General features: G+C 40.8%; 55 protein-coding genes (1 of these 55 only partly in view). 2 read left to right on the plus strand and 53 right to left on the minus strand.

All coding sequences use genetic code 11. The features are described from left to right. The 7 genes from plsX to JFV29_RS04710 form a co-directional block, all read right to left on the minus strand. Positions 1–496 carry the 5' portion of a phosphate acyltransferase PlsX gene (gene plsX / locus JFV29_RS04680; RefSeq protein WP_056526668.1) on the minus strand. The gene continues 494 nt to the left of window position 1, outside the view, so only the first 496 of its 990 coding nucleotides appear in the window; the start codon lies at positions 494–496; the stop codon falls past the left edge of the window. A gap of 24 nt (positions 497–520) precedes the next feature. Next, a complete protein-coding gene (gene fapR, locus JFV29_RS04685; RefSeq protein WP_056526665.1) occupies positions 521–1,078 on the minus strand; it encodes a transcription factor FapR in 558 nt (185 codons plus the stop codon). A 121-nt stretch (positions 1,079–1,199) separates the two neighbouring features. Next, positions 1,200–3,251 carry an ATP-dependent DNA helicase RecG gene (recG, locus tag JFV29_RS04690; protein WP_201181475.1) on the minus strand — a complete coding sequence of 684 codons (2,052 nt, stop codon included), beginning with the start codon at positions 3,249–3,251 and terminating at the stop codon, positions 1,200–1,202. Beyond that, complete coding sequence (sdaAA, locus tag JFV29_RS04695) at positions 3,248–4,132, minus strand: L-serine ammonia-lyase, iron-sulfur-dependent, subunit alpha (RefSeq protein ID WP_053345285.1); 885 nt, start codon at positions 4,130–4,132, stop codon at positions 3,248–3,250. The genes recG and sdaAA overlap by 4 nt, the downstream gene beginning before the upstream one ends. A 37-nt stretch (positions 4,133–4,169) precedes the next feature. After that, positions 4,170–4,832, minus strand: coding sequence for an L-serine ammonia-lyase, iron-sulfur-dependent subunit beta (sdaAB, locus tag JFV29_RS04700; RefSeq protein ID WP_201181477.1), 663 nt, complete (start codon positions 4,830–4,832; stop codon positions 4,170–4,172). Between the two features lie 216 nt (positions 4,833–5,048). Beyond that, on the minus strand, positions 5,049–6,719 hold the full coding sequence (locus JFV29_RS04705; RefSeq protein ID WP_201181479.1) for a DAK2 domain-containing protein: 1,671 nt from the start codon (positions 6,717–6,719) through the stop codon (positions 5,049–5,051). A gap of 19 nt (positions 6,720–6,738) precedes the next feature. Further along, on the minus strand, positions 6,739–7,101 hold the full coding sequence (locus JFV29_RS04710) for an Asp23/Gls24 family envelope stress response protein (protein ID WP_053345282.1): 363 nt from the start codon (positions 7,099–7,101) through the stop codon (positions 6,739–6,741). A gap of 252 nt (positions 7,102–7,353) precedes the next feature. Here JFV29_RS04710 and rpmB point away from each other — a divergent pair, with 252 nt between their 5' ends. Continuing rightward, positions 7,354–7,542, plus strand: coding sequence for a 50S ribosomal protein L28 (rpmB, locus tag JFV29_RS04715; RefSeq protein WP_034313767.1), 189 nt, complete (start codon positions 7,354–7,356; stop codon positions 7,540–7,542). Positions 7,543–7,739: 197 nt separating this feature from the next. Here the strand turns inward: rpmB and spoVM are convergent, their stop codons facing one another. The 17 genes from spoVM to JFV29_RS04800 form a co-directional block, all read right to left on the minus strand. After that, a complete protein-coding gene (gene spoVM / locus JFV29_RS04720; RefSeq protein ID WP_034313769.1) occupies positions 7,740–7,820 on the minus strand; it encodes a stage V sporulation protein SpoVM in 81 nt (26 codons plus the stop codon). Between the two features lie 120 nt (positions 7,821–7,940). Further along, the gene (locus tag JFV29_RS04725; RefSeq protein WP_201181481.1) at positions 7,941–8,594 is read right to left on the minus strand and encodes a thiamine diphosphokinase; all 654 of its coding nucleotides are present in this window, start codon (positions 8,592–8,594) and stop codon (positions 7,941–7,943) included. A 137-nt stretch (positions 8,595–8,731) separates the two neighbouring features. After that, positions 8,732–9,379: a ribulose-phosphate 3-epimerase gene (gene rpe, locus JFV29_RS04730; RefSeq protein ID WP_201181483.1), complete on the minus strand. Its 648-nt coding sequence runs from the start codon at positions 9,377–9,379 to the stop codon at positions 8,732–8,734. A gap of 1 nt (position 9,380) precedes the next feature. Continuing rightward, on the minus strand, positions 9,381–10,262 hold the full coding sequence (gene rsgA, locus JFV29_RS04735; RefSeq protein ID WP_053345279.1) for a ribosome small subunit-dependent GTPase A: 882 nt from the start codon (positions 10,260–10,262) through the stop codon (positions 9,381–9,383). Between the two features lie 24 nt (positions 10,263–10,286). Continuing rightward, positions 10,287–12,311, minus strand: a complete 2,025-nt coding sequence (gene pknB, locus JFV29_RS04740; protein ID WP_201181484.1) for a Stk1 family PASTA domain-containing Ser/Thr kinase — start codon at positions 12,309–12,311, stop codon at positions 10,287–10,289. Positions 12,312–12,316: 5 nt separating this feature from the next. Continuing rightward, complete coding sequence (locus tag JFV29_RS04745; RefSeq protein ID WP_201181485.1) at positions 12,317–13,066, minus strand: Stp1/IreP family PP2C-type Ser/Thr phosphatase; 750 nt, start codon at positions 13,064–13,066, stop codon at positions 12,317–12,319. A gap of 4 nt (positions 13,067–13,070) precedes the next feature. Beyond that, entirely contained in the window at positions 13,071–14,165 is a 1,095-nt protein-coding gene (gene rlmN, locus JFV29_RS04750; RefSeq protein ID WP_201181486.1) for a 23S rRNA (adenine(2503)-C(2))-methyltransferase RlmN, read from the minus strand. Next, positions 14,166–15,518, minus strand: a complete 1,353-nt coding sequence (gene rsmB / locus JFV29_RS04755) for a 16S rRNA (cytosine(967)-C(5))-methyltransferase RsmB (protein WP_201181487.1) — start codon at positions 15,516–15,518, stop codon at positions 14,166–14,168. Next, positions 15,505–16,464 carry a methionyl-tRNA formyltransferase gene (gene fmt, locus JFV29_RS04760; protein ID WP_201181488.1) on the minus strand — a complete coding sequence of 320 codons (960 nt, stop codon included), beginning with the start codon at positions 16,462–16,464 and terminating at the stop codon, positions 15,505–15,507. Before fmt ends, rsmB begins: the two co-directional genes overlap by 14 nt. Further along, positions 16,461–16,946 carry a peptide deformylase gene (def, locus tag JFV29_RS04765; protein ID WP_053345273.1) on the minus strand — a complete coding sequence of 162 codons (486 nt, stop codon included), beginning with the start codon at positions 16,944–16,946 and terminating at the stop codon, positions 16,461–16,463. Before def ends, fmt begins: the two co-directional genes overlap by 4 nt. A gap of 95 nt (positions 16,947–17,041) precedes the next feature. Continuing rightward, positions 17,042–19,453 (minus strand): primosomal protein N', encoded by a 2,412-nt coding sequence (gene priA / locus JFV29_RS04770; RefSeq protein WP_201181489.1) that lies wholly within the window; start codon positions 19,451–19,453, stop codon positions 17,042–17,044. A gap of 6 nt (positions 19,454–19,459) precedes the next feature. Further along, positions 19,460–20,662 carry a bifunctional phosphopantothenoylcysteine decarboxylase/phosphopantothenate--cysteine ligase CoaBC gene (gene coaBC, locus JFV29_RS04775; RefSeq protein ID WP_201181491.1) on the minus strand — a complete coding sequence of 401 codons (1,203 nt, stop codon included), beginning with the start codon at positions 20,660–20,662 and terminating at the stop codon, positions 19,460–19,462. A 273-nt stretch (positions 20,663–20,935) separates the two neighbouring features. Next, positions 20,936–21,142, minus strand: coding sequence for a DNA-directed RNA polymerase subunit omega (gene rpoZ, locus JFV29_RS04780; RefSeq protein WP_056526628.1), 207 nt, complete (start codon positions 21,140–21,142; stop codon positions 20,936–20,938). Between the two features lie 3 nt (positions 21,143–21,145). Further along, on the minus strand, positions 21,146–21,760 hold the full coding sequence (gmk, locus tag JFV29_RS04785; RefSeq protein WP_034313809.1) for a guanylate kinase: 615 nt from the start codon (positions 21,758–21,760) through the stop codon (positions 21,146–21,148). A gap of 10 nt (positions 21,761–21,770) precedes the next feature. Continuing rightward, positions 21,771–22,034, minus strand: a complete 264-nt coding sequence (gene remA / locus JFV29_RS04790) for an extracellular matrix/biofilm regulator RemA (RefSeq protein ID WP_034313813.1) — start codon at positions 22,032–22,034, stop codon at positions 21,771–21,773. A gap of 54 nt (positions 22,035–22,088) precedes the next feature. Further along, on the minus strand, positions 22,089–22,964 hold the full coding sequence (locus tag JFV29_RS04795) for a YicC/YloC family endoribonuclease (RefSeq protein ID WP_201181493.1): 876 nt from the start codon (positions 22,962–22,964) through the stop codon (positions 22,089–22,091). Between the two features lie 154 nt (positions 22,965–23,118). After that, entirely contained in the window at positions 23,119–25,797 is a 2,679-nt protein-coding gene (locus tag JFV29_RS04800) for a calcium-translocating P-type ATPase, SERCA-type (protein ID WP_201183377.1), read from the minus strand. 450 nt (positions 25,798–26,247) lie between these two features. Between JFV29_RS04800 and JFV29_RS04805 the strand changes: the two genes are divergently transcribed. Continuing rightward, positions 26,248–27,975, plus strand: coding sequence for an Rqc2 family fibronectin-binding protein (locus tag JFV29_RS04805; protein WP_201181495.1), 1,728 nt, complete (start codon positions 26,248–26,250; stop codon positions 27,973–27,975). 54 nt (positions 27,976–28,029) lie between these two features. On the opposite strand, the gene pyrE is transcribed toward JFV29_RS04805, so the two are convergent. The 29 genes from pyrE to JFV29_RS04950 form a co-directional block, all read right to left on the minus strand. After that, entirely contained in the window at positions 28,030–28,665 is a 636-nt protein-coding gene (gene pyrE / locus JFV29_RS04810) for an orotate phosphoribosyltransferase (RefSeq protein WP_116821766.1), read from the minus strand. Continuing rightward, complete coding sequence (gene pyrF, locus JFV29_RS04815; protein WP_053345266.1) at positions 28,659–29,375, minus strand: orotidine-5'-phosphate decarboxylase; 717 nt, start codon at positions 29,373–29,375, stop codon at positions 28,659–28,661. Before pyrF ends, pyrE begins: the two co-directional genes overlap by 7 nt. After that, the gene (locus tag JFV29_RS04820; protein ID WP_053345265.1) at positions 29,347–30,288 is read right to left on the minus strand and encodes a dihydroorotate dehydrogenase; all 942 of its coding nucleotides are present in this window, start codon (positions 30,286–30,288) and stop codon (positions 29,347–29,349) included. The genes pyrF and JFV29_RS04820 overlap by 29 nt, the downstream gene beginning before the upstream one ends. Beyond that, positions 30,285–31,064 (minus strand): dihydroorotate dehydrogenase electron transfer subunit, encoded by a 780-nt coding sequence (locus tag JFV29_RS04825; RefSeq protein ID WP_053345264.1) that lies wholly within the window; start codon positions 31,062–31,064, stop codon positions 30,285–30,287. The genes JFV29_RS04820 and JFV29_RS04825 overlap by 4 nt, the downstream gene beginning before the upstream one ends. Next, complete coding sequence (carB, locus tag JFV29_RS04830) at positions 31,061–34,267, minus strand: carbamoyl-phosphate synthase large subunit (protein WP_201181504.1); 3,207 nt, start codon at positions 34,265–34,267, stop codon at positions 31,061–31,063. The genes JFV29_RS04825 and carB overlap by 4 nt, the downstream gene beginning before the upstream one ends. Then, entirely contained in the window at positions 34,246–35,352 is a 1,107-nt protein-coding gene (locus JFV29_RS04835) for a carbamoyl phosphate synthase small subunit (protein ID WP_098175394.1), read from the minus strand. The genes carB and JFV29_RS04835 overlap by 22 nt, the downstream gene beginning before the upstream one ends. Then, positions 35,349–36,635 (minus strand): dihydroorotase, encoded by a 1,287-nt coding sequence (locus JFV29_RS04840; protein WP_056526604.1) that lies wholly within the window; start codon positions 36,633–36,635, stop codon positions 35,349–35,351. Before JFV29_RS04840 ends, JFV29_RS04835 begins: the two co-directional genes overlap by 4 nt. Then, positions 36,598–37,533 carry an aspartate carbamoyltransferase catalytic subunit gene (locus JFV29_RS04845; RefSeq protein ID WP_201181506.1) on the minus strand — a complete coding sequence of 312 codons (936 nt, stop codon included), beginning with the start codon at positions 37,531–37,533 and terminating at the stop codon, positions 36,598–36,600. The genes JFV29_RS04840 and JFV29_RS04845 overlap by 38 nt, the downstream gene beginning before the upstream one ends. A gap of 198 nt (positions 37,534–37,731) precedes the next feature. Beyond that, on the minus strand, positions 37,732–39,021 hold the full coding sequence (locus JFV29_RS04850; protein WP_201181507.1) for a solute carrier family 23 protein: 1,290 nt from the start codon (positions 39,019–39,021) through the stop codon (positions 37,732–37,734). A 182-nt stretch (positions 39,022–39,203) separates the two neighbouring features. After that, positions 39,204–39,749, minus strand: a complete 546-nt coding sequence (pyrR, locus tag JFV29_RS04855) for a bifunctional pyr operon transcriptional regulator/uracil phosphoribosyltransferase PyrR (RefSeq protein ID WP_056527097.1) — start codon at positions 39,747–39,749, stop codon at positions 39,204–39,206. A gap of 193 nt (positions 39,750–39,942) precedes the next feature. Next, complete coding sequence (locus tag JFV29_RS04860; protein WP_201181508.1) at positions 39,943–40,860, minus strand: RluA family pseudouridine synthase; 918 nt, start codon at positions 40,858–40,860, stop codon at positions 39,943–39,945. Between the two features lie 4 nt (positions 40,861–40,864). Then, positions 40,865–41,323: a signal peptidase II gene (lspA, locus tag JFV29_RS04865; protein WP_053345257.1), complete on the minus strand. Its 459-nt coding sequence runs from the start codon at positions 41,321–41,323 to the stop codon at positions 40,865–40,867. A gap of 252 nt (positions 41,324–41,575) precedes the next feature. Continuing rightward, positions 41,576–44,344, minus strand: coding sequence for an isoleucine--tRNA ligase (gene ileS / locus JFV29_RS04870; protein WP_201181509.1), 2,769 nt, complete (start codon positions 44,342–44,344; stop codon positions 41,576–41,578). A gap of 396 nt (positions 44,345–44,740) precedes the next feature. Further along, complete coding sequence (locus tag JFV29_RS04875) at positions 44,741–45,256, minus strand: DivIVA domain-containing protein (protein ID WP_053345255.1); 516 nt, start codon at positions 45,254–45,256, stop codon at positions 44,741–44,743. A gap of 85 nt (positions 45,257–45,341) precedes the next feature. After that, complete coding sequence (locus tag JFV29_RS04880; RefSeq protein WP_201181510.1) at positions 45,342–46,115, minus strand: YlmH family RNA-binding protein; 774 nt, start codon at positions 46,113–46,115, stop codon at positions 45,342–45,344. Between the two features lie 140 nt (positions 46,116–46,255). Then, entirely contained in the window at positions 46,256–46,522 is a 267-nt protein-coding gene (locus JFV29_RS04885) for a YggT family protein (protein ID WP_053345253.1), read from the minus strand. Between the two features lie 6 nt (positions 46,523–46,528). Next, complete coding sequence (locus JFV29_RS04890; RefSeq protein ID WP_201181511.1) at positions 46,529–46,993, minus strand: cell division protein SepF; 465 nt, start codon at positions 46,991–46,993, stop codon at positions 46,529–46,531. Between the two features lie 14 nt (positions 46,994–47,007). Next, positions 47,008–47,685: a YggS family pyridoxal phosphate-dependent enzyme gene (locus JFV29_RS04895; RefSeq protein ID WP_201181512.1), complete on the minus strand. Its 678-nt coding sequence runs from the start codon at positions 47,683–47,685 to the stop codon at positions 47,008–47,010. Continuing rightward, the gene (pgeF, locus tag JFV29_RS04900; RefSeq protein ID WP_201181521.1) at positions 47,682–48,515 is read right to left on the minus strand and encodes a peptidoglycan editing factor PgeF; all 834 of its coding nucleotides are present in this window, start codon (positions 48,513–48,515) and stop codon (positions 47,682–47,684) included. Before pgeF ends, JFV29_RS04895 begins: the two co-directional genes overlap by 4 nt. Before the next feature lie 56 nt (positions 48,516–48,571). Next, positions 48,572–48,841, minus strand: a complete 270-nt coding sequence (locus JFV29_RS04905) for a YlmC/YmxH family sporulation protein (protein ID WP_053345249.1) — start codon at positions 48,839–48,841, stop codon at positions 48,572–48,574. 238 nt (positions 48,842–49,079) lie between these two features. Continuing rightward, the gene (gene sigG / locus JFV29_RS04910) at positions 49,080–49,859 is read right to left on the minus strand and encodes an RNA polymerase sporulation sigma factor SigG (RefSeq protein ID WP_053345248.1); all 780 of its coding nucleotides are present in this window, start codon (positions 49,857–49,859) and stop codon (positions 49,080–49,082) included. 151 nt (positions 49,860–50,010) lie between these two features. Next, positions 50,011–50,730, minus strand: a complete 720-nt coding sequence (gene sigE / locus JFV29_RS04915) for an RNA polymerase sporulation sigma factor SigE (protein ID WP_053345247.1) — start codon at positions 50,728–50,730, stop codon at positions 50,011–50,013. Positions 50,731–50,789: 59 nt separating this feature from the next. Beyond that, positions 50,790–51,716, minus strand: coding sequence for a sigma-E processing peptidase SpoIIGA (spoIIGA, locus tag JFV29_RS04920; protein WP_201181523.1), 927 nt, complete (start codon positions 51,714–51,716; stop codon positions 50,790–50,792). A 584-nt stretch (positions 51,717–52,300) separates the two neighbouring features. Next, positions 52,301–53,458: a cell division protein FtsZ gene (ftsZ, locus tag JFV29_RS04925; protein WP_053345245.1), complete on the minus strand. Its 1,158-nt coding sequence runs from the start codon at positions 53,456–53,458 to the stop codon at positions 52,301–52,303. 44 nt (positions 53,459–53,502) lie between these two features. Then, a complete protein-coding gene (gene ftsA, locus JFV29_RS04930) occupies positions 53,503–54,801 on the minus strand; it encodes a cell division protein FtsA (RefSeq protein WP_201181525.1) in 1,299 nt (432 codons plus the stop codon). Positions 54,802–55,063: 262 nt separating this feature from the next. Further along, entirely contained in the window at positions 55,064–55,429 is a 366-nt protein-coding gene (locus tag JFV29_RS04935; RefSeq protein WP_053345243.1) for a small basic family protein, read from the minus strand. Further along, positions 55,429–56,139 (minus strand): DUF881 domain-containing protein, encoded by a 711-nt coding sequence (locus tag JFV29_RS04940; RefSeq protein WP_053345242.1) that lies wholly within the window; start codon positions 56,137–56,139, stop codon positions 55,429–55,431. The genes JFV29_RS04935 and JFV29_RS04940 overlap by 1 nt, the downstream gene beginning before the upstream one ends. Positions 56,140–56,180: 41 nt before the next feature. Further along, positions 56,181–56,873: a DUF881 domain-containing protein gene (locus tag JFV29_RS04945; protein ID WP_201181527.1), complete on the minus strand. Its 693-nt coding sequence runs from the start codon at positions 56,871–56,873 to the stop codon at positions 56,181–56,183. Further along, positions 56,860–57,642, minus strand: coding sequence for a cell division protein FtsQ/DivIB (locus JFV29_RS04950; RefSeq protein WP_201181529.1), 783 nt, complete (start codon positions 57,640–57,642; stop codon positions 56,860–56,862). Before JFV29_RS04950 ends, JFV29_RS04945 begins: the two co-directional genes overlap by 14 nt. Between the last annotated feature and the right edge of the window lie 29 nt (positions 57,643–57,671).

Here is a 57,671-nt window from a genome sequence, read left to right on the forward strand (position 1 = left end):
CTCGTACTTTTTTTGCATATACAGAACCCATTATGGCAAATTGAAGCAGATGCTCCGGTTTCGCATCGGAATTCGCACCTACATCAAGAAGAACAAAACCTTTTCCATCGATTGTCGGTAAGGTCGGAGCCAATGCAGGACGTTCAATTCCTTCTATTCTACCTACAACAAACAAGCCTGCAGCCATTAATGCACCTGTATTACCGGAAGAAATGCATGCATCTGCCTCTCCGTCAGCCACCTGTTGAGCTGCCAATACCATCGAAGCACTTTTCTTGCGGCGAACTGCACGAACTGGTTCATCGGTACTTAAAATCTTTTCTTCTGTATGTATAACACTTATCCGGTCATGTTCCGTTAAGTATGGACTAATTTCAGCTTTATTGCCTACCAAGGTTATTTCTACATCGGAAAAGGCCTCGACAGCTTTCATTGCCCCTAACACCTGTGCCTTGGGAGCATTATCGCCACCCATTGCATCTATCGTTATTTTCATGTTCTTTCATCCTTTTCTAGAAAGTTAAGAGCGATACATATCGAACTCGCCTTTAAAAACCAGTTCATTTCCCACGTAGCTTCTGACTTCCACCACGGAACGATCTGTAGTGTGGTCCACGTTTTTAACTTTCGCTTTAGCTACCACTCTTTCATTTTCTTTAACAGAACGAGTAAATAAAATGGATGCTTTCGCTGTTAATGCCAGTTCATCATTGATAACCGCGACAGCTAAAGAATTTGCTTGGGCAAAAAGGTGATGTCCCCTTGCAATTCCATTCCGCTTAAAGACATGCTCTTTTTTTATATCTAAAATAGAAATTGCATTTTCATCTAAATTAAGATCAATTACTTCCCCGATGATTTCATCCAAAGGCAAAGCTCTAATTTCGTCACTGAATTTTTTCTCGGCCACGCTTTTAATACGTTCTCGAAGCTCCGGTATCGATAATTCAAGACGGTCGAGCCTAATTGTTTGGACGCTCACCGAATACTTTTCAGCCAGCTCCTCATCCGTTACAAAAGGATTCTGTTTAATCGTTTCGATTAATAATTGCTGGCGTTCCTTCTTGTTTCTTCGCATTTGAAGGTCACCATCCGTAGTATTATGACTAGGTACTAATAGTAGTATATATATTTTAAAAACAGATTGCAAGATATTGTAGAAATTCTCGCAATCTGTTAATGGCTTTCTTTATTATTCATTAATCCAGCTTTTCTCCAGTTAATACGCCTGTTCTCTCTAAATAAGCCCTTAGAGGTGCATATTCTGGTGAATGCCAAAAGCTTTGTGAGGCAATCAATTTTGCGGCATCTGTCCTAGCAACTTCTAGGGTCCGGTAATCGTGGACCATGTCGGCTACTTTGAACTCAGGAAGCCCGCTTTGTTTTTTGCCGAAAAAGTCCCCGGGGCCTCGAAGTTCTAAATCTTTCTCGGATAGGACAAAGCCATCATTTGTCTCGGTCATGATTTTCATTCGTTCTTTGCCGACTTCTGTCTTCGGATCAGCCAGAAGAATACAAAAAGACTGATCACTTCCCCGTCCTACACGCCCTCGCAACTGATGTAGCTGGGATAGACCAAAGCGTTCAGCATCATAAATGACCATCACCGTTGCATTAGGGACATTTACGCCAACTTCGACAACCGTTGTCGAGACAAGAATTTGCACTTCATTGGAACTAAATTGCTGCATTACTTCGTCTTTTTCATCCGCTGGCAAACGCCCATGCATAAGCCCTACTTTATAACGGTTCGCAAAGTACTGTGTCATCATTGCATGAACATCAAGAACATTTTGTAAAGAATCAAGCTTTTCCGACTCCTCAATTAAAGGACAAATGACGTATGCCTGTCTACCCTGCTTAAGTTCCTTTTCCACAAAAGTTAAAATCCGATCAAGCATTTGGTGCTTCGCCCAATACGTTTCAATAGCTTTGCGTCCAGCCGGCATTTCATCAATGGTCGAAGCATCCATCTCTCCAAACACAGTAATCGCAAGCGTACGCGGAATTGGTGTTGCCGTCATAAATAGAACATCTGGATTTTCGCCTTTTTCACGAAGGATACGACGCTGCTCCACCCCGAAACGATGTTGTTCATCGGTTATGACAAGACCGAGGTTCCTAAAATTCACTTCATCCTGGATTAATGCATGGGTTCCTATCAAAAGGTCTAGTTCCCCTGATTCAAGATTCTGTAATAGTTCTCTGCGCTTCTTGCCTTTCACTGAACTCGTCAACAAGGCTACCTTTACTCCGATGGGTTCTAGCATTGCCTTCAATGATTGAGTGTGCTGCTCAGCCAAAATTTCAGTTGGGACCATAAGTGCGCCTTGGAAACCAGCTGAAATCGTTGCATTTAAGCAAACAGCGGCAACCACGGTTTTTCCTGACCCAACATCCCCTTGAAGCAAACGGTTCATCCGGTAAGGAGATTTCATGTCATTTAAAATTTCTTCGACGACCCTATTTTGAGCGTTTGTTAAAGGAAAAGGTAGGGTTTTTATGAATGCATTCACTTGCTCTCCCTCAATGTCCTGTCCAGTTCCTTTTGACTGCTCACGCTGTATTTTACGAAGCGCCTGCATTTTCAATTGAAAGAATAAAAATTCTTCATACACAAAACGGCGTCTGGCCTGTTTGACATCATTAGCCGATATAGGAAAATGCATCATGCGAAGAGCTTCTTTACGCGGCATCAGTTTGTATGTGGCCAACAGCTGTGGTGGCAAATTTTCTTCAATCATGGCCCCATATTGAGAAAAAGCATTGGCGATAAAGCGACGCATCCCTTTTACAGTAATATTTCCCTTTACTGAATACACGGGTTCGAACTCTTTTTCCCGACTATGGTCCCCGACATGACATTCGGAGCCAGTAATGGTTTGGCGATGTCGGTCCCACTTTCCAGTCACCGTGACGGTTTCGCCAATCGCAAGCTTCGGTTTTAGATAAGGCTGATTAAAAAAAATGACATTTATCAAATATCTGCCTGTAAGTAATTTGATCGTCAGCCTGGATTTTTTCTTCCCAAAGTAACCTAAAGTCGGAACCGTATGAATCTTCCCTTCTACAGTAACCCTCTCATCATGTTCAACCGTTTCTAAATCTCTCAATCGATAATCTTCATAGCGATAAGGAAGATGTTCAAGGAGATCTACGACGGTATGGATCTCCATTTCCTGCAAGGCCGCAGCCGTTTCACCCCCAATGCCTTTAACTGCTGTTATGGGTTCCTGTAAAGCAACGTTCACTTTTTATTTAGCGGCAAGCCAAAGATCTTTGCTTCCAACTCCCGTCCAGTCGGTGTAGCCGCTAAACCTCCTTGTGCTGTTTCTCTCAGAGCTGACGGCATCGTTTGTCCGATTTTGTACATCGCATCGATGACTTCATCACACGGTATCCGGCTTGTAATCCCTGCTAACGCCATATCAGCGGCAACCATTGCATTTGCTGCACCCATTGCATTTCGCTTCACACACGGTACTTCCACGAGCCCAGCAACCGGGTCGCACACAAGACCAAGCATATTCTTTAGAGTAATTGCCATCGCTTCTGCACTTTGTGCTGGCGTCCCTCCCGCCAATTCAACGATTGCTGCAGCCGCCATACCCGAAGCCGAGCCGACTTCCGCCTGGCAGCCTCCTGCCGCTCCAGAGATGGATGCGTTATTCGCTACAACAAAACCAAACGCACCTGCTGTAAATAAAAACTCAATTTTCTGTTCCCGATTCGGTTTTAATTTATTTTGCAAAGCAAAAAGGGTGCCAGGTACCACACCAGCAGAACCTGCAGTGGGTGTTGCACAGATAGTCCCCATAGCTGCGTTCACTTCGTTTGTTGCCACAGCTTTGCTGACCGCATCCAACAACAGTTCACCTGATAAAGCATTTCCAGATTTAATGTAATTCTGAAGAAGAACTGCATCTCCACCTGTAAGGCCTGAAACAGAACGTACACCTTGCAGTCCCTTTTCAACAGCCTGTTCCATCACATCCAAGTTAACTCCCATTTGATCGATAATTTGATCACGGCTTTTACCCGTTACTTCCATTTCCTGTTCAATCATGAGAGTTGATATTTTTTTCTGCTTTGATTCTGCTAATTCTACTAATTCCGCTACATTTCGAAACATATTATCCTCTCCTTCCTAAGTGGAAACGATTGCCCTATTAATCAACAATCCTTGCCACTTGAGTAATGTTAGGGAGTGCTGCAATTTCATCGATGACAAGGTCTTCTAGATTATGATCCACTTCTATGGTCATCAAAGCCATCTTCCCTTTCTCTTTGCGGGACACTTCCATCTGGCCAATATTAATTTGATGCTTAGCTAAAATGTTTGAAACATTGGCAATTGCACCATAGCGGTCATCATGAACAACCAGTATTGCAGGGTTATGGCCAGAAAGCCTCAATTTAAACCCATTCAATTCGATAATCTCGATCTTACCCCCTCCAATCGATATTCCGACAAGCTCAAGCTCACCATCATCATCTCCCACCGTTATTTTCGCAGTATTAGGATGTTCCGGGACGGCTTCTTCTTCCCGAAAAGTAATTTTCATTTTCTTTTTACGAGCTATTTCAAGAGATTCTTTGATTCTCTCGTCAAATGTATCAAAATCAAGCAGGCCTCCTACAATGGCTACATCTGTTCCGTGGCCTTTATAGGTTTGGGCAAATGAACCATAAAAGGAAATACGGGCCCATTTTGGTTCCCTGTTGAATAAATTCCTGGCTACCCTACCGATTCTTGCAGCTCCTGCTGTATGAGAGCTAGAAGGACCAATCATTACTGGGCCAATGATATCAAATACACTTCTAAATTTCATGATCTACTCCTCCTTCTTTAGAACTGAACTCAAAGGAACACGCTGGGAGTTATTTATATAGTACCCAGATTTACAGTCGCTCCATCAAAGCTGTTTATTATCCTATATCGCAAAAATAAACTGCATAGCCTAATGACATATGCAGTTTATTGCCTTTTATTCTTACAGTATCATAACAAAGCGACGGTTCAGTCCCTTATTTTAATGATGCCTTAATTATTCAATTGAAAAAATGAAAGAATATAACGGTTGTTTTCCGTTATGGACTTCAACTTCAACGTCTTCAAAATTATCATTACAAAATGCAACAAGGTCCTCTACTTCTTCTTTAGTTGCATCCTCTCCATATAAAATGGTCAGGATTTCGGAATCTTCATTGATCATCTCAGAAAGAAGGTCCTTTGCTGCCTGAGATTTGTCTTTATCTTTCACTTTGATGGTTCCTTCATCGATTCCCATGAAGTCTCCGGTCTTGATTGTAAGGCCATCAATGTTCGTATCCCGGACAGCATAAGTAATCTGACCCGTTTTCACATGTGAAAGGGCTTCAATCATCGCCTTTTTATTCTCAGAAGCATCTTGTGATGGATTAAAAGCCAACAATGCAGCCATGCCCTGTGGCACTGTCTTCGTAGGAATAACAGTCACATAATCTCCCAGAACATCTGCAGCTTGATTGGCAGCCATAATAATATTTTTATTATTAGGTAAGATGATGACATGTTCGGCATTCGCCTCTTCGACTGCTTTAACAATGTCTTCTGTGCTAGGGTTCATCGTTTGTCCGCCTTCAATAACCGATTTAGCACCGATGCTTTTGAATAGCTCGCTGATACCTGTGCCCATAGCTACCGACACAACACCGTATTTTTCTTTCGACTTTGGCTTCGTTTGAAGCGACGCATTCGTTTCACCAACAATCGCTGTATGCTGTTCGCGCATATTATCGATTTTCATCTTGATTAAACTACCATATTGCTGTCCATAATTAAGACAGTTACCAGGCTGTTCTGAGTGAATATGTACTTTTACAACTTCATCATCAGAGATGACTAATAATGAATCTCCGTATTCACTTAAATCGTAGCGGAACTTTTCTTCATCAAACGAATTGTTAGCCAGCTTGTCACTTTCCAATCGGACCATGAATTCTGTGCAATAGCCAAACACGATATCTTCAGTGTTCATATGTCCTTGCACGTTCATGTGATGCTCGGCACTGACCAAATCATCCATGCTTGGACCGTTTGCTGATCGGACAGGAAGAGCTTCACCCTTCAATACAGCAAGGAAGCCTTCATACACGAAAACCAACCCTTGTCCGCCACTGTCAACAACTCCCACTTCTTTTAATACAGGAAGAAGATCAGGTGTGCGTTTTAGTGAAGCATTTGCCTCAGCTACGATTTCTTCCATTACCTGAATAAGGTCCTGGTGCTTAGCTGCCGATGAAACCGCTTGCTTGGCAGCATCTTTCGCAACCGTTAAAATGGTACCTTCAACAGGCTTCATAACGGCTTTATACGCTGTCTGAACACCTGCATCAAAAGCTTGGGCAAATTCTTCACTATTAATTTCCGATTTATGTTCAATCGCTTTAGCAAAACCTCGGAAAAGTTGTGAAAGGATAACCCCAGAATTACCGCGTGCACCCATTAATAGGCCTCTTGAAAGAGAAGTACCCACTTTCCCGATATGTTCCTGCACATTATTTTGTACTTCCTTCGCTCCGGAAGTCATTGATAAATTCATATTTGTTCCAGTATCACCATCCGGAACAGGGAAAACATTCAATGCATCAACCATTTGGGCATTAGCTGCTAAATGATTGGCTCCTTGAATGATCATTTCTGCAAAGCGCATTCCGTTTAAACTTGTAATTGACACAAAACTTTCCTCCTATTGCTTAAGGGTTCGTCACACGAACTCCCTGTACAAAAATGTTAACGGATTCAACAGCTAATCCGACAGTTTTGTCCAGAGTGTATTTTACCTTTGATTGCACATTATGTGCAACCTCCGAGATTTTAGTTCCATAACTCACGATAATATACATATCGATATGAACTTCTTCCTCTACTTGACGCACTATTACACCCTTTGTAAAGTTTTCTTTTCTTAAAATTTCGGCAATGCCGTCTTTAAATTGTTTTTTGGAAGCCATTCCTATAATTCCGTAGCAATCCACAGCTGCGCCGCCGGCTACAGTAGCGATCACATCATTAGAGATATCAATTTGTCCATATTTTGTTTGTAATTCGATAGACATTTTCTTTTCCCTCCCAAAAATCAAATCAACTAAAGACATTTTACTATAATGTCTATTGTTTTAAAAGTAAATGTCTTACGGTTCTTATTATAATTCAATTTTAAAGTATGTATGTCAAGGTTTTTTTCTTGAAAGTAATTAACTGAAGTATTGCATTCTCACGGTAGGTATGATAAATTATTAAAGTATTTTACAAAGACTTAAGACGACTTTGAAAAACTTAAGCTTGTTGTAGTTAGGAGGGAATTTAACATGGCACGTAAATGTGTAATCACTGGAAGAAGAACTCGTTCTGGTAACAGCCGCTCTCACGCAATGAACGCTAGCAAGCGTACATGGGGCGCTAACCTTCAAAAAGTACGTATTTTAGTTGACGGTAAACCTAAACGTGTATACGTTTCTGCAAGAGCTCTTAAATCGGGCAAAGTAGAACGCGTATAATGTTACGGCATCCTCTCAGGATGCCTTTTTATTTGAAATGGCTGCATTTTTAATGGGTATGCTTTATTTGATTTGGCCTAGTCCTCATTCAATAAAGTCATCACCCATTAATGGCTTGCCTATTCTTTTCATTGTCCTCCAATCATTCCGAAAAAATAACACCCCCCCTAAATAGAGAGGTGTTATGGAGATAAGTATCAGCCTTTTTTAAACGCTCCGAGCATAGCCCTTACCAAACTGCCCAGAACTTTTGGCAATTTAATCGTATAAAATTTCATCATGCCCCTCCTCTTTGCATCCCACAAATAAGATGAAGTGGAATTTTTTCTATTACAACATAAGCTTTTAAGCGGATATAGGATGATCGTATATATCCGAATCTGCTCTAAGCATGAATTTTAATCACTGCTTCTTATCACCATTAATATGCCTTCCTCAAATGAAACATTCCCACAATCAGAAATTAGTTCATTGCTAATGCAGAGTGTCGACCCTATCTCTAGCCTTGCGTCAATTAGCGGATATTTGAAGCCTGAGAGTGTAATGCCGGTGATTTCTGCTGTAACAGGGAGTAGAGACACATACTTCTTGTCTTTCAATGCAGTGACCTTATAAGAGCCCGGTGTCTTTACTGAAAATATATTTTGTTTATCAACTATGTACATATCTATTTCCTTATGAACAGGAAGGATGCTTTCTTTCTGAAGTAACTGGATATTACCAAGAAAATGATCCAATCTCCCTCCTGTAGCACCCAATATATGAATTTCACTTGGTTTTTGTTCTACAGCCCATTTAAAAGCAATTTCTAGATCTGTTTCATCCTTCTCAGAAGGATATAGATTGATATGTTCCAGTCTTTGATTAATACTCATATATTCATCTTCTGAAACTGAATCAAAATCGCCGAATACGTACCTAGGCTCTATATCATTTTCAAGCAGCGCCCACACTCCCCTATCGACTCCAACCCATAAATCTGTCATCTCTTTATATACTGTTAAATCCGGCCACAAATTCTCAGGGCCTCCAGCCATTATACTAATAATCATGAAATCATCCTTCTTCATAAAATATTCTTATCGCTCATATCGTTACAGAAACATCGTTTTTATTTATTAGCACATACTTTCTGTGTAAAAAAAGCCGATCACTATCATACGAATATGATAATGTCGGCTTTTTTCTTTTAGTTTCCACGAATCCTTTGAATAGCTGCATGGCGATCTTCTTGATTATATATGGCAGATCCGGCCACAAGCACGGTTGCCCCTTGCTCGATACAAAGTTTAGCCGTTTCTTCATTTACTCCGCCATCAATCTCAATTTCAAGCTTTGGATTATATTTGTCTGCCATCGCCTTCACTTCAGCAATTTTCGGTAGTACGGATGCGATGAACTTTTGCCCGCCAAACCCTGGGTTAACAGTCATTAACAACACCATGTCAATATCTTCGATTATAGGCTGAATTAAGGAAGCCGGAGTAGCCGGATTAAGCACAACGCCTGCATTCACACCAAAAGATTTTATTAACTGAATCGTGCGATGCAAATGCGTGCATGCCTCAACATGTACAGTTATATAATCAGCTCCCGCTTTCGCGAATGCTTCGATATAACGATCAGGGTGTTCAATCATCAAATGGACGTCAAGCGGAAGCCTTGTCACCGGTCGGATAGCATCGACAATTAATGAGCCTATCGTAATATTGGGCACGAAATGACCATCCATGACATCCACATGGATAAAGTCCGCCCCGCCCCTTTCCACATCCAGAATCTCTTCTCCAAGTTTTGCAAAATCAGCTGATAAAATAGATGGTGCAATTTTAACCATTCTAATACCTCGGCTTTCTATCTCTAATTTCCTCTAAAAACTGCATATAGTGCTCATAACGATACCGTGGAATCTCTCCTGTATCAACCGCTTCCTTCACAGCACACTTCGGCTCTTTGTCATGCAAGCAAGCCCGAAATTTACAGTCTTCTCCATGCTTATGCATTTCTGGGAAGCAATAGGATAAGCGTTCAGCTTCCATTTCCATAAATTCAAGTGAACTAAATCCAGGTGTATCCGCAACAAGTCCAGAACCAATATGAATCAATTCTACATGACGCGTGGTGTGCTTTCCACGTCCTAAGTGGGACGATATATCATCTGTCTTTAAAGCCAATTCAGGATTGATTGCATTCAGCAATGAAGATTTCCCAACCCCTGACTGACCGGCAAATACACTTGTTTTTCCTTCTATATAAGGAACAAGCTCTTCAATACCACCAGTGGAAACTGAAGAAGTCTCCAGCACTGTATAGCCCAACTTCTGATAGTCTTTGATATACTGAGACAATTTCTCTTGGCTCTCAGCAGTCACTAAGTCCATCTTCGTTACAACGATAATGGGTTCGATTTCGTTATCTTCAATAAGAACGAGAAATCTATCAAGCAAGGCTGGGCTGAAATCAGGTTCAACGGCCGAAAACACAAGAATGGCTTGATCTACATTTGATATCTGAGGACGAATCAATTCATTCTTACGTGGCTTTATTTCGGTTACAGTCCCATCTGTTTTATTATCCGCCTGATAAACCACATAATCACCAACAAGAGGTGTTACCTTATTTTTTCGGAATACTCCACGGCCTCGGCATTGAAAAACCTCTTCTCCATCAAGAACATAATAAAATCCACTTAATGCTTTAATAATTTTTCCTTCGGGCATAGCCACACTCCTAATTTAATATATTTAATTTGGATAAGAGACGGCTTCGTCGATAATGACCTGATTGTCCCGCATGACTTTATATCCGGCTTTCTTATCTGGAGATACCATTAGATCAATCTTTCGTTTTTCCGTTTCTACGATTAAAAATGATTCTTGAGGCTCCGTCATGCTATTGTTGATATCTTCAATGAAAATTTGGACCTCTTGCGCTTTGCCTGGCTCTACTGGATCATACTCAATCGTAATTTCCTCTGTTACCTTTTTTGGAGGGATTTCTTCTTTCCCTTTTGAAAGGACTACTTTCACCGTACTACCTTGTTCGACTCTAGTAGCCGGTTCAGGTGACTGAGATATGACAAGCCCCTCTGCAATGGAATCATTATAGACTTTATCTTCCACCTCAATCTTTATTCCACTGTCATTAGAGTAATCATTTAGGCCAGCTTCATTGAAACCGGTTAGGTTCTTTAAGCTTAATCGATCTGCACCTTTACTTATAGTAAACTCTAGTTCCGTTTCGGATGGTACGATTTCGGTACCTCCCGAAGGAGTTTGTTTTATTATCGTACCTGCTGCACTGTCATCATACTCTTCGGTCACGACAATGTCCTTGAACCCCATTTTTTCAAGGAAGGATTCGACATCTGAATACTTTCTGCCTTCATAGCTAGACAACGAAATCGTTTCTTTACCAACACTCTGGTAAATATCAATTTTCGCACCTACCTTGACCGTCTTGCCTTGCTTAGGGTTCGTTTTAATCACTAGGTCTTTTTCGACCTCTTCATCTTCAATCTCAATCGTATTTCCAACAACCAGTTTCAAATTAACCAATTCAGTAATAGCATCATCCAACTCTTTCCCTTTAAGATCAGGGATGGTAACTTCCTTCGAATCAAGCATCGTCGGTGCAAGAGTTATAAATAAAACAGCAAGCAGGGCAAGAACTAAAAAGATGGTAACTAAAATGGTAGACAATTTTTTTCGTTTTTTATCTTTTTGTTTTGACTTTGTTTTTTGTTTTTTCTGTTTCTTCTGTTTCTTTTTTGTTTTAGTGTCCGCTTCTGACTCACTATCCTCATCATCCGCATAGACTAGAGTGTTTTTTTCCGGGCCCCTTACTATTGTCTCATCAATACTTGAAAGTTGATCATCCGTGATGATTGGTATGGCCTTTGTTGCATCATGATCTTCAGGAATAGCAAAAGGAGATTCATTTAAACGCTCTGGATTAAGCGACGTTCGAATATCATCTTCCATTGAATCTACACTTTCATAGCGGTAATATGAATCTTTTGCTGTCGCTTTTAAGATAATATTTTCCACACTTTGTGGTATTTCAGAGTTCCAGCGTTTTGGCGAAGGAGTTTCTGATTGTAAATGTTTAAGAGCTATCGAAACGGCAGATTCACCTGAAAAGGGTAATCTCCCCGTTAGCAATTCAAACATGACGATACCAAGTGAATAAATATCAGATTTCTTATTGGCCATTCCGCCTCTAGCCTGTTCTGGAGATAAATAATGAACAGAGCCTAAGACTGCGTTCGTCTGAGTTATATTCGTTGCACTTAGGGCCAATGCAATACCAAAGTCCGTAATTTTGACGGTTCCTTCTTTATCAATCAAAATATTCTGTGGCTTGATGTCCCGATGGATAATCCCGTTATGATGGGCATGGGAAATCGCTGCCGTAATTTGCTTCATGATATCCAAGGCTTTTTCAACTGGAATCGGATAATATTTTTGTATGTATTGCTTTAGTGTAAAACCGTCCACATATTCCATGACAATATAATAGATAGCATCTTCTTCACCAACATCATAAATACTTACAATATTCGGATGAGCTAGACTTGTTGCTGATTGTGCTTCACGATTAAAACGCTTGATGAACTCCTCGTCATTATTAAAATCCATGCGAAGGATTTTCAACGCTACATCACGGTCCAAAATCATATCCCTTGCAAGGTAAACATTCGCCATACCGCCGCCACCGACCATCTCGATCAGTTTATAACGGCCGTTGATTCTTCTACCAATCAACATTGAGTTCACCTGCTTTCGCTTTCATCGACAAATTGAACAAGCACAAGGGTGATATTATCTTCTCCACCATAGTGATTGGCCTTATCTATTAACGAATTCGCCTTTTCTTCAAGTGATTGCTCATTGGTAACTGTTTCTTCAAGTTCCTGTTCACTCACTTTATTCGTTAAACCGTCCGAGCAAAGCAAAAGTAAATCACTTTCTTCAAAAATGACTGTCGTAATGTCCATTTCCACTTGCATTTCTGTACCTAAGGCTCGTAATAAAACATTTTTCCGTGGATGATTCTCGGCGTCTTCCTTAGAAATCTGGCCTGAACGGACTAATTCGTTAACAAGCGAATGATCTTCAGTGACCTGCTTAAAACCACTTTCATTATACAAATAACATCGGCTGTCCCCGATGTTGGCAATAGTTGAAAATTTATCAGTACAAATGGCTGCAACAATGGTTGTCCCCATGCCTTTGCATTCTGTATTCGCCTCGGCATGTTCAAAAAGCAATTGATTAACCAAGAAAATTTTCTTTCTCAGCCAATCCTCTGCATCATTTGCTGTATCAATCCCGTTGGATTCCTCCCAGCCCTTTTTCAAAAGGTCGATCGTCATTGCACTTGCTACATCTCCGGCTCGGTGGCCGCCCATGCCATCTGCAACGATGGCAAGGCGAACGCCTTCCGAATTCTTAAAGATTCCGCCATTATCTTCATTATGCTGGCGGACTTTTCCACGGTCAGTTTTAAATATTGCCCTCATAGGGTCACCTCGTCTCTTCTTTGCGCTCCTTGGCCCGAAGCTGGCCGCAGGCTGCATCAATATCACTGCCTTGTTCCCTTCGGATCGTTACATTAATACCACGCTTTTTCAATGTTTTTTCAAACTCAAAAATTTGGTCCCGAGGTGTACGTACATAGTCGCGTTCCGGTACATAGTTAACCGGAATTAAGTTGACATGGCATTTAATGTCTTTTATTAAATCGGCTAATTCTTCGGCGTGTTTCACTGAATCATTTTCGCCTCCGAATAGACCATATTCAAAACTGACCCGGCGCCCTGTTTTTTCTGTATAGTATTTGATGGCTTCAATCAAGTCTGGCAGTTTATAGGCCTTGTTGATTGGCATCAATTTACTTCTCAATTCTGTATTAGGGGCATGAAGGGAAACCGCAAAATTGATTTGCATGCTCTCTTCAGCAAACTTATAAATTTTTGGAATGATACCACTTGTTGAAACGGTAATATGACGTGCTCCAATGTTTAAGCCTTTTTCATGATTTATATTCTTCAAGAAAGACATCATATTATCATAGTTATCAAACGGTTCACCGATTCCCATGATTACGACTGAGCTAACGCGTTCTTCCACTTCATCAAGTGCCTGTTGTACCTTAACGACCTGGGCAACGATTTCTCCTGATTCAAGGTTTCGTTTTAAGCCGCCAAGAGTTGATGCACAGAATGTACAACCAATCCTACAACCCACCTGTGTTGTAACACAGATAGAGTTTCCATATTCATGGCGCATTAATACCGTTTCAATCGAATATCCATCATGCAGTTCAAATAAAAACTTCATGGTCCCGTCATTTGACGTTTGCTGAATCAATGTTTTTAATGTAGTGAATGTGAACTTTTCTTCCAGTTTATCGCGTAAAGATTTCGAAAGGTTGGACATATCTTCAAAACTAGAAATACGCTTTTTGTAAAGCCAGTCATAAATTTGATCTGCACGGAATGCCTTCTCGCCGTTTTCAACCAGCCATTCTTTAATTTGGTGAAGCTCTAATGAATAAATCGATGGTTTTTCTGGTGTTGTGTCTTTTTTTACTCTTGATGATTTAGTAATCTCTGCCATTTACAGCACCTTCTTTCTAAAACTCGCAATAAAGAATCCATCACTGCTAAAATATTGCGGGAACACTTGCAACGTATGGCCTTCAATAAATGGCTGAACACTTTCAGGCATTCTTGTGGCTAATGTCGTATCACTTTCAAAATCCGGATGGTTTTCCAAAAATGCTGCAGCAACTTTATCATTTTCTTCTTTATCCACCGTACATGTACTATATACTAACCGTCCGCCTTGTTTTACTAGCGGGGCAGCTGATTCCAATAACTGTTTTTGTATACTTGAGAGTTTCATTATATCATCTTTTGTTTTTGTGTACTTTACATCCGGCTTCCGGCGCATAACACCTAATCCTGAACATGGTGCATCTATAAGAATCCGGTCAAACCCTTCTTTATTAAAGTGTTCTTGGACGTTTCTGCTATCAAGGGCCATTGTCTTAATGTTGTTTCTTAGCTTTAGCCGCTCTGCCTGCTCTTTAATGAGTTTAACCTTATGCTCATGAAGATCAAGGGCATATACTTGTCCTGTGGTTAAGCCTTCTGCGATATGAGTTGTCTTACCTCCAGGTGCAGCACAGCAATCGAGAACAGCATCATTGTCATTGGCTCCTAACGCATGAGCGACTAGCATCGAACTTTCGTCTTGAATCGATAGATACCCCAATTTATAGCTTTCTGAATGAGCAAGATTTCCCTTATAGCTAACAATTGCTTCTGGAACAACATCACTTGCTTCAACATCATAGCCTTCTTCTGTCAAAATGCTGATTAGTTCACTGCGAGAAATCTGCTTTAAATTAACCCTTCCCGTCTGCAGTGGAGCTGTTAAGTTAATTTCACACATTTCCTTGGTTTTCTCATAGCCAAATTGCTCTACCCAACGCTTGACTAGCCAAGCAGGATGGCTTACCTCGATTGAGAGGCGCTCAAGCTCATCTTTGATATCATCAAGATGAGCTACACCATTTCTTTGAATATTACGTAGCACACCATTGACCATTGAAGACGTTCCCTTATGGCCACGCTTTTTCGAGATTTCGACAGCTTCAAAAATAATCGCGTGATCTGGTACTTTATCTAAATAAATCATTTGATAAACGGAGAGCCTAAGTAGGTTGATGACCCAGCTTAGCGTTTTTTTCGGTTGCTTAATAAATGGCTTCAAATAGTAATCCAAAGTCATTTTCCGCTGAATCGTACCGTAGCTTATTTCTGTTAGCAAACCACTATCCACACCGGATAACTGGTGCTTTTTAATCAAGTTGTTAAGTAAAAGGTTGCTGTAGGATTGGTTTTTTTCTACAGATTCCAAAATATCGAGAGCAATTTCACGTACTCCCTTTTTAGTTTGCTTCATTCTGTTCTCCTAACTTCATGCCTGCTTTAATGAACGACCCGGCTCCGCGCAAGTAATCTTTCGCCGGCATTTTTTTCTTTCCTGAAGGCTGCAGTTCCGTAACTAGTATAGCCGTCTCATTGCCTGTCGAAACGACGAAACCATCGTTACGTACATCAATAATCGTCCCCGGCACTGCCTGATTGTTATGTTCAAGCTTGTTTGCCTGCCAAATTTTTAAAATGGATTCATTTAAGAGTGTATAGGCAACAGGCCATGGATTCAGGCCACGTACATGGTTATAGATGTCTTCCCCTGTTTTCGACCAGTCGATTTTTTCCTCCGACCGCCTAATGTTAGGTGCGAAAGTTGCTTTTTCTTCATCTTGCTTAATCGCATTTAACTCATCATTTATAAGCTTTGGCAATGTTTCTGCAAGTAAATCCGAACCGACCTTGCTTAATTTATCATGTAGAGTGCCGACATTGTCTGCTTCTTCTATAGTAACTTCTGCCTGCGTTAATATATCCCCAGCATCAAGTTTCTCGGCCATATACATGATAGTTATTCCTGTCTTTTCTTTCCCCTGTAATATGGAATAATGGATAGGTGCCCCTCCACGTAGTTCAGGAAGCAGGGAGGCATGTACATTAATACATCCGTATTTTGGAGCTTCCAACAATTCATTCGGGAGAATTTGTCCGAAAGCAGCCGTCACCACTAAGTCAGGTTTCAATGCAATGATTTTTTCTAGATCTTCTTTTTCACGGATTTTTTCGGGTTGATAAACGGGAATTCCCTGTTTTTCAGCCTCAACCTTAACAGGCGGAGGTGTTAGCACCTTTTTGCGACCCACTGGACGGTCAGGCTGTGTAACAACCGCAATCACGTCATAGCCTTCGTCAAGGATTCTTTTAAGTACCGGTACTGAAAAGTCCGGTGTTCCCATAAAAATAATTTTTGTCATTCTTCTTCAAACCTTTCTAACTCTTCTTCCGTAATATAGCGTGAAACCTTACTTGTAAATAACACTCCCTGCAAATGATCTATTTCGTGCTGGAGAGCTCTTGCCAGGAAATCCTCCGCTTCTATTTCGAAAAAGGATCCTTTTCGGTCCTGTGCCCGCACCTTGACGCGGTATGGGCGCGATACTTCCCCGTATATACTTGGAAAACTCAAACAGCCTTCAACGGCTGTCTGTTCGCCTTCCACTTCTAGCACTTCTGGATTAATCAGTTCGATTACACCAGATCCTTCATCTATTTCAACGACCGCGACTTGCTTTTTCACGCCAACCTGAGGTGCAGCAAGGCCAACGCCATCAGCTTCAACCATCGTTTCGTACATGTTATTTAACAGCTTAGCCAATTTTTTATCAAAACTTGTTATTTTATCGCATTTTTGTTGTAAAATTTTTTCAGGAAACAAGACAATCGGTAAAATAGCCAAAATTAAAGGTACCCTCCTAAATATAAAAACCAAAACTTCACTATATAAAAACGCAAGCTAGAACAGCTCGCGGTAATCATCCAATGTTAAAACAATTACATCATAATCTGCGGATTTAAATCTATTGAAATCTGCAGATGATTTTGGGCCGTTTCTTTTTGATAATGCTCTAAAAGTGTTCGTAAGTGCTGATTAAGATCCGGCTCTCGTTTGTATTTTATCAGACATTGGTATCGATATCTATTGTTGATTCGACTAATGGGCGAAGCAACAGGACCGAGTACGATAGAATCCCGATTCAATCGTGAACTTAAATAATTTGTGATTTTATCCGTGACACTCACTGTTTTCATTAAGTCTTCATGTGAAACAGTTATTAGCACAACATAATAATAGGGAGGGTAATGACTTTGCCTGCGGAGATACATCTCTCGCTCAAAAAAGAAATCATAATCCTGCATAGCTGAAAGCTCGATGCTGTAATGCTCAGGCGTATAGGTTTGAATGACTACCTCTCCTGGGAGTTGGTGACGTCCCGCTCTTCCACTTACTTGTGTCAGCAGTTGGAACGTTTTTTCCGATGAACGGAAATCGGGCAAATGGAGCATTGTGTCAGCTGAAAGGACTCCAACTAAAGTGATATTGGGAAAATCAAGTCCCTTGGCAATCATTTGGGTGCCGAGTAATATATCAGCCTTTCCCTCACCAAAGGCATTCAGCAACCGCTCATGTGAACCTTTTTTACTTGTTGTATCGACATCCATTCGTATTACTCGTGCATCTGGGAGAATTTTTGCAAGTTCTTCCTCCACTTTTTGCGTACCTGTACCGAAGAATCGGATATGTTCACTAGCACATTCAGGACAATCAGAAGGCATTCCTTCCTCAAATCCACAATAATGGCATTTCATTATATCATTAAAGCGATGATAGGTGAGTGAAATGTCACAATTTGGACAGTTGATGACTAATCCACAGCTTCGACACATCACGAAGGAGGAATGTCCTCGTTTATTTAGCATCAACACCGCCTGTTGCCCCTTTTCAAGCCGGTCTTTCAACTTCGTAAAGAGCAGCTCTGAAAACATCGATCGATTTCCCGTCCTTAATTCTTCCCTCATATCAACAATATCCACTGCCGGCAACGCATTTTTATTCATCCGCTGACTAAGAGTCAATAACTGATAGACGTTTTTCTTGGCACGTGCAAAGGATTCAAGAGTCGGAGTGGCACTACCAAGAATGACCGGACATGAATATGATTTCGCTCTTTGAATTGCAACGTCCCTCGCATGATAGCGGGGCGTTTCTTCTTGCTTATAACTGGATTCATGCTCCTCATCAATGATGACTAGGCCCAGGTTTTCAAAAGGCGCAAATACGGCTGAACGGGCCCCTACCACTACTTTTACTTCTTTTCGGTGGATTTTCCGCCATTCATCATATTTTTCGCCCACAGACAAACCACTATGCATGACCGCTACCTGCTCACCAAAGCGTTCCTTAAACCTTTTCACCGTTTGTGGCGTCAAGGAGATTTCGGGAACCAGCATAATGGCTTCCTTACCTTTATCCATGACAGAGGCAATCGCCTGCAAATACACTTCAGTCTTCCCGCTTCCTGTTACACCATATAAAAGGAAAACTTCATGTTCGTCATGTTTTATTTTCTCCTGAATGGGCTTCAAGGCAGCCGCTTGTTCATCCGTTAAAGTAAAGGGATTGGATTTTTCAAACACACGATTTTCATAGGGGTCGCGGTATATTTCCTGATCCAGTTCCACTAAAGCCCCTTTTGATACAAGGGACTTTACCGTGCCGCTTGAGGCATTAACCATTTCAAGCAGTTCCTTAAGCGAGACTGGTTCTGGATGTTCAATAAAGTATTGAAGAAGTTCTTGTTGTTTTTTTGCATTACCGGAAAGTGTAGAAGCCATTTCTTTCAATTCCTCTGGGGAAAGTAACGGTTTAATGATACGGACCGTCTTCTTATTGAGGCGGTTTTTTACATAATACATTAGCTCTAAATTGCCGTTTTGTACTTCTTTTTGAAAAAGGGAGGCATGCTCACCTTCAATCACATCTTTCCAGGATAATGAATCATGTTTTCCGAAAAGCTTTTGAATGAGAGGTGGAAGTTGCTCCTTTTTATCTTCAATGATATTGATCACTTTTTCATATTTTGCTTTCATTGCAGCAGGAAGCATTGCCTGAAGCGCTGAAATTTTAAAACACATGGCCTCTTTGGTCAACCAGTCACCAAGCTTAAGCAATTCATCATTTAGAATTGGCTCCAAATCCATTGGTTCTTTGATATTGCGTAATTTCGCAAAATCACTTTTGGATTTTAATCCGGTCACGAAGCCCTGTACCATTCTCGGGCCAAATGGGACAATGACGCGCATTCCAGGCTTGATGACTTGTTTCCATTTTTCAGGGATGCGATAGTCAAATTCTCGATCTGTTTGTTTTGCAGGTACATCCACAATAACGGATGCAATATCCATAAGACATCATTCCTTTTGCATGCGAGATACTTCTGACAGAATGCTTTTGGCTATATCCGCTTTACTCATTTTAGGAAGGTCGGTAGCGCGTCCATCTTTATTGAAAATCGTCACGATATTTGTGTCCGTGCCAAAGCCTGCCCCGGCAACAGTGACATTATTGGCAACAATCATATCTGCTTTCTTTTTCGCTAATTTCCCTCTTGCATACTCTTCAACATTATTCGTTTCCGCTGCAAATCCTACCAATATCTGATGGGTTTTATTCTCACCTAGTTCCTTAAGGATATCCTTAGTCCGTTCAAATTCAATCACATTTTCACCCGGCTGCTTTTTCATTTTCTGAGCATGATATAATTTCGGTTTATAGTCTGCCACTGCGGCCGTCATGATCACGACATCACTAGTATTATATTGTTCAAAAACCGCATCATACATATCTGCTGCTGATTCCACATGGATGACCTTGACCTTTGAAGGAGGTGTCAAGCTTACGGGGCCGGTAATCAATGTCACCTCAGCCCCCTGCTCAGCTGCCTGCTCAGCAAGTGCATAGCCCATTTTCCCGCTGGAATGATTCGTCACATAACGAACCGGATCGATTGCTTCACGAGTCGGTCCAGCAGTTATCAAATATTTCGTTCCTTTAAGAGGTTGTAATTTTCTTTCACCGAAATATAGATTGAGGTGTTTTACAATCGTTTCCGGTTCCTCCAATCTACCCTTCCCAACATATCCGCAAGCCAAATACCCTTCACCTGGTTCAATGAATTGATACCCGAACGTACGAAGTGTCTCTATATTTTTTTGGACCGCTGGGTGTGCGTACATATGGACATTCATTGCGGGTGCCACCCAAACAGGAGCCACCGTTGCTAAAATTGTCGTCGTGACCATATCATCTGCGATTCCATTGGCTATCTTGCCAATAACATTTGCCGTAGCTGGAGCCACAAGGATGATATCTGCCCAATCAGCCAGGTCAATGTGGGCAATAACTGAAGAATCTTTTTCATCAAATGTATCAGTATAAACATCATGTCTCGAAAGTGCTTGAAAGGTAAGCGGCGTCACAAATTGACGTGCCGAATCACTCATGATTACTTTAACTTGGGCACCTGCCTGTGTGAGCTTACTGGTCAGGGCAGCAGCCTTATATACAGCAATTCCGCCGGTGACACAAAGAAGAACTTTTTTATCGTTAAGCATGCAAATTTCCCCTAACTATATATTCTATTTTTCTTAATTATGAAGGATTACAGAAGAAATTTCATTTGATATGCGCAGCAACATATGGTTTTTTGCATTATTGTGATGTCTATGCCTGCTTTTTCAATGCTTTCCGTCTGCTTAAGGAGCATTTATAAAAATCAAAACAAACAGGCCTGACACCTTGGCCGCAGGAAGGAAGCAACTTTCAAATGTAACGCATCCTGTTTGCTTTAGGGTGTCAGGCCCGATAGGTCAAGCTTATGTGTTCGCTTAGTTTTCCTCGTAAGAATTATCGTAAGTCAATTTTCCAGAATGAATTTCTTCAAGGGCACGACCAACAGATTTATGAGAAACTGGTTTATTAATGAGGCAATTATCTTTAATTTGCATTTCTCTGGCACGTTTAGCTGCCACTGATACAAGTGAGTATTTTGAATCGATTTTTAGTAATAGGGAATCAATTGATGGATATAACATAGTTTATTCCGCCTCCAACATTTTTTTATATAAAACAGCAACTCTTTCCCGACGGCAATGCTCGGCAATTACAATTGCATTAATTCTAGCACAAGCAGCATCCACATGGTCATTTTCAACGACATAATCATACAGATCCATAAGTTCTATTTCTTCTTTAGCTACTTTCATCCGCCCTTTAATCGCTTCCTCTGTCTCGGTACCGCGTGTTACAATTCGGCTTTCGAGTTCAGTCAAGCTTGGGGGTGCAAGAAAAATGAAAAGCCCTTCAGGAAATTTCTCCCTGACCTGTTTGGCTCCTTGAACTTCGATTTCCAGAAAAACATCTTTTCCAGAGTCGATTGTTTCACGAACATAATCCACAGGTGTTCCATAATAATTGCCGACGAACTCAGCATATTCAAGCAGTTTACCTTCTTCAATTAACGCTTCGAATTCCTCACGTTTTTTAAAGAAATAGTCTACTCCGTCCACTTCACCATGGCGTGGCAGTCGTGTCGTCATCGAAATTGAATATTCAAATGCCGTACCAGGCTGAGAAAAGATCGCCTTCCTTACTGTTCCTTTACCAACACCGGATGGACCGGACAAAACGATTAATAAACCTTTTTCTCTCATATTCTTTTAGTTACCCCTCTTCTACGCTGTCATCTCTATCTTGAAGCCTTGCTGCAACCGTTTCTGGTTGAACCGCTGATAAGATAACATGGTCGCTGTCTGTAATAATAACGGCCCTTGTTCTTCTACCGTATGTAGCATCTATTAAGGATCCGCGATCTCGAGCATCCTGGATAATCCTTTTAATCGGAGCTGATTCAGGACTCACGATGGATACGATCCGGTTTGCGGAAACGATATTCCCAAATCCAATATTAATGAGCTTTATTGACATTTTTGTCCCCCATTCATATTCTATTGTCACCTTGATAGGTTCATCATAAACCGACTACTCGATATTTTGAACCTGTTCCTTTAATTTTTCAAGCAGACTTTTCATTTCAACCACTTCTTTAGTAATGGTCGAATCATTTGCCTTTGATCCAATTGTATTGACTTCTCGATTCATCTCCTGAACAAGGAAGTCAAGTTTTCTACCAATTGGTTCACCATGTGTAAGCGTTTCTGAAAATTGCTGTACATGACTTTCAAGTCTCGTCAGCTCTTCATTTATATCACATTTATCAGCAAAAATGGCCGCTTCTGTCACAATACGGCTATCCTCAATCAATCCTTCTGTCAACTCAGCTAGCTTGATTGCCAACCGTGCTTTATATTTCTCGACAACTGAAGGCGCATAGTTTTTAACCCCCACTACAATCTCACCAAACTTTTTCAGCTGATGTTGCAGATCCTGGGCCAGCTCCTGACCTTCCTGAGTCCGCATTTTTTTCAAGTTTTCCAATGCCCCCGAAACAGCCTCCATGAGTAAGGCTTCCAAATCGGTGGGAACAATCGGTACTTCTTCCGTCACGAAAATTGATTCAAGTTGTAGCATATCCTGTAATGTAACGGAACTTTCCAGGTTGTATTTCCCTTTAACCTTATCCATCAAACTCACATACTGATCAGCAAGATTCCAATCGATCTTGACCTTTTTGGAAACTAGGCTATCACCTTCTACTGTAATGAAGATTTCCACCCGTCCCCTTCTTATGTATTGATTCGCCTTTTTCTTCACTTTTTCTTCCAAAACCAAAAGTTGGCGCGGCATTCGAATCGTATATTCACAAAAACGATGGTTCACCGTCTTGATTTCGGCAAAAATCTTGACCTGTTCGTTTGCTGCTTCTTCTCTTCCATAGCCCGTCATACTGGTAACCATGGCTTCACTTCCTATCAAGCATAATGTAGTAACTTGGCGTTTACATTAATTATATATCAGCTTCAGCACGAACGCTTGAGCTTATAAATAAAAGGCTATAAAAATAAAAAGGTAATAGAGCAAGACTCTACCACCTTAAAGATTATATCATATTTCATTGTGCTTTTCTTGCTAAAAAAGTTCCTGCTAGTAAAAAAGTTGGGATGGACGACATTCCTAATACTAAAAGCCAATCTCTCCCCGAAATCGGAACGGTATGGAATATCGCTTGCAAGGGCTGAACATACATGACGGCGAGCATTAACAAAAGGGAAGACAGCACAGCTCCCACTAAATATAGATTACCAAATGGATTTCTCGAAAAGATTGATCGTTCACTTCTACAATCGAAAACGTGGATTAGTTGAGCAAGAACAAGGGTAGCAAATGCGATCGTTTGTGCATAAGTCAGATTATCAGGGTTCGCTCGATATACCACGTAAAACGCTATCAGTGTTGAAATTCCAATTAGAAAACCACGAGAGATAATTTTCCATCCAAGTCCTCTGCCGAATACACCTTCATTTGCATTTCTAGGATTTCTCTTCATCACATCGTCTTCTGGCGCATCAAGCCCCAAAGCCATCGCAGGAAGACCGTCCGTAACGAGGTTCACGAATAGAATTTGGATCGGAATTAATGGTAAAGGCAAGCCGCATAGCATCGCAAAAAACATAACCAAAATCTCTCCAACATTGGATGCGAGCAAATAACGAATGAACTTTCGGATATTTTCATAGATATTTCTGCCTTCTTTAATGGCTGATTTTATTGTTGCAAAATTATCATCAACCAATATCAAGGAGGAAGCCTCTTTGGCAACATCTGTCCCGGTGATTCCCATAGATATACCAATATCCGCTGATTTTATTGCTGGTGCATCATTGACTCCATCTCCTGTCATCGCTACTACATGTCCTTTATTTTGCAATGCCTTTACGATTTTTAGCTTATGTTCCGGGGAAACGCGAGCAAACACCGAAACACTTTCTACTATTTCCTCAAGCTCTCCGACTTCCATATCTGATAATTGTCTGCCTTCTAGTACGAGGTCTTTCCCTTTTAAAATACCAAGTTCTTTAGCTATCGCCTTTGCGGTTATTACATGGTCACCAGTGATCATGACGGTTTTGATTCCCGCATCACGGCACTCTTTAACCGCCTGCTTCACCTCTGGACGCGGAGGGTCAATCATGCCCTGCAGTCCCATGAAGGTCAAATTGCGCTCAGCTTCTGTTTCATGGAGCAGAATTGTTCCTTTTGAAAGTGGCTTATAACCAACGGCAATCATCCGCAGTGCCTGTGAAGCTAACTCACTCATGTCTTGTTGAACTCTTTCCTTACTTTCCCGATTCAGCGGGCCCGACTTCCCTTCCCATAGAATCGTGTCGCACTGGGCGAGCAATACATCGGGGGCCCCTTTTACGATGACGAAATGATTCTCTTTATCATCCTTCACTATAACGCTCATCATTTTCCGGCCCGAGTCAAATGGAAACTCCTTCACTATCGTGAACCGAGTAGATAAGTATTCCCTTGTCAAACCTGCCTTCATTGCGGCAACCAACATCGCCCCTTCTGTCGGATCTCCGTCAAGGACATATTGTTTTCCTTTCTCGTTTAGTTCAGCTTTGTTACAGAGCAGTCCAAATGTCATCATTTGAAGCAAAGCTTTGTGGTTTTTCGGAGCAACGGAAACTCCACCTAATGAAAACTCCCCAATCGGATTATATCCAGTCCCGCTGACATCCCAGGTTTTACCTCCACTCCAAATTTTAGTCACCGTCATTTTGTTTTGCGTCAGTGTACCTGTTTTATCTGAGCAAATCACTGTTGCGCAACCAAGCGTTTCGACCGCTGGAAGCTTACGTACGATCGCTTTTTGTTTGATCATACGCTGAACTCCTAACGACAAGGCTACAGTCACAATTGCTGGCAATCCTTCCGGAATCGCCGCAACTGCTAAAGAAACGCCTGCTAAAAACATTGTATAGAGATCATGTCCTTGAATGACTCCAGTCAGTACGACGATCACCGTTAATATCAACGCCGTGACGATTAAAATTTTACCTAGCTGCTCTAAACGGCGCTGTAAAGGTGTTTCTTTTGTTTCAGCTGTCTGAAGCAAGTCGGCAATCTTCCCCATCGCAGTATTCATGCCTGTAGCGACAACAATACCGACTCCATTCCCTCTTGTAACCATGGTTCCCATAAAAGCCATATTTTCCTGATCACCGATACCTTCTAACTCATTAATTATCGGATCAGAACATTTAACAGCCGGGAGCGACTCACCGGTAAGTGCCGACTCTTCAATCTCAAGGCTTGAATTATCAACAATCCGTAAATCGGCGCCAATTCTATCCCCGCTCGAAAATTTCAAGATATCCCCCACCACGACTTCTCTAGATGGAATCTTCAGCCAGTGCCCATTCCTAAGAACATGGACTTGTGGCGCTGACATTTCCTTCAGGGCATCCAAGGATTTTTCGGCCTTTCGTTCTTGAAAAAAGCCTAGCACTCCATTCAAAAAAACAATCGCCATGATGGCAATCGCATCGATATATTCACCCAAAATACCGGAGACCAAGGTCGCCGCAAGTAAAACAATGACCATAAAATCTTTAAATTGTGCGAAAAATAAAAGGATGGCTGACTGTTTTTCTCCTTCTTTTAATTCGTTAAAACCATGCTTATGCAGCCTGTCCTTTACTTCATCATCGTCCAAACCGTGTGTAACGTTTGTTTGAAGCGCTCTCTCCATTTCTTGCTTATTCATTTCCTTGAACTCCATCAAGTATCACACATCCCTTTGAATAGAATGAAATAGGCCCCTGTATACAACCAAACAGGCGCTCTAGCTCTGCTTATCCAACACCTGTCCGCATACTAAATACATAAAACAACCTGCTCTTCTTCCATGATTATTCAGACTCGTCCAAAAAAATGCTATAATTAAACAGAAATGCGAAAGATGAACGAACCTTATCCAAAATTGGACGAACAACTGCGTATAAAAATGGGCCACCTTAAAAGGTAAACTTTGGCTAGTTTAAACTAGGTACATATAAGAATTGATCAATTCAATTTACCTGAACATTTTAAAGCTCGCTTCATCGAGTTTTTCTAAACTTGCAAATGCCACTTTTGCGAGTTAATTATAGGACGAAAAACTCTCTGTAACTAACATCAATTAAAATCAATGAAGTCATAGAAAATCTTATGTAAAGGAAGTAAAAATAGAATGTCATTTGATGGATTATTTACGAAAGCGATGACGGAAGAAATCGCTTCTATACTAAAAGGTGGACGCATCAATAAAGTTCATCAGCCTTATAAAAATGAAGTTATCCTGGTTGTTCGCGCTGGAGGTAAGAACCATAAACTCTTATTATCAGCCCATCCAAGCTATTCAAGAGTACAGTTGACAGAAGAAAGCTATGAAAATCCAAAAGAGCCGCCAATGTTCTGTATGCTGCTTCGAAAGCATCTCGAAGGCTATACGATTGAAGATATTTATCAATATGAACTAGATCGGATGATTATTTTTGAGGTGAAGGGTCGTAACGAGCTTGGTGATGTCTCGCAAAAGCAGTTAATCGTGGAAATCATGGGTCGTCACAGTAATATTGTTTTAGTTGATAAAGAACGGAATATGATATTAGACAGCATTAAGCATGTCTCCTACGCTGTGAACAGCTATCGGGCGATATTACCTGGGCAGGAATACAAAGTGCCCCCCGCACAAGAAAAGCATAACCCCTTTGATGCTACTGAGGATGATATAAGGAAAAATATCGACTTTAATGCGGGAAAACTCGATCGTCAACTTGTTGCCCAATTTTCTGGAGTTTCTCCGTTAGTTGCAAAGGAGGCCGTTTATCGGGCAGGGTTGGCCAACAGTACCACTCTTCCATCGGCCTTTTCAAGTCTTATCAAGGAAATATCGGAACAAAAATATACCGCAACTATAAAACAAGACGGCAGCAAAGATGTGTTTTATATGCTTTCGCTAGAGCACCTGACTGGAAAATACCGAACATTTTCTTCCTTAAGCGAAATGCTCGATCGGTATTACTTTGGAAAGGCAGAGCGAGATCGGGTAAAGCAAAAGAGTCAGGATGTAGACCGTTTCATTGCGAATGAAATTGAAAAGAACTCTAAAAAAATCGGCAAACTCGAACGAACATTAAAGGAAACGGAACGCGGAGAACAATACCAATTGTTCGGTGAACTGCTGACAGCTAACTTATATCAAATGAAAAAAGGCATGAAGGAAATTGAAGTGGTCAATTATTATGATGATGAACAAAGTATGGTCATAATCCCTCTTGACCCATTAAAAAACCCATCTGATAATGCGCAAAAGTACTTCTCTAGATACCAAAAGTCCAAAAATGCAGTCGGTGTCGTACAAGAGCAAATCCAAAAAGCAAAATTGGAATTAGCCTACTTTGAAGCGTTGCATCAGCAACTCCAATCAGCTTCACCTAAAGATATTGAGGAAATACGCGAGGAACTTCAGGAAGAAGGATATATTCGTCAAAAAAAGAAAAAAGGCATGAAAAAGCCTGCCAATGCAAAACCACAACTTGAAACATATTATTCCACAGATGGAGATCTCATTTTTGTCGGGAAAAACAATAAACAAAATGATTATTTAACGAATAAATTTGCACGTCGCGATGAAATTTGGCTTCATACAAAAGACATCCCTGGGTCACATGTTGTGATTAGGAATGAATCACCGAGTGAAGAAACCATAAAAGAAGCAGCAGTTTTAGCAGCCTTCTTCAGTAAAGCAAAGCAATCGAGTTCGGTGCCCGTAGACTTTACACAAGTTCGCCATGTAAAGAAGCCGAATGGCTCGAAGCCCGGCTTTGTCATATATGAACAGCAGCAAACCGTATATATTACACCAGATGCAGATATAGTTATTCGCTTAAAAGAAGCAGAAGCTGTAAAGGATTGATTTAAATACAAAAATATAAGTGTGTCCCAATCTACAAGATTGGGACACACTTTTTTATGCTAAAATCCACGCGGTATCTTCTGGGTTTTCCCGCCATTTTTTCAACTTTTCCAGTTCGCCTTCTGTGATGTAGCCTTTTTCGTTAGCGACTTTGATTAAGGTCGAATAGTCACTTAATGAATAGTTCGTAATGCCTTCAGCAAGGAACTTTTCTTTTCCCTTTTCCAGTTGGTAAGAAAAGATAGAAACGACCCCAAGGACATCACAGCCAGCTTCTTTAAGCGCGTTTACAGCCGTAATTACACTTCCACCGGTTGAAATCAAATCTTCCACAACCACAACTTTTTGTCCTGGAACAGCGCGACCTTCGATTTGATTGCCCTTACCGTGCTCCTTTGCTTTGGAGCGAACATAGCACATTGGTGCATCTAATTTTTCACTCACCCAAGCCGCATGCGGAATGCCAGCCGTTGCAGTACCGGCAATCAATTCAGCCTCAGGGAAATGCTGTTCAATTAATACTTTCAATCCTTCTGCTATTTCCTTGCGAACCTCAGGGTAAGAAAGGGTTAAGCGGTTATCGCAGTATATAGGGGATTTAATTCCAGATGCCCATGTGAATGGATCATTCGGCTGTAGGTACACTGCTTTAATTTCTAATAGGTGTTCGGCTATGGTTTGGTTTAACATGATATTCCCTCCCAGGCTGCTTTCATATCTAAGTATGCTGTTAATGGATCTTTCGCCCCAGTTATCGCTCTACCTACAACGATGGCATCAGCTCCAAAATTTCTTGCCTGTTCAGGCGTGGCAATTCTTTCTTGATCGTGTGTTTGGCCACCTGCATTACGGATACCAGGTGTGACCGTTAAAAATTCCGGGCTAATACGTTCATGAATTGTCTTTACTTCATGCGACGAACAAACAACGCCGTCTAATCCGGCCTGCTGAGTAAGCTTTGCATAATGAAGCACCGAATCCTCTAGAGAGCCGGCAATGTTTTGGTCAAGATTCATTTGTTCCTGTGACGTGCTTGTCAGCTGTGTAACCCCTATACATAACGGACGTTTTTTTCCTGCAGCTGTTCCACTATCTAAACCTTCCAGAGCTGCTTCCATCATATTTCGGCCACCTGCCGCGTGGACATTTACCATGTCAGCGCCTAAAGCTGCCAGACCTGTCATTGCCTTTTTGACTGTGTTCGGAATATCATGAAGCTTTAAGTCTAAAAACACATCGTGGCCTTGTTCTTTTACGTAAGAAATGATTGACGGTCCATTCTGATAAAATAATTCCATCCCCACTTTTACAGCTAGTTTTTCAGATGAAAACTGGTTTAAAAATTGTTCTGTTTGTATAAGGTTGGGAAAATCAAGCGCGATAATTAGCGACTGCTTCATTCTGCTTCCAGCTCCTTCCGGTACATTGTGAAATATGATCAAATCCTAGCTCATCCAGCAGATTGGGTAATTCTTCAATGATCGTTGGGCATACAAACGGATCCACGAAGTTAGCGGTTCCCACTGCAACAGCGCTCGCACCTGCGTAGAAAAACTCAATGACATCTTCCGCTGAAGCGATTCCTCCCATTCCAATGATTGGAATCGAAACTTGCTGGCTTACCTCATAAATCATCCGGAGAGCGACTGGTTTAATCGCAGGACCCGATAACCCACCAGTTTTGTTCGATAGAATCGGTCGACCTGTTTTTAAATCCAAACGCATACCGACTAATGTATTAATCATAGTCAGCCCGTCGGCACCGCCATCTTCAACCGCTTTGGCCATTTCCACAATATTGCTGACATTTGGAGAAAGCTTCACATAAACAGGCACAGAGGAGACTTCCTTGACTGCCTTGGTTACCTCTTTGGCAACTTCCGGAACCGTACCAAAAGCGATGCCACCTTCTTTTACATTTGGACAAGAAATATTCAACTCAAGAGCCTTCACATTTCCTACCTTACTGATGTTACTAGCCACTTTTACATAATCAGCTATTTGAGATCCCGCAACGTTAGCGATAATAGGGACATCATACCCACTTAGCCAGTCCAGTTCTTCATTGATGACTTTAGCCAAACCTGGATTTTGTAAACCAATCGCGTTCAGCATTCCCGAAGAAGTTTCCGCAACACGCGGGGTTGGATTACCGAACCGCGGCTCAGGAGTTGTCGCTTTAATCATAATTGCTCCCAGTACATCCAAGTTGAAGAACTGGCTGTATTCACGACCAAATCCAAAGCAACCAGATGCTGGCATGACCGGATTTTTCAGGTGTAATCCTGGTAACTCAACTGAAAGTCTGCTCATAATACCACCTCTCCTGCCCGGAATACGGGTCCGTCACTGCATACTTTTTTGTAACTGAAACCATTCGGATCATCTCCTGTATGACACACGCAGGCAAAACACGCACCAATTCCGCAGCCCATCCTTTCTTCAAGAGACAGGTAAAGTTTTTTTTCACGATATCCCGCTTCCAATGCTTTTAGCATTGGTGTCGGCCCGCAGGAAAAGATTGTCTCAAACTCCGTATCCAACTTGTCAATTACTGTCGTAACAAATCCTTTTGTTCCATACGATCCATCTACTGTGGCAATATAGGTATCACCTAATTTACTAAACTCTTTTTCGTAAAAAATGGCAGACTTCGTTTGGAAGCCTAGTACATGTATTACCCTAACTCCTTTAGCAACCAACATCTGCGATAACTGATACAGAGGTGGGACACCAATCCCACCACCAACCAATAGAGCTGTTTCTCCCTTATTTGCTTCATGAACCGGAAAGCCGTTGCCAAGCGGACCGAGGATATCTACACCTTCTGCCTGCTTACACTGTGACAGCAGTGTCGTTCCTTTCCCTTCAGCCCGGTATATCATCGTGAACTGTTTTTCACTACTGTTATAAGAAGAAATCGAAATCGGGCGTCTTAACAAAGGCTCGTTGCCTTCAGTTGTCTTTACGTGTACAAACTGGCCCGGTTGCTTCATTTCTGAAACTAATTCACCTTGTAGGGTAAGTTCAAATATGGATGGAGCCAGTTCTTTATGAGTCAACACCTTCATCGTTTCCTTCTTGATCATGTATAGCTCACCTCACGACTTTTTTCCGTTTTCCCCATGGCTTCTGCCGAAAAGGTCATTGATTCAATTACTCTTAAAATGGCTTCTGCTGTATCCAGGGATGTCAGACATGTCACTCCATTTTCAACAGATTCGCGACGTATTCTAAAACCATCTCGTTCCGGCTGTTTCCCTTTCGTCAAAGTGTTGATGACGAATTGTGCGTCCCCATTTCGGATAACATCCAAAAGGTTTCTTCCCTCTTCACCAATCTTACCAACAACCGCAGTTGGGATACCAGATTGCTCCAACAGGGCGGCGGTTCCGCTTGTGGCAATCAACTTGAAGCCAATATTATGAAAACGTCTTGCCAGCAATAGTGCTTCTTGCTTATCTTTATCCGATATCGTTAACAAGACTGAACCGTGACCTTGAATTTTGAAACCGGAAGCAACAAGACCTTTGTATAAAGCCTTTTCAAGTGTACTGTCTTTCCCCATTACTTCACCAGTCGATTTCATTTCAGGTCCGAGTGAAATGTCCACACCTCTTAATTTTGCAAAGGAGAAGACCGGCACTTTTACAAAGACTCCGCTTTGTTCCGGAACTATACCGGATTGGTAGCCCTGGCTTTCAAGAGAGTGTCCTAAAATGACCTTCGTGGCCAAGTTCGCCATCGGCACATTCGTGATCTTACTTAAGAATGGAACCGTGCGGCTAGAACGCGGATTTACTTCAATGACATACACTTCGTCATCACTGATGACATATTGAATATTCAAGAGACCGATAATATTCAAGCCTTTTGCCAATCTAGTCGTGTAATCGATGATCACTTCTTTTTGTTTTTCCGTTAGGCTTTGCGGAGGGTAGACGGCAATCGAATCACCGGAGTGGACGCCTGCGCGCTCGATGTGCTCCATGATTCCAGGAATAACTACCGTTTCGCCATCAGAAATCCCGTCGACTTCGACCTCTTTCCCCGTTAAGTAACGGTCAATCAGGACAGGATGATCCGGATTGATTTTCACCGCATTTTTCATGTAATGCAGCAATTCTTCTTGTTTATAGACGATTTCCATTGCTCTTCCTCCGAGAACATACGAAGGTCTTACTAAAACTGGATAGCCGATATCTTCAGCTATGACGATAGCTTCATTTACAGATGTGGCAGTTTTACCTTTTGGTTGCGGAATTCCTAAATCCTTAAGAGCACTTTCGAATTTATTACGATTCTCCGCACGATCCAAGTCTTCTAGAGAAGTACCTAGGATCTTCACTCCTCTTTCAACAAGACCATCTGCAAGATTGATGGCAGTCTGACCACCAAATTGGACGATAACACCTTCTGGTTTTTCCAAATCGATAACATGCATCACATCTTCAAGTGTTAATGGTTCGAAATAAAGCTTGTCAGATATACTGAAATCCGTCGAAACCGTTTCCGGATTGTTGTTGATGATGATCGCTTCATAGCCTGCCTCTTTGATGGCCCAGACTGAATGAACGGTCGCGTAGTCAAACTCTACCCCCTGTCCAATCCGTATTGGACCCGATCCTAGCACAATGACACTTTTCTTATCTGTAACAATTGATTCATTTTCATCTTCGTATGTTCCGTAAAAATATGGTGTTTCCGATTCAAATTCCGCTGCGCATGTATCGACCATTTTATAAACCGGCACAATTCCTTGTTGTTTCCGATACTCATAAATTTTCTTTTCAGTAACTTCCCATATATCTGCAATCGTTTTATCAGAAAAGCCAAGTTCCTTAGCCTTCTTCAGGACTTCACAATCGAATGAATGTTCACGAAGCTCTTTTTCAAAGTCTATAATCTTTTTCAGCTTATGCAGGAAGAATAAATCGATCTGGCTCCATTCGTGAATGGTTTCGATTGTTTTGCCTCTTCTTAGTGCCTCACCGATATAAAATAACCGCTCATCTCCTGCTTTCCGAATCCTTTTTTCTATTTTTTCATCCTCGAACTCGTCGTTCAACTCGAGATGATAAAGTCCTGCTTCAAGGGAGCGCACAGCTTTTAAAATTGATTCTTCAAATGTACGACCGATTGCCATGACTTCTCCAGTCGCTTTCATTTGTGTACCGAGTCTACGGTTGGCGCTTTCGAACTTATCAAAAGGCCAGCGTGGAATTTTCGTGACTACATAGTCAAGCGCAGGTTCAAAGCTGGCATATGTTTTGCCTGTAACCGGGTTCATCATTTCATCAAGCGTTAAACCAACTGCTATCTTGGCCGCAAGCTTTGCAATCGGATATCCCGTCGCTTTTGAAGCAAGTGCTGACGAACGGCTAACCCTAGGGTTAACTTCGATGACATAATACTGATAGCTGTTTGGATCTAACGCAAGCTGAACATTACATCCGCCTTCAATTTTCAAGGCGCGGATAATCTTCAATGACGTATTTCGAAGCATTTGATACTCTCTGTCACTTAACGTTTGGCTTGGTGCCGCAACAATAGAGTCTCCTGTATGTACTCCTACAGGATCAAAGTTTTCCATATTACAAACGACAATCGCATTGTCATTGGAGTCACGCATTACTTCATATTCCACTTCTTTAAAACCGGCAATACTCTTCTCAAGCAGACATTGATGAACAGGGCTGCTTTTTAGGCCACCTTCAACAATCTCGATTAACTGCTCTTCGTTATCACAAATCCCGCCGCCTGTTCCACCTAGTGTAAAGGCTGGGCGTACGATAACTGGATAGCCGACTCGTTCCACGAACGTATAAGCCTCATCCAAATTATGAATAATATCGCTGTCAGGAACAGGTTCCCCAAGGTCGTTCATCAGGGTTCGGAACAAATCACGGTCTTCTGCTTGTTGGATAGCGGAAAGCTTCGTACCAAGAATCTGCACATTGCATTCTTCCAAAATCCCTGCATCGGCTAGTTCAACAGCCATATTCAAACCCGTTTGTCCTCCTAGAGTCGGAAGCAGAGCATCAGGGCGCTCTTTACGGATGATTTTGCTAACAAATTCCAGAGTAATCGGCTCGATATATACCGCATCCGCCATTTCGCTATCTGTCATGATTGTAGCAGGATTTGAGTTAATTAGGATTACTCGGTAACCCTCTTCCTTTAAGGCAATACATGCTTGAGTTCCTGCATAATCGAACTCAGCAGCCTGGCCGATTACGATTGGACCAGAACCAATTACTAGGATGCTTTTTATATCTGTGCGTTTTGGCATGTTTTTTCCCCCTTCGTAGGTGCAGCTTCAATCATTTGTAAAAATTCATTGAATAAGTAGTTGGCGTCTTCCGGACCAGGTGAAGCCTCCGGGTGATATTGAACTGTGAAAGCCGGATATTTTTTATGGCGTAAGCCTTCAATTGTATCGTCATTTAATGCTGTATGTGTCACAACAAGGTCAGTGTTTTCAATAGAAAGCTCCTCGACTGTATATCCGTGATTTTGAGAAGTGATGGATACTTTTCCAGTACGAAGGTCTTTAACCGGATGGTTTGATCCTCGATGACCAAATTTCAATTTTGCTGTATCTGCACCGTTAGCCAGCGCGAATAACTGATGACCCAGGCAAATTCCAAATAGCGGTACTTCTTTCTGCACTATACGAATCATTTCAAGCGTTTCCTGAACACTTTTCGGGTCTCCAGGACCGTTTGAAAGCATCACTCCATCTGGATGATATTGCAGCACTTCCTCTGCCGTAACGTTATAAGGTACAACCACAACATCACAACCACGCTTCGTCAACTCGCGTAAAATACCATGCTTCATGCCATAATCAACAAGAACGACTCGGGGGCCTCTTCCAGGACTTGAGTAGGCAGCTTTTGTTGAAACCTGCTTCACTTGATTAGAAGGAATCACCGTTGCTTTTAGCTGGGAAACAATCTCTTCAGCATCTTTATTGATATTGCAGAGCGCTCCTTTAAGTGCACCTGATTTCCTGATGATTCTTGTCAGCTTTCTCGTATCAATTCCACTTATGCCAGGTATGTTCTTCATTTTCAAATATTCATCAAGAGATAATTGGTTGCGCCAGTTGGAAGGAAGATCAGCTGTTTCCTTAACGACGAACCCTGATATCGCTGGATTGATAGATTCAAAGTCATCTCGGTTTATTCCGTAGTTTCCGATTAGCGGGTAAGTTAGCGTAACTATTTGGCCGCAATAGGATGGATCAGATAAAATCTCCTGATATCCTGTCATCCCTGTATTAAAAACAACTTCACCTATTTTTTCTACGTCCCCTCCGAATGCTTCGCCGAGGAATACCGTTCCATCTTCTAAAATAAGCTGTCTTTTCATCCTTGAACACGTCCTTTTTCCCAAGCTGTTTTTCCTTCTGCAATCGTCATAACTGGCCAGCCATAGCATTTCTTTTCATTAAAAGGTGTATTTTTACCTTTTGAAGCAAACTCTTCTTTATTAATTTCTTTTTCAGTATCCAAATCGATTAATACGATATCAGCAGTAGCACCTTCCTTTAGCTGTCCATAAGGAAGTGAGAAACTCTCAGATGGTTTGATGGTCATGAAGTCGACCAATTGCTTTAAGGTGATTACATCCTTTTTGACTAATTCTGTGTAAAGCAGCGGGAAGGCCGTTTCTAGTCCCACAATTCCAAAAGGAGCTAGCTGCATCCCTTGAGCTTTTTCCTCAGCTGTATGCGGAGCATGATCTGTAGCAATAAAGTCGATTGTTCCGTCCAGCAGGCCTTCGATCAATGCGTCACGATCTTCTCTTCCTCTTAAAGGCGGGTTCATTTTATAATTCGGATCAAGTCCTGGGATATCATCTTCACACAGCAATAAGTGATGAGGTGTAACTTCCGCTGTGACCCGGATACCGGCGCGTTTGGCATCTCTTACAGTTCTCACCGATTCTTTCGTAGAAATGTGGCAGACATGATAATGGCAGTCCGCTGCTTCCGCAAGCAGGATATCCCTGGCTATATGTACAGCTTCGCATACAGATGGGATTCCATTGATTCCTTGTTCTTTGGAGTATCTTCCTTCATGTACAGAGCCTTTATTGATTAAGCTATTATCTTCACAATGAGCAACAATAGCCATATCTTGAGCGGCAGCCTGTTTCATAGCAGCCAGCATCATTCCGGCTTCTTGGATACCAACGCCGTCGTCTGTAAAGGCGAAAGCCCCAGTTTGTTTTAAAGAAGAAAAGTCAGTCAATTCTTTGCCAGCCTCTCTAATCGTGATGGATGCATAAGGCAGTACACGAACATGTGCTGTTTCTTCAATTTTCCGGTTAAGTGCTTCAAGATTTTCAATTGTATCAGGAACAGGTCTTGTATTAGGCATCGCCGCTACAGTGGTAAAACCGCCTCTTGCTGCTGCAAGCGTTCCAGTTGCTATTGTTTCTTTATGCTCGCCGCCTGGCTCGCGTAAATGGATATGCAGGTCAATAAATCCTGGTGTAATAAGTAACCCTTTGGCATCTATTACCTCACAATTTTCTGTTGCCAGGTTCTCTCCGATTTTCGTGATGATTTTTCCTTCTATTTCAATATCTGCTTTCTTGAATGAATTTTGATTATCTAGCAATACTCCATTTTTGATGACAGTTTTCATGGATGATTCCTCCCTCAAATTGTTCTAGCACATTTTTTAATACGGCCATTCTAATAAACACACCATTTTGCATTTGTTTAAAAATTCTTGAACGGCTACATTCGACTAAATCACTGTCAATTTCAACGCCGCGATTTATTGGTGCAGGATGCATGATGATCGCACCCGGTTTCATATTTTTTTCACGTTGTTTGGTTAAACCGAATCTTTCCAAATAATCCCCATTTGCCTGATTGTATTTTTCATTATGTCTTTCGTGCTGAATCCGAAGTAGCATAACCACATCCGATGTCGCTATCGCTTGATCGATGTCTTCATATCTCCCTAAGCTGTTGTTTCTATCAAACCATTCAGGCGGACCTGAAAATACGACATTCGCTCCTAGACGAGTTAAGGCTTCTGCATTCGATTTTGCCACTCGGCTATGCATTACGTCCCCAATTATTGCAATCTTCAGACCGGTAAAACTATTAAACTCTTGTTTTATCGTCAATAAGTCCAGCAATGACTGCGTTGGATGATTTCCGCAACCATCACCTGCATTGATTATTGGAATGTTGAGTTTTTCTTTTAGTTCATCAAAGTAATTATCCTGTTCATGGCGGATAATTAAGGCATTGACACCGATTGATTCAAACGTTTTTGCTGTGTCATATAAGGTTTCTCCTTTTAAAACGGATGATGTCCCGGCATCAAAAGGAATGACCTCAAGACCTAATTTTCTTTCAGCCATTTCAAAGCTTGATTTCGTACGTGTACTCGGTTCAAAGAATAGATTGGCAACCATGGTCTGCTGTTTAGGATTCCAGCTCGTTCCATTAGCAAACCCCTCTGCTTCTTGTAGAATTTTTTCAATTTCAGATATGGTCAATTCATTCATCGTCAATAATTTTTTCATTGATCCTGCTCCTTTCACAATTTGTTGTGATGCGGGGTAAAAAAAACACCCCGCCAATAAGGACAGGGTGTAGGTAATAAAGACTTACAAGAACTAGGGCTGGTTTATTTCCCGTTCTCATTTGTCTTTACAGCAACACCCTTTCAAGCCTCTCTGGACTTCTTTTAAAAGGTGATATATTGTGTGATACAGTTTAACTTATTTTTCAAAGATGTCTCCGGAAATTTTTTCTCTGTCCGGTAATATCAAGTTAAGCAAGATTCCAACAATCGCTGAAAGTGCCATTCCAGATAGCGATACCTTATCCGATAATTGTACAAACGCTCCGCCGATTCCAAGTACCAGGATGACTGAAGCTATCATCATGTTGCGTTTTTTATCAAAATCAACTTTATTATCAATCAGCATCCTTAATCCGCTTGAGGCGATGATACCGAAAAGTAAGATTGATATTCCACCCATCACAGCTGTAGGAATCGAGCTGATGACTGCTGAAATCTTACCGTTAAAGCCAAAGACGATTGCAGTTAAAGCAGCTCCGCCGATGATATACACGCTAAATGCCTTTGTCATCGTCAGAACGCCGATATTTTCACCATATGATGTTAGTGGTGGCCCACCGATGAGGGAACCGATCATGATTCCGGCTCCATCCCCTAGGATGGATCGATGTAAACCGGGCTTTTCCAAAAAGTTTCTGCCAACTACTTTACTCAGTACCATCTGGTGGCCGATATGTTCTGATAATGTGACGACGGCCACAGGGACCATGATAGCAATGACTTCCCATGAAAAGATTGGTGTATAGGTTATATAAGGAAACATGAATTTCGGCATTTCCCACCATTGTGCAGATTTAATTGGTTCATAATCTATAATTCCCGCAACTGCTGAACAGCTGTAGCCAACTATAATTCCCATTAAAATAGGAATCAAGTTAATGAATCCTTTAAAGAAAACGTTACAGATAATGGTTACCGCTAAAGTTATTAGGGCTATTATAATATATGTGACACTGTATTTATCTTGCGGATCATACATCGCCATGTCTACAGCCGTTCCAGCGAGGCTTAACCCGATTACAATGATAACTGGTCCAACCACAACCGGAGGCAGCAAATTCATTAACCAGCGTAAACCGACTTTTTGGATAATCAAGGCTACTATTCCATATATGAGTCCTGCTGCAAAGCAGCCAATCATGGCCGCTTCCGGTCCGCCCAACGCCTTTGCCAAAATAATTGGCGTGATGAAGGCGAAGGATGAACCGAGATAAGCAGGTATTTGACCTCTGGTAATCAACAAGTAGGATAATGTTCCTAAGCCGCTTGAAACCAAAGCCACAGCCGGGCTTAACCCTACTAGGAATGGCACTAACACCGTTGCACCAAACATTGCGAATAGGTGCTGGATACTTAATGTTATCCACTGGCCAACTCTAGGTACGTCTTCAACATCAAGTACGACGTCACTTTTTATTTCTTCCATTTTCATATCCCCCTCATGAAAATTGCATCAAAACTGCAAAAACCCTCTTTGCAGTATTACACAAAGAGGGTTTCTCAGAAGGTCATTACCTATACATAGGCATAGATCTCCCAATTCACTCCCCTTTGCCAGCCTCTCTGGACTGTCTTTAAAAGGGTTTTATTTAATTTTCATGTTGTTGTTTATTTTTCTAGTATAGTGACTTGATCTACTTCATCTACTTCTGTTAAAGTAACGGTGATTTTTTCCGATTGTGATGTTGGAACGTTCTTCCCAACGAAATCTGCACGGATCGGCAACTCTCTATGTCCTCTGTCAACTAATACTGCGAGCTGGATTTGTGAAGGTCTTCCCAGATCCACAAGTGCATCCATTGCCGCCCTAACGGTTCTACCGGTAAAGAGAACATCATCTACTAAAATCACTTTCTTATCGCTAATATTGACTGGAATGTCTGAACCTTTTACGACCGGTTCACCATCATTCGTATTTTTCGATAGGTCATCGCGGTAAAGTGTAATATCAAGTTCACCTAACTGAATTTCTTTACCTTCTATTTGATTGATGCGCTTTGCAAGTCGGTCAGCCAAGAAAATCCCGCGTGTACGAATCCCAATTAAGACGCAATCCTCAATCCCCTTATTTTTCTCAATAATCTCATGGGCAATTCTCGTCAAGGCTCTGCTAATGGCCTGTTCATCAAGTACTATTGCTTTCTCATTCAACATATTGGCCACCCCGAATTCTTTCATCTGATTGGTCCCCTTTAACAAAAAATCCTCACACCCAGAAGGCGTGAGGATTTCATCGCTATGGGTACAATTATCCCATTTAGCGTATCCGTTTCCTTCTCAGTCTCTCTGGACTGTGTTAAAGGTTCTCATTAAGTTATTATTATAATATATCATAAAAACTCTATTGTCAATCCTTACTTCTACGTAATTGATTAATAAGATTTTCGAACTCTACCGGAACTGGTGCTTCGAATTCCATATACTCATTTGTACGAGGATGAACGAAACCAAGCAAACCGGCATGCAATGCTTGTCCATCTAACTTCAACGTCTTCTTCGGACCATATTTTGGATCTCCTGCAAGCGGGAATCCGATATATTTCATATGAACACGGATTTGATGAGTTCTTCCTGTTTCAAGCTGACATTCCACCAAAGTAAAAGCAGTGAAACGTTCGATGACACGGAAATGAGTTACAGCATTTTTGGAGTTAGAGTCTGTCACCGTCATGCTTTGGCGTTCTTTTTTATCACGGCCAATTGGAGCGTCAATCGTTCCGAAGTCATGCGGGATAACCCCATGAACTACAGCTTGGTACTTACGGGTAACAGTTTTATCAACCAGTTGCTGAACAAGCTTTTCATGCGCCATATCATTTTTAGCAACCATTAATAAACCTGATGTATCTTTATCGATTCGGTGGACGATACCTGGACGCATTACACCGTTGATTCCAGAAAGATCCTGGCAGTGAGCCATCAATCCATTTACAAGGGTACCAGATACATGTCCTGGCGCTGGGTGGACTACCATACCGCTCGGTTTATTAACAACCAGCACATCTGCATCTTCATAATAGATATCCAAATTCATTTCTTCAGCGACTGCATCCAATTCCTCAAGTTCAGGAATCGTTACTTCAATTGTATCGCCTGTAATACATTTGTAATTCGTTTTTATTGCAGACCCATTAACTAAAACGTGGTCATCTTTAATCCATTGCTGGACTTGAGTACGTGACCATTCCTCATTTAATGTAGAAAGAGCCTTATCAATCCTAACGCCTTTTAGTGTTTCATCGATGCTGTATAACCTTTTATCCATTATCTTACTCCTTAGCGTTTTTTTCTTCTAAAAACATATGAATCACGAGCAGTCCGACACCAATTGAAAGCGCAGCATCAGCAACATTAAATACCGGGAAACTATAGCTGAATATATAGGTATGAACGAAATCGACTACTTCCTGACGAACAACACGGTCGATAAAATTACCAATCGCACCGCCTAGCATGAGCGCAAGTGAAACTCCAAGCAAACGGCTTTCCTTCGCCATTTTCTGAATATAATAGACAAGTCCAATAATGACAGCGATGGTGATGATGTAGAAAAACCACATTTGACCTTGTAGAATTCCCCATGCGGCCCCACGGTTACGATGCGAGGTGATATATAGAAGGTTTTCAATAATTTCAATGCTTTCTCCGTACTCCATTTTTTTCACAATCATCCATTTTGTCAGCTGATCGAAAGCTATGACCAAAAGGGCAATTAAGTAATAAAACACATTTTTTCCCCCAAACTAATCAAATCTTCACTTTTGAATTGTAGCATAAACTAGAAATAATGACTAATACGAAAAACAGAAGACCTCAATCAGCACGTGGAGAATATAAGCTTGGGCTGACAAGGTGCTCTTTTCTTTTTTTAGGAAACAATTTATTTTCGCAAATGATTTTGGTTGTTTCACACACTAGATACCATTTCCCATGAAAAAGGCCGGTCCCCTCATCTAATGGGAACCGGCCCTCCTTTTAAATTATTGATTCACATAATGCTCTTTCACTACAGTTGCACAGCGTGGACAAAGTGTTGAATGTTCTTCCACTTGGCCTACTTCTTTTGAAACATTCCAGCAACGTTCACACGTTTCACCTTCTGCTTTTGTTACAAGAATAGCAATATCCTCAAGTTTTACCGCTTCTGCTGGGGCACTTGCCACATCGCCAGCGATTACAAACTCGGATACGATGAATAACTGTTCAAAGCTCTCTTCGATGCTATCAAGCAGATTCTTTGTTTCTTCATTTACATATACCATCACTTTTGCGTTCAGTGATTTTCCGATAACTTTCTGATTACGAGCTTCTTCCAATGCTTTTAAGACATTATCACGGACATCCATAAATGCCGTCCATTTTTCTTCAATGGCTTCAGCATTATCGATTGAAATTGCTTCGGGCATCAATGTCAATTGTACACTTTCTTCCGTTACACCTGGAATGAACGCCCATACTTCATCAGCTGTATGAGAAAGAATTGGTGACACCAATTTCGTTAAGCCGACCAATGATTCGTAAAGAACCGTTTGGATCGCCATACGATCTTTACCGTTAGGTGCTTCACAATATAAAATATCTTTCGCATAATCAAGGTAGAACGAACTTAAGTCCTGCGTACAGAAGTTATTGACCATATTATAAATTGTAGCAAACTCATAATTCTCATAGCCTTGTTTCGATTGAGTAATCAGCTTATTCAATTTTACTAGCATATATTGATCGACTTCACGTAATTCTTGGAATACCACTTTATCAGTATCAGGATTAAAGCCATCCAAATTACCTAACAGGAAGCGGAATGTATTGCGGATTTTGCGATACACTTCAGAAACTTGTTTTAAAATCGGATCTGAAACTCTTACATCTGATTGGTAATCCACAGAAGCAACCCAAAGGCGTAAAATATCTGCGCCAAGTTGGTTCATGACTTTAGATGGAAGTACAACGTTCCCAATCGATTTACTCATTTTACGGCCTTCACCATCCAAAGCGAACCCGTGGCTTAACACACCTTTATATGGTGCTTTTCCTGTTACAGCCACACTTGTTGAAAGAGATGAGTTAAACCAGCCGCGGTATTGATCCGAACCTTCTAAATAAAGGTCAGCAGGACGCTGCAGATCATCTCTTTCTTCAAGTACTGCTTGATGGGAAGAACCTGAGTCAAACCATACATCCATGATATCCGTTTCCTTCGTGAAGATACCGTTCGGGCTGCCTTCATGGGTAAACCCTTCTGGAAGAAGATCTTTCGCTTCCTGTTCGAACCAGATGTTTGACCCTTGTTCGCGGAATAATTCTGAAATATGGTTGATTGTTTCATCCGTGATGATTGGTTCACCATTTTCTGCATAAAATACTGGAATTGGCACGCCCCATGCACGCTGACGGGAAATACACCAATCTCCACGGTCACGGACCATATTAAACAGGCGTGTTTCACCCCATGCCGGCACCCATTTCGTTTCTTCAATCGCTTTTAGCAGTTCACCACGGAAGTCTTTAATTGACGCGAACCATTGCGCCGTTGCACGGAAAATAGTCGGTTTCTTCGTCCGCCAGTCATGTGGATAAGAATGGGTAATGAACGTCAAATTCAATAGTGCGCCCACTTCTGTTAATTTTTCCGTAATTGGTTTGTTTGCTTGATCATAAAATAATCCTGCAAATTCCCCTGCTTCTTCTGTCATGACACCTTTTTCATCTACAGGACAAAGAACATCCAAGCCATATTTTTGCCCGACGATAAAGTCATCTTCCCCGTGTCCAGGTGCAGTATGAACACAACCAGTACCAGCCTCAGTTGTTACGTGCTCGCCCAACATCACAAGTGATTCCCGGTCATAAAGAGGGTGTTTAGCAACGGCACGGTCCAGTTCGCTACCTTTTACCGATTTCAATATAGTTGGGTTATCCCAGCCTAGAGTTTCTGTAACTGATTCAAGAAGAGCTTCAGCTACTAAATATTTTTCATTTTCGACAGATACCACCACATAATTTAATTGTGGATGCAATGAGATTCCAAGGTTAGCTGGAATCGTCCAAGGTGTTGTTGTCCAAATAATGATTTTTACGCCTTCTTCAATTACACCTTTTCCATCTGTGACTTCAAAAGCAACATAGATAGATGCAGAACGTTTGTCTTGATATTCAATTTCAGCTTCCGCTAGGGCTGATTCACTTGAAGGAGACCAATAAACAGGTTTTTTTCCTTTGTAGATATAGCCTTTTTTCGCCATTTCACCAAAAACCTTGATCTGTTGTGCTTCATATTCAGGTTTTAGGGTAATATAAGGATTCTCCCAATCTCCGCGAACCCCAATACGTTTAAACTGCTCACGTTGATTGTTGATCTGTACGTACGCATACTCTTCACATAGCTTTCTGAATTCAGCTACGCTCATTTCTTTCCGCTTTACACCTTTTTTAGTTAGTGCCGTTTCAATCGGTAGTCCGTGCGTATCCCAGCCCGGTACATATGGTGCTTGAAAACCGCTCATTGATTTAAAGCGGACAATGAAATCCTTTAAAACTTTATTCATTGCATGGCCCATATGGATATCGCCGTTTGCATATGGAGGTCCATCATGCAAAATAAATAAAGGGCGTCCTTCAGTTTGTTCTTGCACTTTTTTATAAATGTCCATTTCTTTCCACTTTTCCTGGATTTCTGGCTCACGTTTCGGTAAATTACCACGCATTGGAAATTCAGTTTTAGGCATCAATAAGGTATCTTTATATTCCATTATAAAATCCTCCATCCGTCTTTACACAAATTCATTCGAACCGATGACTTGATATCCGGACAAAATAAAAAGCCCTCTCATCCCTAAAAAAGGGACGAGAAAGCTTTGCTTCCCGCGGTACCACCCTGGCTAGAAAGATTCACAATAAAGCGAATCCATCCTCTCGAGCATTCGTAACGTGAATGAAACGCATCGTTTACTTACTGCAACAGCAGGTTCAACTCAGAACTCAAGGGTGATATTCAAATTCTTCGCTTATTCCGGGCTTGCACCATCCCCGGCTCGCTAAATATAAGTGTTTGAAGAATCTACTGTCCCTGTCATCGTCTAATGTCATCATGAATAGTATTGTTAAAAAATTATATGCGAAAAAAGTGTTTAAAGTCAAGGAAACCTTTAAATTTCCTCTTCCACTCTTTCATTTAGTTCTATTTCAGTCGCATCTACTTCATAATCAAGAAGATGATCCCAATCGTCATTGTCCAGCAAATCAAGCTGTGCTCCGACAAGCATTTTAAAACGTGTCCGGAATACTTTTGACTGCTTTTTCAAATCCTCAATATCCATCGCTATTTTTCTTGCTTTCACAAGCGACTCATTGACGATCCGATCAGCATTTTTCTCAGCTTCCTTAATGATCAGCTTGGCTTCTTTTTGAGCATTGCGCTTTAATTCTTCTGCTGCTTCCTGTGCGACAATAATCGACTTATTAAGTGTACCCTCAATGGTCGTAAAATGTCCTAAACGATCATAAGTTTCGTTTAATTTTTCTTCAAGTTCTTTTTTCTCTCTCAAAATCAGTTCATAATCTTTAATGACCTGGTCGAGAAACTCATTTACTTCATCTTCATCATACCCTCGAAATACTTTACCAAATTCCTTGTTATGTATATCTATCGGGGTTAAGGGCATTACGGCACCTCCAGAACGGTTTCTACTCTAGTATGTTAAAACTCTATATTCGACAATAAATGTATGAATCCTGCTTGCGATTGAATTATTTTTGTCTGCCTAATGAGATTCTCCACTTATCCTTTTTGGTTTTTCCATCTATTGAGGCTAATTTACATCTACCAAAACCTCTGATAGAAAGTGTATCACCCTCGCGGCATTCTTCCGAAACATTATCTGTTTGCTTAAAATTCACCTTTACTTTTCCCGATGTTATCAGCACTTGTGTTTTTTGACGAGAAATATTCAAGACGGACGATAAAACACTGTCAAGCCTTAAAGAAGTAACAGTAGTTACTTGCTCTTCCCAATTTTCTTTCAACTTGATGATATTCTCGATGGGAAGCCTTTTAATCGTAACGGAAGCGCTACCGATTTTTTCTAGGTTTCCTACGAGATATAAATCCATCTCTTCGGCAGCGATAAATTGAATTTGCTCCTCTGTCACTATTATATCACCAAATTTTTCACGTTTTACCCCCAGAGACATCAAGGTTCCAAGTATTTGCCTGTGCTCTAATGTAACAAATTTTTTTGGATAGGAGATATCGTATAAGGAGATATTGAAATCTGATGGTTCAGGAGAGTAATAATCAGGGTAAATGAGCACACGTTTTCGTTCAACGAAATCACTCCCGCCATAAAATTGCAGCTTTGCATCCGAATCATTCCCTAATAAGGAAGAAAGGATTTCCTGCTGACGCGGATCGAGAAAATCAGAAAGTTTTGGAGCATAAGAATTTTTCACCTGGTCAATCCAATTCACTGCCTGATCGATAAAATCCTTTTCCTCCGGCCTGAAATGCTGATAAATACTCATGATTGAATAATTGCTCCTTACTTGTCTAATTAATGGTCGCTCATCAGGATATAAATATTGACTTCTTCGTTGCGCTACTACACAGTGGGGCATTATCCAACTGTGTAGTAAGAAATACGCATTTTCAGATTAAAAGTTAATCACCCGATTAAAGTTTGCAGATAATAGATTCCATATCCGCTGGCAAAGTTAAGAACCAACAAGGCCACAAGCGGTGAAAGGTCGATCATGCCAAGGGGTGGTATAAATTTTCTGAACGGTTCTAAATAAGGTTCGCAAATCTTTTCCAGGAATTGGCCAATCGATGTTTCCCGAGCATTAGGGAACCATGACATTAATATGTAACCGATTAATGCCATTGAATAAATTTCAATTAAATAATATAAACCTTGAAGCACTAAACCCATTAAACATTACCACCTCGCTTCTTCATACTCCTCTTCGGCGGCGAAACCGGTAATATTACCCGAAACATCGACGTTATCCGGAGTACATAAGAATATATCTGTTCCAATTTTTTGGATATCCCCGCTGATTGCATAGACAGTTCCACTTAAAAAATCAATGATTCGCTTTCCTTGGTCATGTTGAATCCGCTGAAGGTTCACAACAACGGCACGACGGTTTTTCAAATGGTCCGCAACTTCTTGGGCTTCTGCATAAGCACGAGGTTCCAACAATACTACTTTAGAAGATTTCTGTACGCTTTGCAAACTTACGATATTCTTATTGGAGTTATTTCCTGTAGAAGTGGGCTGCTGTTGTTTACCTGATTTCACGACTTTTTGTTCAGCCTCCTCTTCTTCCACCACTTCTTCCTTGTACTCATACTCATCATCCAGCGCGAAATAAGATTTAAATTTTGATACGAACGTCATCTATGCGTACCTCCTTATAATTCTTCGCCTACCAGTGCTGTACCAATGCGAATCATTGTAGCGCCTTCCTCAATCGCAATCGTAAAATCATTGGACATCCCCATGGACAATTCAGTGCATGGAGCATGTCTTAAGCCAGCTTTTTGGATTTCCACTTGAAGTCCCTTTAATTTTCGGAAGCATCTGCGCAATAATTGTTCATCATCTGTCAAAGGCGCCATTGTCATTAATCCAGCAACATTTACCTTATCTAAAGTCGATAGCCCTTGTATAAAATCAAGTGCCGCTTCAGGATCTATTCCATGTTTAGATTCTTCACCTGAAACGTTAACCTGGACTAAACAGTTTATCGGCTCATTTGCCCGTTTTTGTATTTCTTCTGCCAAAGAAATACGATCCAATGAATGAATATACGAAATTTTATCAATGACATTCTTTACTTTGCGTGTTTGCATGGAGCCAATATAATGCCAGTTTGGTTCATCCTTCAGCACTTCATATTTATTCAATAAACCCTCATCTCGATTTTCACCTAAATCGAATATGCCTGCTTCCAAGGCCTCTTTTGCTCTCTCAATGGAAACATATTTCGTCACCGCGATTAACTTTATCTCATCACGGTTCCTTCCACTAATTTCACATGCTTTATTTATCTTTTCTTCGATGTTTTTTAAATTATCTACTACTTTCACTGCTTCCCTAAATCCTCCTTCCAACCAATAAAACTCATCAATCTACCTGTCTTTCCGTTATCACGGCGATGCGAAAAAAACAAGTCATGATTACAGCTTGTACAATATGATGTCACGTCAATCTGACTTTTTGGAATTCCCGATTTTTGAAGAACCATTGCATTAAGCTGTTTAAGGTCTAAATGATATTGTCCTTCGCTGATTAAATTATAGGGCTTTTCGTCATTATCTTCCAGCAAATTCTGCACCAAATCTATCACTTTATCATCAACAACATAGCACTTTGAACAAATCGATGGTCCAATTACAGCAAATATCTCCGTTGACTTTATACCCTTACTCTGCCAAGCTTCAACCATTTTTCGTGCAATTCCATTAACGGTACCCTTCCAGCCAGCATGCGCCACTCCAATCATACCATGTGCTGGAGCCAGAAAATATAAGGGCACGCAGTCAGCATAGCAAAGGGTCAATAAAACATTTTTATCCTTCGTATAAAACCCGTCGGTAGCCTTAAAGCTTGAAGCATAATCTGCTGCGCCTTTCCCGGCATCGAGACTGGTCACTTGCTGGATATATGTTTCATGCGTTTGCTCGGCTCCTATCCATTCATCGAGCGGAAAAGATAGCTTTTCCGCTAAAATTCGGCGGTTTTCCTGGACATCATCTAGCTTATCCCCTACATGAAAACCGGTATTCAACTTTTTAAAGTTTCCAGAACTAACTCCCCCATCTTTCGTGGAGAAGCCCGCTACAAGCTGGAGGTTTTGATGTCTCCAGCTGTCAATGAGCAAATATTGGTCTTCTATTATAACAAATGGTTCTTTCATGATTTAAACCTCTTTATTTTTAGTCTAGTGTATCATATATTTGCACCCTGCACCCTCTAAAACCTTTCATCTTTCAGTTCTGCTTGAAATACTGTCTGATGTTCAACAAGAATGACATCCGCACCGATTTTTTTTATTTTACGCCAAGGAATCACGATGTCCTGTTCCCTCCCGAAAAACCCCATTAACCTGGTGCCATTGGAGACTATAATCGCTTCAATCTTCCCTGTAGCTGTATTGATTTCAAGATCTGACATATTACCTAATTTCTTCCCATCAGCTATATTGACGATATCCTTAATTTGAAATTCAGAAATTCTAGTCATTTCACTCAGCTCCTCAAATTTTCATCATAAATGAAGGTCCTATTTCTATGTATATGACATGATTCACTTAAGGATGAAGATTACAATAAATAAACGTACCTTCATGGTGTTTGTGAAGTATACTTCTTCAGAGTTTTTAAACATAATAAAAAAGCCGCTATGGATAAGTTGCTGATAAGCGGGTAGTTGGACGTTTTGTCCCTACCCGCTTCAGCCAACTTTTTCTCATGCTCAGCTTCTACTGTTGGATATTTTTATTCATTTGCTTAATTGCTGCTTTTTCCAATCGGGAGACCTGCGCTTGTGAAATGCCGATTTCCTCAGCTACCTCCATTTGCGTCTTCCCTTGGAAAAACCGTTTTCGAAGAATCATTTTTTCCCGGTCATTCAACCGTCTCATGCCTTCATTTATTGCTATTTCATCAATCCAAGTACTATCTTTGTTTTTCTCATCACTCAGCTGGTCGAGTACATAAATCGGATCCCCGCCATCATTATAAATCGGTTCAAAAAGGGAAACTGGATCTTGTATTGCATCTAATGCAAAAACAATTTCTTCATGAGGTACCTCCAACACTTTGGCGATTTCTTCAGCTGTCGGCTCTCGAAGAGTTTGGCTAATGAGCTTTTCTTTAACCTGCAAAGCTTTGTAAGCAATGTCTCTTAAAGAACGGGAAACTCGAATCGGATTATTGTCACGGAGATATCTTCTGATTTCTCCAATAATCATTGGTACAGCATACGTTGAAAACCTAACATTTTGACCTAAGTCAAAGTTATCTATCGACTTCATCAACCCTATACAGCCTACCTGAAATAGATCATCTACATACTCTCCCCGATTGTTAAAGCGCTGAATAACGCTTAAAACGAGTCGAAGATTCCCGTTTACCAGTTTCTCTCTTGCTGAAATATCGCCATCTTGCAGTTCTTTAAAGAGTTTTCTCATTTCTTCATTCTTTAAAACCGGTAATTTTGATGTATCCACACCGCAGATTTCAACCTTATTACGAGACAAAATTATTCCCTCCTCACAGGAGCGCTGTACAAAAAACAGTATTTCCGCGGGAGAAAAAAATATGCACAAGGCTTGAACAGAAAATCACCATTATTTTTCATTATTGCATTCAAAGCATTGATTTAATTGGTATTTGCGCCCATCATTTTTTTTACACCATTTTATTAAATTCTTTTCGAAGCCTCTTAATAATTCTTTTTTCCAAACGTGAAATATAAGATTGGGAAATTCCCAACATATCGGCAACATCTTTTTGGGTTTTTTCTTCTCCACCTGCAAGTCCAAAACGAAGCTCCATTATCTGTTTTTCACGTTCGGAGAGCTGCGTTAGAGCCTTCGTTAGCAGCTTACGGTCCACATTTGCCTCCAGGTCCTTCGTAATTATATCATCGTCAGTACCAAGGACGTCCGATAGCAGGAGCTCATTTCCATCCCAGTCAATATTCAGTGGTTCATCAAAAGACACTTCAGAACGTATTTTGTTATTCCTTCGTAAATACATTAAAATTTCATTCTCTATGCATCTAGAGGCATATGTAGCTAATTTAATTTTTTTCTCGGGGTTGAATGTATTTACAGCCTTAATTAAACCTATGGTACCGATGCTGATTAAGTCTTCTATATTGATACCTGTATTTTCAAATTTCCTTGCAATATAGACAACCAGCCTTAAATTTCGTTCGATTAAAATCGATCGTGCAGCTTCATCGCCCTTAGGCAATTTATTAATCAGTATTGCCTCTTCTTCTTTTGAAAGCGGCGGTGGCAGCGCCTCACTCCCTCCTATATAAAATATTTCGTCCGTTTTCAATCCGAGCTTGAACAATAGTTTGTACCAAAAATAAGTGAGTCGAAGAATGAATTTCTTCAAAATAATTCTCCCTTCTAAATAAACGGTTAATGGGTAAAATTTTTGAATGAATCAGTGGTTCAGGAGGCATTTTGCACCGGTATGCCGGTTAACATTTTTGGATGAACAATAGATTGATAGCTATTGTCGGGAGAAAGTTGCTGAAAGGTAAACGAAACGAGTCCCTGCTTGACATGATACTCTTTTTCACCTTGAACGATTTTAATAAAATCCGGCTTAACCGCAGTTAACAATTGATGTTCATGACCGACAACTTTATAAGGGATAACTCGCATTCGTCCAGTCCACGAATACTCAGGCTGTTCCTCCTGCTGAACCAGGCTATCAGGGTTTTTAAACAGGTCTAGCATATCTGCTGGGATTCCTTCTTCCCCCCCTGAAAGGGAGATAATCATTACTGGAGAGCGGGTAATCGGATCATATAACTGATTTCCACTATCCACAAGCCCATTAAATGTTCCTTCAAAGTCTGAAATTTTAACCGATACTGAAACCATTTGTTCATGTGTAAGCTTTGTCATCTCCATCCCCTCGAGTGTGCGCTTGGAAAATTGCCAAGCAAGCGGGAACCCAATCATCACAAATATCCAGCTGACAGGGTCACCAAAACGATTGATTCCAGCATATTGGCTAGGGTCCTTGGAAACTATTTGAAATTCAAACAAATAGTGAAGGCCAAGAAGGATTCCTCCCGATAAAAACGTCACAAAATATAAAGTAGCTACCGACTTCATGAAAAGGTTGAACCTATTAAACCCAAAGGTAGCCAGAACCATAAATAGAGAAACTAAAATCTTCATGTAAACTCGGTCGGCAATTGCATAAAAAGGAGTGAACGCCAATACGATAATGAAGGAACCAATCAGCCCACCGACACAAACCCGCCATAGAGCAACCCTTCGTTTGAGAATAATTGCAGTCCAATATAGAAGGAGGCAGTCAAATGACCAATTCAACAACCAGATCACATCTAAATATAAGGTCAAAAACCCTCCCCTCCTTTTAGGAACTAACCTTCCACTTGCAAAAAGTATAGCGTACCTTCCCTTAGAAAGTGTGTCACTTTTTGTACTGAAAACTTAAGAGTTTTTCAGTAATTTTTTCCCTTTTTGTAGAAAAACAGCTATTGATATTTTCAATTAAGTCATAGAGACTATCCTGCTCCCTTTTATTGCTGTCGATTTATGTTTCAAAAGATAAAGAATTTCTTCCCTCCCGTTATCTTTTTCTCCTTAAGATGATGAAAGTTCAAAATACAAATAGAACGTCTGCTCGGAAACGTTCTTCACCTATTTTTCAAATGAGAATGTCTAGTTGTTTTTACTACGTTTAAATAGGGCATTGAGTGCAATGAATAACCCTAAGCCACTTCTCAGTTTACTCTTAGTTAGAAACCCATTAGTCAGATACAGAGAAACCGTGTAAAGCTATTGATAGTACCTTTTTGAAGGCCATAGAGTATTTAATGCGCTTATCTGATGATTTCAATCAAAATTCAGCTTTTCAGCAGAGATTTTTTTAAACACAAAAAAACCGTTCCCATTGGGAACGGTTCATTATGGTTAAGAAATTAACGCCTTCTATTACGGTTACGAAGGAAGGTTGGAATATCCAGAGCCTCATCACCTTGATTAGTATTACGCACAGGCTGCTCATTGACTTCTTCTCTCTTCACTTCACGCTTAACATTTGACTGTGGCGTTTGTTGTGTCTGAGGTCTAGGTTGCTGCTGTTGTCCAAGCGTTGGACGTCCAGCAGGCCGTATTGAAGATTCAACCTCGTTAAACCCAGTTGCAATAACTGTAACGACGATTTCATCTTTAAGATTTTCATTGATAACCGAACCGAAAATCATGTTTACGTCTTGATCGGATGCAGTAGCCACGATATCGGCTGCTTCCTGAACTTCAAAAAGACTTAGGTTCGTTCCACCAGTAATATTCATCAGGACGCCTTGAGCACCATCAATGGATGTTTCAAGGAGGGGACTGGAAATAGCTTTCTTCGCTGCTTCTGCTGCACGGTTTTCCCCTGAGGAAATCCCAATGCCCATAAGAGCTGAACCTTTGTTGGACATGATTGTCTTAACATCGGCAAAGTCTAAGTTAATAAGACCAGGGACGGCAATTAGATCTGAAATCCCTTGTACACCTTGACGAAGAACATTATCCGCTTCACGGAATGCTTCAAGCATTGGCGTACTTTTATCAACAATTTCGAGGAGACGGTCGTTTGGAATGACGATTAGTGTGTCAACCGATTCCTTCATGGAAGAAATACCGCCTTGTGCCTGAGTTGCACGTTTTCGGCCTTCGAATGTGAATGGACGTGTGACTACACCTACCGTAAGTGCTCCTAAATCTTTAGCAATACCAGCAATAACCGGCGCAGCTCCTGTACCTGTTCCGCCACCCATTCCAGCAGTTACGAAAACCATATCGGCACCTTTAAGCGCTTCTTCAATTTGTTCTTTGCTTTCTTCTGCGGCTTTCTTTCCTACCTCCGGGTTGGCACCAGCACCCAATCCACGTGTAAGCTTACCACCGATTTGCATTTTGATTTCTGCTTTTGATAGATTAAGAGCCTGCGCGTCAGTATTGACTGAAATAAACTCAACACCTTGTACGCCATGCTCGATCATTCTGTTTACCGCATTGTTTCCGCCGCCGCCAACACCTATTACTTTTATCGTTGCTAATTGTTCTAAATTAGAATCAAACTCCAACATGACAATCCTCCTATTTTGACGAAATTCCCGATTCTTTATGATTGTTATTCAAAAAAGTAACCCAGGATTTTTTTGAATTTAGATTCACCTTTTTCACCTTGTTTTTTAGCCGTGTTCTCTTTACTTTTCTGAGAAACTTTTTGACTGCGCTGGTCATTATTTTCTTGTGCTTGTCCAGCTGCTACAGGAGTTTTATTAGCGGTGTTTTTTTGCATTCTCTCTTTCTTGCATGCGTGTTTAATCAGACCTACAGCTGTCGTGTATTGAGGCTCTCTAACTCCGATATAATTCGGTTCTGCCGTCCTCACACGATTTTGGAACACATATTGAGCAAGCTCCAGGACTCCTGGCATCTTGACGACACCACCGGTCAACACAAAACCTCCCGGGACATCCTGGAAGCCAAGTCTCCTCAAATCATCTTGAATCAGCTCAAATATTTCGGTCACCCTTGCTTCAATAATATCTGAAAGCATTAACTGATTGCAGGGCTGCTGCTGGTCGCTGCCGATGATTGGTATTTGGAATACTTCATCTTCAGACGCGTCATCATAATAGGCATGTCCATGCTTAACTTTAATTTTTTCAGCTTCTTCCATCGTTGTCCTTAGAACGATGGAAAGATCTTTCGTAAGAGTCTCCCCGCCTATAGGAATCACAGACGTATATTGTAAATAGCCTTGTTCGAAAATTGCCAGAGTTGTAGAACCTCCGCCAATATCGACAAGTGCCACACCAAGTTCTTTTTCATCCTTGGATAATACAAGGGCACCTGCTGCTAAGGGCTGAAGAGCAATATCGGTTATTTCTAACCCAGCTCTTTCCACACACCTCAGAGTATTATGTAAGATTGTCCGCAGACCCGTGATTAATATCCCTCTCATTTCCAAACGAACACCTATCATGCCCCTTGGATCACTGATTTCATCAAGTTCATCAACCTTGTAATGAATCGGTACCACGTCGATAATTTCCCTGTCGGATGGTATCGTTATTAACTCCGCTGCTTCTCTAACACGGAAAACGTCATGCTCAGTAATCTCTTTATTGTCACTGGATACTGCTACCACCCCATGACAAGGTTGAAGCGTGACGTGATTTCCACTGATACCGACGATTACTTTTTTTATCTCCATCCCAATCATTCGCTCAGCTTGCTCTACAGCTTTTTGAATAGATTGGACGGTTTCATCTATATCGACGATCGAACCCTTTTTGAGCCCTTCTGATTTAACATTCCCTACGCCGATTATATTTAATGTGTCATTGACCATTTCCCCAATGATAACTTTTACACTGGATGTACCGATGTCAAGACTTACGTAAATTTCGTTGCTGTTCATTCCATGGCACCTCCTTCGGTTTTATACATGTATTAGTAGAATAACATTTTTATATTGAAAGACCTATTCATAATTGAATAACAAACCTAATTGCAACTCGCTAATATGATAATAAACTAGATTATCTAATATGTTTTGGATAAAACTCGTAGGTTTAGCTCTTTATGATGGTTATTGTTCGCTTCTCAAAAAAACGGATATCATTTCCAAACTAGATACTGCCTTAAACTATTCGTCATTTATCACGTAATTCCCTTTAAAATTATAGATTTTTTTTCTGTTTTTTCCGTGAAATCGACCATTTATCAATTAATATTCTTCTAATCTGTGCGATATTTTGAAAGAGTCTAACGCCAAACACAAAGATTGCGGCTAAATACAAGTCTACACCAAGATGTACACCTAGAAAAGCCAAACCTGCGGCTAAAACAATATTAAAGAAGAATCCCGTTACAAATACAACTTCATCATAAAGATTTTGCAAATGTGCCCGTATTCCTCCAAATAAGGTATCAAAAGCAGCAAGGACGGCAATGGAAAGATAATTTGAATATTCATGAGGAATATCAAAATCCACCAAAAAGCCTAGGGTAATCCCAATTAACAGTCCAAAAACTGGAAGCCACATTACGATTCCCCTCCATCTATAATGGGCTCCATGTGTTCCACATTAATCGTATTTTGATATGCTGGCAATGTCAGTTCACTAGATGGAGTTGTAATTTGAACTTCAAAATTATCTATAAAGAAATCATCCATTAGTTCAGAACCTTGAATACGCTGTTTTAGTTTTTTGGGATTAACGGTTAGGGCTTGTATTTCAAGCGGGTAATCAGTGAGCGAATATCCGTCTACTTTTGGCTTCCCATTAATATCACGAATCACTGATGTAGAAATGTACCGTTGTCCCGAAATGGAAATTTCATCTGCGCCAAACATATACATTTCATTAATGAGCCTTCTTAATAATACAGGGGAAATATACTCTATCTTCTCACCAAGTAGGAGACCTTCTTTTATAGGTTGGACAGACACACTGACTCCTTTTCCCGTTATCTCAGTCAAACCTGCGTCAGTCTTAAATTCAGAAAGCGTTTCACGCAATAATTCTTCTTTACTTTCATTTTTCTTTGTTTCATAGGATGCAATTTTCTCCTCAAGCTTACTAATACTCTCTAATAATTCAACCTGGGACTGCTGTTCTTTTAATAAATCATTTTTCAGTTGCCACATATCTCTGGTATCAGAAACTACTGGCTGATTTACCAAATTGAATTGAATAGCAAGCATGAAGCCAGCAATCAAAGTAATCAAACTAAAAGATAGCTTTTTTCTCATTTCCAGTGTTTCACCAATCTTTCATCGAATCCGGCGATTATTCACCCTCCAATAATTGGATCAAAAATGATTTTCTTTTGCTTTTCCATAGTAAAAATAACATTTTCATTAACCAACTGTTCCTTTATACCACCTGGTATATCTAAGGAAGCCTCTAAGATATCGGGGTCCCCAATCGCCGAAATGATAAATGGAGCAGGGTGCTGATGACCATCGATTGTAATCACAGGTCCATTACAGACTATATACGAATCATGATCTAGCCTCTGACCGTTAATCGCGACAGCCTCTGCCCCTGATATGTATAATTCATTGACAACCTTGAAGACGTGCTGTTCATGAACCAGGTAATTATTCACATTGGCTTCTGAATCAATATCGGAACCATCTTCAAGTGTTACCTGAAGGCCTGTACCTTTCACTTTCACTTTTCCAAGGTACATCCGATATTTCTCGGTATCCTTTGCTAGATTGAAAAACAGCTGCTTTTCCTGTGCTAAATCTTTTTCTATGTTGGATACTTTTGCTTGCTTTTGAAGGAGTTCCTTCTGTAGTTCCCGGTTCTGCTTCTCTTGCTCTATTAATTGCTGCCTGAGTTCATATTCTTGATCCCACGCTTTATCTTTCACTACTCCTTGACCATCTTTCGTTAAATTGTAAGAAAAGGCAATCATAAATCCTAGAACAACACTAACAAGGGATAAAATCACCTGTTTGCTATTAATTTTCCTCATTAGTGTCTTCCTTTTGTTCAGCAGGTTTATAGGCTTTGAAATAAGAACCGACTTCTAGATCAATGACACCCTTTACCTTCGGATCCAACTGACTGACAATCGATGGATAGTGAATCATTTTTTCGGATAAAGTTCGACTTGTAGCACTTACTTCATATCCATCATTCATAAACATTACGATATGGTAACCATCAGTTTTAGTTGGAGCATGATGGATTTCCGATATAGCGTTCTGAATCTCGACAGGAAGCTTGTCCAACTCCTCTAAAAGCAACTTTAATGCTTTACCCTCTTTGAAGCCAATTAAAACCGGGGCAAATACTGGAATTTCACCAGTTGCTAACTCTTCCAAAACAGAACCATTTTCCAAAATAGGTGAAAACTTCCCATCATTGGATAGATACGCCATTCTATTATGTTCAGAAACTGTAATTTTTATAGAATTGGGAAATATAGGTGTAACCTTAACGCTCGCTATTTCCGGATTTTTTTTAATATTTGCTACTGTTGATCCTGTATCAACCTTCCAAATACTTCGATCCTTCTTTATTTCACTTAATTTAACAATTTGCTTAGAAGTAATATAACGATTCCCTTCTACCTGCACGGATTGAACATAGCTCAAAGGGGATAAGAAATATAACACACAAGCAATCAGAATGAAGAAAAGGGAAAGCAAAAGAACAAGTCGTCTGTTTGCTTTACTTTTTCTTAATTGTTTTAGTTTCGGGATGCGGTCCTCAATAGAAACGATTTTCCCCTTTTCCATCCCTTTCACCTCTTCCTGAAAAAATGGAT

It is taken from the genome of Peribacillus sp. TH16, from assembly GCF_016651095.1.
In the GTDB taxonomy this organism is placed as follows: Bacteria; Bacillota; Bacilli; order Bacillales; family DSM-1321; genus Peribacillus; species Peribacillus butanolivorans.

Coding starts and splice junctions, on each gene's coding strand:
- spoVM (WP_034313769.1), bottom strand. CDS start 7,820: ATGAAATTTTATACGATTAAATTGCCAAAAGTTCTGGGCAGTTTGGTA.
- ftsZ (WP_053345245.1), bottom strand. CDS start 53,458: ATGTTGGAGTTTGATTCTAATTTAGAACAATTAGCAACGATAAAAGTA.
- pyrR (WP_056527097.1), bottom strand. CDS start 39,749: ATGTTGAATGAGAAAGCAATAGTACTTGATGAACAGGCCATTAGCAGA.
- JFV29_RS04725 (WP_201181481.1), bottom strand. CDS start 8,594: ATGATTATTAGTATAATGGCTGGAGGCCCTGAGAATTTGTGGCCGGAT.
- rsmB (WP_201181487.1), bottom strand. CDS start 15,518: ATGAAGCAAACTAAAAAGGGAGTACGTGAAATTGCTCTCGATATTTTG.
- JFV29_RS04940 (WP_053345242.1), bottom strand. CDS start 56,139: ATGAGAAAAAAGCTATCTTTTAGTTTGATTACTTTGATTGCTGGCTTC.
- JFV29_RS04850 (WP_201181507.1), bottom strand. CDS start 39,021: ATGGAAGAAATAAAAAGTGACGTCGTACTTGATGTTGAAGACGTACCT.
- carB (WP_201181504.1), bottom strand. CDS start 34,267: ATGCCAAAACGCACAGATATAAAAAGCATCCTAGTAATTGGTTCTGGT.
- gmk (WP_034313809.1), bottom strand. CDS start 21,760: ATGAGAGAAAAAGGTTTATTAATCGTTTTGTCCGGTCCATCCGGTGTT.
- JFV29_RS04800 (WP_201183377.1), bottom strand. CDS start 25,797: ATGGAGTTCAAGGAAATGAATAAGCAAGAAATGGAGAGAGCGCTTCAA.
- JFV29_RS04885 (WP_053345253.1), bottom strand. CDS start 46,522: ATGGGTTTAGTGCTTCAAGGTTTATATTATTTAATTGAAATTTATTCA.
- JFV29_RS04820 (WP_053345265.1), bottom strand. CDS start 30,288: ATGAGCAGACTTTCAGTTGAGTTACCAGGATTACACCTGAAAAATCCG.
- rpe (WP_201181483.1), bottom strand. CDS start 9,379: ATGGTTAAAATTGCACCATCTATTTTATCAGCTGATTTTGCAAAACTT.
- JFV29_RS04745 (WP_201181485.1), bottom strand. CDS start 13,066: ATGAGGGCAATATTTAAAACTGACCGTGGAAAAGTCCGCCAGCATAAT.
- JFV29_RS04860 (WP_201181508.1), bottom strand. CDS start 40,860: ATGGATAAAAGGTTATACAGCATCGATGAAACACTAAAAGGCGTTAGG.
- ftsA (WP_201181525.1), bottom strand. CDS start 54,801: ATGAACAGCAACGAAATTTACGTAAGTCTTGACATCGGTACATCCAGT.
- JFV29_RS04835 (WP_098175394.1), bottom strand. CDS start 35,352: ATGAAAAGACAGCTTATTTTAGAAGATGGAACGGTATTCCTCGGCGAA.
- priA (WP_201181489.1), bottom strand. CDS start 19,453: ATGGATATTGCATCCGTTATTGTGGATGTACCTGCAAAACAAACAGAT.
- JFV29_RS04840 (WP_056526604.1), bottom strand. CDS start 36,635: ATGAAAACTGTCATCAAAAATGGAGTATTGCTAGATAATCAAAATTCA.
- JFV29_RS04845 (WP_201181506.1), bottom strand. CDS start 37,533: ATGAAAAAATTATTGACGATGAATGAATTGACCATATCTGAAATTGAA.
- fmt (WP_201181488.1), bottom strand. CDS start 16,464: ATGACAAAAATTATTTTTATGGGAACACCGGACTTTTCAGTACCGGTA.
- coaBC (WP_201181491.1), bottom strand. CDS start 20,662: ATGCTTAACGATAAAAAAGTTCTTCTTTGTGTCACCGGCGGAATTGCT.
- fapR (WP_056526665.1), bottom strand. CDS start 1,078: ATGCGAAGAAACAAGAAGGAACGCCAGCAATTATTAATCGAAACGATT.
- remA (WP_034313813.1), bottom strand. CDS start 22,034: ATGTCAATAAAGCTCATTAATATTGGATTTGGGAATATCGTTTCCGCA.
- JFV29_RS04950 (WP_201181529.1), bottom strand. CDS start 57,642: ATGGAAAAGGGGAAAATCGTTTCTATTGAGGACCGCATCCCGAAACTA.
- JFV29_RS04945 (WP_201181527.1), bottom strand. CDS start 56,873: ATGAGGAAAATTAATAGCAAACAGGTGATTTTATCCCTTGTTAGTGTT.
- JFV29_RS04890 (WP_201181511.1), bottom strand. CDS start 46,993: ATGACGTTCGTATCAAAATTTAAATCTTATTTCGCGCTGGATGATGAG.
- ileS (WP_201181509.1), bottom strand. CDS start 44,344: ATGGAATATAAAGATACCTTATTGATGCCTAAAACTGAATTTCCAATG.
- JFV29_RS04880 (WP_201181510.1), bottom strand. CDS start 46,115: ATGAGTATTTATCAGCATTTCAGGCCGGAGGAAAAGGATTTTATCGAT.
- sdaAB (WP_201181477.1), bottom strand. CDS start 4,832: ATGAAATTTAGAAGTGTATTTGATATCATTGGCCCAGTAATGATTGGT.
- sdaAA (WP_053345285.1), bottom strand. CDS start 4,132: ATGTTTCGAAATGTAGCGGAATTAGTAGAATTAGCAGAATCAAAGCAG.
- JFV29_RS04795 (WP_201181493.1), bottom strand. CDS start 22,964: ATGGTTACCAGTATGACGGGCTATGGAAGAGAAGAAGCAGCAAACGAA.
- rsgA (WP_053345279.1), bottom strand. CDS start 10,262: ATGCCCGAAGGAAAAATTATTAAAGCATTAAGTGGATTTTATTATGTT.
- rpoZ (WP_056526628.1), bottom strand. CDS start 21,142: ATGTTATATCCATCAATTGATTCCCTATTACTAAAAATCGATTCAAAA.
- rlmN (WP_201181486.1), bottom strand. CDS start 14,165: ATGGCAGAGATTACTAAATCATCAAGAGTAAAAAAAGACACAACACCA.
- JFV29_RS04825 (WP_053345264.1), bottom strand. CDS start 31,064: ATGATCAAGAAGGAAACGATGAAGGTGTTGACTCATAAAGAACTGGCT.
- JFV29_RS04710 (WP_053345282.1), bottom strand. CDS start 7,101: ATGTCTATCGAATTACAAACAAAATATGGACAAATTGATATCTCTAAT.
- pknB (WP_201181484.1), bottom strand. CDS start 12,311: ATGTTGATTGGTAGAAGAATCAACGGCCGTTATAAACTGATCGAGATG.
- pgeF (WP_201181521.1), bottom strand. CDS start 48,515: ATGAAAGAACCATTTGTTATAATAGAAGACCAATATTTGCTCATTGAC.
- pyrE (WP_116821766.1), bottom strand. CDS start 28,665: ATGTTAAACCAAACCATAGCCGAACACCTATTAGAAATTAAAGCAGTG.
- JFV29_RS04905 (WP_053345249.1), bottom strand. CDS start 48,841: ATGACTAGAATTTCTGAATTTCAAATTAAGGATATCGTCAATATAGCT.
- rpmB (WP_034313767.1), top strand. CDS start 7,354: ATGGCACGTAAATGTGTAATCACTGGAAGAAGAACTCGTTCTGGTAAC.
- JFV29_RS04805 (WP_201181495.1), top strand. CDS start 26,248: ATGTCATTTGATGGATTATTTACGAAAGCGATGACGGAAGAAATCGCT.
- JFV29_RS04935 (WP_053345243.1), bottom strand. CDS start 55,429: ATGTGGCTTCCAGTTTTTGGACTGTTAATTGGGATTACCCTAGGCTTT.
- JFV29_RS04875 (WP_053345255.1), bottom strand. CDS start 45,256: ATGCCCTTAACCCCGATAGATATACATAACAAGGAATTTGGTAAAGTA.
- pyrF (WP_053345266.1), bottom strand. CDS start 29,375: ATGAAGCAGTCGCTAATTATCGCGCTTGATTTTCCCAACCTTATACAA.